Source organism: Methanoculleus sp. MH98A (genome assembly GCF_000691865.1).
Classification (GTDB): Archaea; Halobacteriota; Methanomicrobia; order Methanomicrobiales; family Methanoculleaceae; genus Methanoculleus.
In genome coordinates this window covers 1-44,868 of the sequence record NZ_JMIO01000017.1, presented here as the reverse complement: position 1 = coordinate 44,868, position 44,868 = coordinate 1, and the positions used below count along the sequence as shown (strand labels likewise).

General features: G+C 63.6%; 44 protein-coding genes, 2 tRNA genes and 2 pseudogenes. 29 read left to right on the top strand and 19 right to left on the bottom strand.

All coding sequences use genetic code 11. The annotated features are described in order from the left end of the window. Positions 1 to 534 (top strand): hypothetical protein (locus EI28_RS14355; protein WP_048112729.1); only part of this gene is annotated, 534 nt, incomplete at its 5' end. Between the two features lie 75 nt (positions 535 to 609). On the opposite strand, the gene EI28_RS03645 is transcribed toward EI28_RS14355, so the two are convergent. The 4 genes from EI28_RS03645 to EI28_RS03630 form a co-directional block, all read right to left on the bottom strand. Next, on the bottom strand, positions 610 to 969 hold the full coding sequence (locus EI28_RS03645) for a DUF86 domain-containing protein (protein ID WP_048112727.1): 360 nt from the start codon (positions 967 to 969) through the stop codon (positions 610 to 612). Continuing rightward, entirely contained in the window at positions 962 to 1,255 is a 294-nt protein-coding gene (locus EI28_RS03640) for a nucleotidyltransferase family protein (RefSeq protein WP_048112725.1), read from the bottom strand. The genes EI28_RS03645 and EI28_RS03640 overlap by 8 nt, the downstream gene beginning before the upstream one ends. A 75-nt stretch (positions 1,256 to 1,330) precedes the next feature. Then, positions 1,331 to 2,635 carry a serpin family protein gene (locus EI28_RS03635; protein WP_048112724.1) on the bottom strand — a complete coding sequence of 435 codons (1,305 nt, stop codon included), beginning with the start codon at positions 2,633 to 2,635 and terminating at the stop codon, positions 1,331 to 1,333. 269 nt (positions 2,636 to 2,904) lie between these two features. Beyond that, a tRNA-His gene (locus tag EI28_RS03630) sits at positions 2,905 to 2,977 on the bottom strand. A gap of 390 nt (positions 2,978 to 3,367) precedes the next feature. Between EI28_RS03630 and infB the strand changes: the two genes are divergently transcribed. Both infB and EI28_RS03620 read left to right on the top strand, forming a co-directional pair. After that, on the top strand, positions 3,368 to 5,149 hold the full coding sequence (gene infB / locus EI28_RS03625) for a translation initiation factor IF-2 (RefSeq protein ID WP_048112722.1): 1,782 nt from the start codon (positions 3,368 to 3,370) through the stop codon (positions 5,147 to 5,149). 102 nt (positions 5,150 to 5,251) lie between these two features. Then, positions 5,252 to 5,650: a 30S ribosomal protein S6e gene (locus tag EI28_RS03620; RefSeq protein WP_048112720.1), complete on the top strand. Its 399-nt coding sequence runs from the start codon at positions 5,252 to 5,254 to the stop codon at positions 5,648 to 5,650. Positions 5,651 to 5,709: 59 nt separating this feature from the next. Here the strand turns inward: EI28_RS03620 and EI28_RS03615 are convergent, their stop codons facing one another. Continuing rightward, on the bottom strand, positions 5,710 to 6,708 hold the full coding sequence (locus tag EI28_RS03615; protein WP_048112718.1) for a radical SAM protein: 999 nt from the start codon (positions 6,706 to 6,708) through the stop codon (positions 5,710 to 5,712). A 100-nt stretch (positions 6,709 to 6,808) separates the two neighbouring features. On the opposite strand from EI28_RS03615, the gene tsaA reads away from it, so the two are divergent. Continuing rightward, a complete protein-coding gene (gene tsaA, locus EI28_RS03610) occupies positions 6,809 to 7,366 on the top strand; it encodes a tRNA (N6-threonylcarbamoyladenosine(37)-N6)-methyltransferase TrmO (protein ID WP_231476563.1) in 558 nt (185 codons plus the stop codon). 29 nt (positions 7,367 to 7,395) lie between these two features. Here the strand turns inward: tsaA and EI28_RS03605 are convergent, their stop codons facing one another. Together EI28_RS03605 and EI28_RS03600 are read right to left on the bottom strand one after the other, a co-directional pair. Continuing rightward, on the bottom strand, positions 7,396 to 7,863 hold the full coding sequence (locus tag EI28_RS03605) for a DUF2240 family protein (RefSeq protein WP_048112716.1): 468 nt from the start codon (positions 7,861 to 7,863) through the stop codon (positions 7,396 to 7,398). Beyond that, positions 7,860 to 8,282, bottom strand: a complete 423-nt coding sequence (locus tag EI28_RS03600; protein WP_011843309.1) for a hypothetical protein — start codon at positions 8,280 to 8,282, stop codon at positions 7,860 to 7,862. The genes EI28_RS03605 and EI28_RS03600 overlap by 4 nt, the downstream gene beginning before the upstream one ends. Positions 8,283 to 8,371: 89 nt before the next feature. Between EI28_RS03600 and EI28_RS03595 the strand changes: the two genes are divergently transcribed. Both EI28_RS03595 and EI28_RS03590 read left to right on the top strand, forming a co-directional pair. Next, positions 8,372 to 9,811 (top strand): bifunctional UDP-sugar hydrolase/5'-nucleotidase, encoded by a 1,440-nt coding sequence (locus tag EI28_RS03595; RefSeq protein ID WP_048112714.1) that lies wholly within the window; start codon positions 8,372 to 8,374, stop codon positions 9,809 to 9,811. Then, positions 9,808 to 10,146 (top strand): DsrE family protein, encoded by a 339-nt coding sequence (locus EI28_RS03590; RefSeq protein WP_052379652.1) that lies wholly within the window; start codon positions 9,808 to 9,810, stop codon positions 10,144 to 10,146. The genes EI28_RS03595 and EI28_RS03590 overlap by 4 nt, the downstream gene beginning before the upstream one ends. A 14-nt stretch (positions 10,147 to 10,160) precedes the next feature. Here EI28_RS03590 and EI28_RS03585 read toward each other — a convergent pair whose 3' ends face one another. Together EI28_RS03585 and hypB are read right to left on the bottom strand one after the other, a co-directional pair. After that, positions 10,161 to 10,538: a 30S ribosomal protein S8e gene (locus tag EI28_RS03585; RefSeq protein ID WP_048112712.1), complete on the bottom strand. Its 378-nt coding sequence runs from the start codon at positions 10,536 to 10,538 to the stop codon at positions 10,161 to 10,163. 104 nt (positions 10,539 to 10,642) lie between these two features. Further along, positions 10,643 to 11,290, bottom strand: coding sequence for a hydrogenase nickel incorporation protein HypB (hypB, locus tag EI28_RS03580; protein ID WP_048112710.1), 648 nt, complete (start codon positions 11,288 to 11,290; stop codon positions 10,643 to 10,645). Positions 11,291 to 11,345: 55 nt separating this feature from the next. Between hypB and EI28_RS03575 the strand changes: the two genes are divergently transcribed. The 4 genes from EI28_RS03575 (at position 11,346) to EI28_RS03560 (ending at position 13,704) form a co-directional block, all read left to right on the top strand. Beyond that, positions 11,346 to 11,618: a signal recognition particle subunit SRP19/SEC65 family protein gene (locus tag EI28_RS03575; protein ID WP_048112708.1), complete on the top strand. Its 273-nt coding sequence runs from the start codon at positions 11,346 to 11,348 to the stop codon at positions 11,616 to 11,618. Positions 11,619 to 11,623: 5 nt separating this feature from the next. Continuing rightward, complete coding sequence (locus tag EI28_RS03570) at positions 11,624 to 12,268, top strand: histidinol phosphate phosphatase domain-containing protein (protein ID WP_048112705.1); 645 nt, start codon at positions 11,624 to 11,626, stop codon at positions 12,266 to 12,268. A gap of 338 nt (positions 12,269 to 12,606) precedes the next feature. Then, positions 12,607 to 13,620, top strand: a complete 1,014-nt coding sequence (locus EI28_RS03565; protein WP_011843316.1) for a transcription initiation factor IIB — start codon at positions 12,607 to 12,609, stop codon at positions 13,618 to 13,620. A gap of 12 nt (positions 13,621 to 13,632) precedes the next feature. Then, positions 13,633 to 13,704 (top strand) — tRNA-Ala (locus EI28_RS03560). 263 nt (positions 13,705 to 13,967) lie between these two features. On the opposite strand, the gene EI28_RS03555 is transcribed toward EI28_RS03560, so the two are convergent. Both EI28_RS03555 and EI28_RS03550 read right to left on the bottom strand, forming a co-directional pair. Next, positions 13,968 to 15,713 carry a CotH kinase family protein gene (locus tag EI28_RS03555; protein WP_197018461.1) on the bottom strand — a complete coding sequence of 582 codons (1,746 nt, stop codon included), beginning with the start codon at positions 15,711 to 15,713 and terminating at the stop codon, positions 13,968 to 13,970. A 191-nt stretch (positions 15,714 to 15,904) separates the two neighbouring features. Further along, a complete protein-coding gene (locus EI28_RS03550; RefSeq protein WP_048112701.1) occupies positions 15,905 to 16,942 on the bottom strand; it encodes a WD40 repeat domain-containing protein in 1,038 nt (345 codons plus the stop codon). Positions 16,943 to 17,284: 342 nt separating this feature from the next. Between EI28_RS03550 and EI28_RS03545 the strand changes: the two genes are divergently transcribed. Beyond that, positions 17,285 to 17,521: a C-GCAxxG-C-C family protein gene (locus EI28_RS03545; RefSeq protein WP_052379651.1), complete on the top strand. Its 237-nt coding sequence runs from the start codon at positions 17,285 to 17,287 to the stop codon at positions 17,519 to 17,521. Here EI28_RS03545 and EI28_RS03540 read toward each other — a convergent pair. Then, positions 17,493 to 18,599, bottom strand: a complete 1,107-nt coding sequence (locus EI28_RS03540; RefSeq protein WP_048112700.1) for an acyltransferase — start codon at positions 18,597 to 18,599, stop codon at positions 17,493 to 17,495. The two genes, EI28_RS03545 and EI28_RS03540, sit on opposite strands and share 29 nt — an antisense overlap. 68 nt (positions 18,600 to 18,667) lie before the next feature. Between EI28_RS03540 and EI28_RS03535 the strand changes: the two genes are divergently transcribed. Continuing rightward, a complete protein-coding gene (locus EI28_RS03535; protein ID WP_048112698.1) occupies positions 18,668 to 19,453 on the top strand; it encodes a YhfC family intramembrane metalloprotease in 786 nt (261 codons plus the stop codon). Here the strand turns inward: EI28_RS03535 and thiL are convergent. Genes thiL through EI28_RS03520 form a run of 3 tightly spaced genes read right to left on the bottom strand, consistent with a single transcriptional unit; the run spans position 19,450 to position 23,115 of the window. Then, positions 19,450 to 20,316 (bottom strand): thiamine-phosphate kinase, encoded by an 867-nt coding sequence (gene thiL / locus EI28_RS03530; protein WP_048112697.1) that lies wholly within the window; start codon positions 20,314 to 20,316, stop codon positions 19,450 to 19,452. The two genes, EI28_RS03535 and thiL, sit on opposite strands and share 4 nt — an antisense overlap. After that, complete coding sequence (locus tag EI28_RS03525; protein WP_048112696.1) at positions 20,309 to 22,261, bottom strand: DUF460 domain-containing protein; 1,953 nt, start codon at positions 22,259 to 22,261, stop codon at positions 20,309 to 20,311. The genes thiL and EI28_RS03525 overlap by 8 nt, the downstream gene beginning before the upstream one ends. Next, positions 22,258 to 23,115 (bottom strand): serine/threonine-protein kinase RIO2, encoded by an 858-nt coding sequence (locus EI28_RS03520; RefSeq protein WP_048112695.1) that lies wholly within the window; start codon positions 23,113 to 23,115, stop codon positions 22,258 to 22,260. The genes EI28_RS03525 and EI28_RS03520 overlap by 4 nt, the downstream gene beginning before the upstream one ends. A 49-nt stretch (positions 23,116 to 23,164) precedes the next feature. Here EI28_RS03520 and EI28_RS03515 point away from each other — a divergent pair, with 49 nt between their 5' ends. Further along, positions 23,165 to 24,055, top strand: a complete 891-nt coding sequence (locus tag EI28_RS03515; RefSeq protein ID WP_048112694.1) for a TIGR00269 family protein — start codon at positions 23,165 to 23,167, stop codon at positions 24,053 to 24,055. Between the two features lie 535 nt (positions 24,056 to 24,590). Further along, positions 24,591 to 25,691: an RNA-guided endonuclease TnpB family protein gene (locus EI28_RS03510; RefSeq protein ID WP_048112692.1), complete on the top strand. Its 1,101-nt coding sequence runs from the start codon at positions 24,591 to 24,593 to the stop codon at positions 25,689 to 25,691. A gap of 37 nt (positions 25,692 to 25,728) precedes the next feature. Here the strand turns inward: EI28_RS03510 and EI28_RS03505 are convergent, their stop codons facing one another. After that, positions 25,729 to 26,451, bottom strand: coding sequence for a glucose-6-phosphate isomerase family protein (locus tag EI28_RS03505; protein ID WP_011843328.1), 723 nt, complete (start codon positions 26,449 to 26,451; stop codon positions 25,729 to 25,731). Further along, positions 26,448 to 27,728 (bottom strand): COG1361 S-layer family protein, encoded by a 1,281-nt coding sequence (locus tag EI28_RS03500; protein WP_048112690.1) that lies wholly within the window; start codon positions 27,726 to 27,728, stop codon positions 26,448 to 26,450. Before EI28_RS03500 ends, EI28_RS03505 begins: the two co-directional genes overlap by 4 nt. Before the next feature lie 64 nt (positions 27,729 to 27,792). Here EI28_RS03500 and EI28_RS03495 point away from each other — a divergent pair, with 64 nt between their 5' ends. Next, positions 27,793 to 28,584, top strand: coding sequence for a TrmB family transcriptional regulator (locus EI28_RS03495; RefSeq protein WP_048112688.1), 792 nt, complete (start codon positions 27,793 to 27,795; stop codon positions 28,582 to 28,584). Here the strand turns inward: EI28_RS03495 and EI28_RS03490 are convergent. Continuing rightward, complete coding sequence (locus EI28_RS03490) at positions 28,578 to 29,324, bottom strand: DUF128 domain-containing protein (protein WP_048112736.1); 747 nt, start codon at positions 29,322 to 29,324, stop codon at positions 28,578 to 28,580. The two genes, EI28_RS03495 and EI28_RS03490, sit on opposite strands and share 7 nt — an antisense overlap. Before the next feature lie 218 nt (positions 29,325 to 29,542). Between EI28_RS03490 and EI28_RS03485 the strand changes: the two genes are divergently transcribed. Both EI28_RS03485 and EI28_RS14670 read left to right on the top strand, forming a co-directional pair. Continuing rightward, the gene (locus EI28_RS03485; RefSeq protein ID WP_048112687.1) at positions 29,543 to 30,508 is read left to right on the top strand and encodes a hypothetical protein; all 966 of its coding nucleotides are present in this window, start codon (positions 29,543 to 29,545) and stop codon (positions 30,506 to 30,508) included. 9 nt (positions 30,509 to 30,517) lie between these two features. Continuing rightward, positions 30,518 to 31,375: pseudogene (locus EI28_RS14670) on the top strand (FAD-dependent oxidoreductase); the annotation flags it as partial. Positions 31,376 to 31,716: 341 nt separating this feature from the next. Here EI28_RS14670 and EI28_RS03475 read toward each other — a convergent pair. Continuing rightward, a complete protein-coding gene (locus EI28_RS03475; protein ID WP_231476562.1) occupies positions 31,717 to 33,477 on the bottom strand; it encodes a putative manganese-dependent inorganic diphosphatase in 1,761 nt (586 codons plus the stop codon). Positions 33,478 to 33,607: 130 nt separating this feature from the next. On the opposite strand from EI28_RS03475, the gene EI28_RS03470 reads away from it, so the two are divergent. From EI28_RS03470 to EI28_RS14350, 12 genes and pseudogenes are all read left to right on the top strand, one after another. Continuing rightward, positions 33,608 to 34,747, top strand: coding sequence for a COG1361 S-layer family protein (locus EI28_RS03470; protein WP_048112683.1), 1,140 nt, complete (start codon positions 33,608 to 33,610; stop codon positions 34,745 to 34,747). After that, the gene (locus EI28_RS03465) at positions 34,744 to 35,418 is read left to right on the top strand and encodes an ABC transporter ATP-binding protein (RefSeq protein WP_048112681.1); all 675 of its coding nucleotides are present in this window, start codon (positions 34,744 to 34,746) and stop codon (positions 35,416 to 35,418) included. Before EI28_RS03470 ends, EI28_RS03465 begins: the two co-directional genes overlap by 4 nt. Then, positions 35,418 to 36,617 (top strand): ABC transporter permease, encoded by a 1,200-nt coding sequence (locus EI28_RS03460; protein ID WP_082223066.1) that lies wholly within the window; start codon positions 35,418 to 35,420, stop codon positions 36,615 to 36,617. Before EI28_RS03465 ends, EI28_RS03460 begins: the two co-directional genes overlap by 1 nt. A 15-nt stretch (positions 36,618 to 36,632) precedes the next feature. After that, positions 36,633 to 37,826: an ABC transporter permease gene (locus EI28_RS03455; protein WP_048112678.1), complete on the top strand. Its 1,194-nt coding sequence runs from the start codon at positions 36,633 to 36,635 to the stop codon at positions 37,824 to 37,826. 82 nt (positions 37,827 to 37,908) lie between these two features. Next, positions 37,909 to 38,163, top strand: coding sequence for a DUF3303 domain-containing protein (locus EI28_RS03450; protein ID WP_048112731.1), 255 nt, complete (start codon positions 37,909 to 37,911; stop codon positions 38,161 to 38,163). A 257-nt stretch (positions 38,164 to 38,420) separates the two neighbouring features. Continuing rightward, positions 38,421 to 39,590 (top strand): hypothetical protein, encoded by a 1,170-nt coding sequence (locus EI28_RS03445; RefSeq protein ID WP_231476561.1) that lies wholly within the window; start codon positions 38,421 to 38,423, stop codon positions 39,588 to 39,590. A 46-nt stretch (positions 39,591 to 39,636) separates the two neighbouring features. Beyond that, positions 39,637 to 40,602: a phosphatase PAP2 family protein gene (locus EI28_RS03440; protein ID WP_048112675.1), complete on the top strand. Its 966-nt coding sequence runs from the start codon at positions 39,637 to 39,639 to the stop codon at positions 40,600 to 40,602. 36 nt (positions 40,603 to 40,638) lie between these two features. Continuing rightward, a complete protein-coding gene (locus EI28_RS03435) occupies positions 40,639 to 41,250 on the top strand; it encodes a hypothetical protein (RefSeq protein ID WP_048112673.1) in 612 nt (203 codons plus the stop codon). A gap of 47 nt (positions 41,251 to 41,297) precedes the next feature. Further along, positions 41,298 to 41,756, top strand: a complete 459-nt coding sequence (locus EI28_RS03430) for an NfeD family protein (protein ID WP_048112671.1) — start codon at positions 41,298 to 41,300, stop codon at positions 41,754 to 41,756. Between the two features lies 1 nt (position 41,757). Beyond that, complete coding sequence (locus tag EI28_RS03425) at positions 41,758 to 42,849, top strand: SPFH domain-containing protein (RefSeq protein ID WP_048112668.1); 1,092 nt, start codon at positions 41,758 to 41,760, stop codon at positions 42,847 to 42,849. A 194-nt stretch (positions 42,850 to 43,043) separates the two neighbouring features. Beyond that, positions 43,044 to 44,309 carry an ABC transporter substrate-binding protein gene (locus tag EI28_RS03420; protein WP_048112666.1) on the top strand — a complete coding sequence of 422 codons (1,266 nt, stop codon included), beginning with the start codon at positions 43,044 to 43,046 and terminating at the stop codon, positions 44,307 to 44,309. Between the two features lie 236 nt (positions 44,310 to 44,545). After that, positions 44,546 to 44,868, top strand: a pseudogene (locus tag EI28_RS14350) (hypothetical protein); the annotation flags it as partial.

Sequence of the window (44,868 nt, the reverse complement as noted above, 5' to 3'; positions counted from 1 at the left end):
GAGATCGACGTGGTCTTCGACCGGCTCAAAGAAGATTACGTCCGGACTCTCGACGAGACCCGCGAGGTGTTAAAGAGCCTCTCGGTCAAACCGCGTCTCCCTCCCGATTCGTTCTTCATCCTCAGGAGCGGCTGGGCGATCGAGAACCATCTCTCCTCGCTCTTCCGCCGGGTAAAGAAGAGCATGGTGATCCTCTGCTACGATCCGGCGTTTCTCCGGAAGCACTATGCGGCCATCAAACCGCTCAAGCGCAAGATCGACCTCTACGTGGTCGTACGGAAGAAGGAGGATTATGCCGGGATCAACCTCCCGATCTACGAGGCCAGGGGTACCGTGCTTGAACTCCTCGAGAGCCCGGCGGTGAACGAGTCCGCAATGGGCTTGAGGAAGGATGAGTGCTCCATACTGGTCGACGGCCGTGACTTCTTCGTCATCGCCACCGCGGGATCCGGGCGGCACGCGGTGATCGGCTCGGATATGCCGCTCATCGGTTACATGCAGAAGACGATCGTCGAGCGGCTTAATGAGGCGTGAGGGGGCGACCGGTTGGGTCAGGGGGGCATGCCCTTCCTGGGTAACTTTCGGCGATCACCCGCCCTGCCTCCATGGTTAACTCTCGTTTTGCCTGTCGGGAGTGTGGACTGCCTTTAGCCGTTCCTTAAGTGTCGGGATGTCGGAATGCGCCGTTTCCCAGACAATCTCAAGACTGACGCCGAAATAGTGGTGGATAAGTTTGTCCCGCATTCCAGCGATGAAACGCCATGGAACTTCGGGATATCGTTCTTTGAACGGCTCCGGAAGGTTCTTCACCGCCTCCCCGAGGATCTCCAGGTTCCTCGTGACCGCATCCTGTGTCCTGGTATCGGCAAGAAACTCATCGTAGGTCATATCGGAGGTATACCGGAGGATGCGCTCGACGGCCTCGGCGATGTCGCCACAGAGAAGGCGGATATCCGACCGTTCAGGCATACGCGACCTCGGCGGTTACCTGCTCACGGATAAGCGGTTTAAGGGCGTCAGGCGTCACCAGGTCGACGGGAGCGCCGAGGCGGAGCGAGAGATACTCTTCGAGTTCGACGAAGGTGAAGAACCCGATCGGCCGGGAGAACTCGACGAGGACGTCGATGTCGCTTGTCTCGGTCTGCTCGCCCCGTGCGACCGAGCCGAAGATACCGATCCGGCTGACTGAGAACCGCGTGGAGAGCTCACTTTTAAGCCGTTGCAGAGTCGTGAAGACTTCTTCCCGGGACGGCATGGTTACTGGTATTCTGTCGGAGAGGTATTAATGAGTTGCTGCAAGAGGAGTGGGCGGCCGGTCGCCGCCGCCTCCTTACGCGCTCTCCGGGTTCGCGACCCGTCCTGCAAAGAGGATCGTGCCGGAATCCTCCTCGACGATGACGAAGACGAACGGGTGATCCGCCCGGAATACGGGCGTGGTGTCCTCGCCGGGCGCGCACTTCAGGTTCACGACGACGCCGGTCGCCGCCGCGGCTTCGGTGCCCTCTTCGCTTACGTCGACGAATGCCTTGTGAACGACCTCGCTGACGAAGAGCATATCCGTGCCGTCCATCCCCGAGAAGTCGGCATCATAAGAGAATGCCGTCGGCATCCCCATCGCCGCAAGCGCCCGCGGGAGGCTGTACTCCGTCTCAAGCGTGAACTTCGGGAAGACGACCCTGACGCGCCGGTCAGTCATCGAGTCCCGGAGGTCCGCGAGCGTCTCCGCATCCAGCGCCTCCTCCGCCGCCGTCAGGTTGTCCTCCCGCGGGAGGAGGACGAGCATCGAGAGTTCCGTTCCGTCGGCGTGCGCATACGGCATCCTGAGCACCTGGAGGGTCCCGGTCTCGGTATACCCGTAGATTGCCTCCTCGTCTGTGCGGTGCATCATCTGGACCTGCACCGTTTCTCCCGGAGCGACCCGGAACTCCTCCTCGGTCGTCTCGGCGGGGTCGAACTGCTTGACCCAGGTGCCCTTGAAGTAGATCGCGTTCGTGATCACGAGCTGGGTCATGGAGTCGATCGAACCGGCGGGGAGGAGGTCGCGGATCCTATCCTCGGTCTTCTCCTCCACCCAGCGGTTGATTGTCTGCCGCGACCCCTCGGAGTCGCCGGTGAAATCGAGGTTTGTCGCGTTCGCCCCGTACCAGCGGGCGGCCGTATCGACGTACTCCGGGAGGAACGGGTAAGTCTCCTCGGCCCAGAGAGCGTTTGCTGTGCGGAGGGTGTAGTTCTCGTCCCCGCTGTTCAGAGCGGCATCGAGCCCGGCAAACCCGGATCTCCGGAGAGTCTCGTTCTGTGGGAGGTGGAGCACTGACCCGATCTCGTCGGCGGTCGTGCCCCGGGCGCCCTCGTAGGTGATCGCGAGGGCCGAGGAGATGCTGTAGGGCGAGAAGAAGATGTTCTGGCCCGCGTAATCCGGGTCGCTCGCGAGTTGCCGGTAGAGGTCGGCCGCGAACCGGTTGTTCCCCGCCGAGACGTTGCCGGCGCCTTCTGCAGCCGGGCCCGGCGTCTCCCCCTCCGTGGGAGGAGCCGACTGTCCGGATGTCGTTTCCGGTATATCGGTGCACCCGGCAGCGATGCAGCCGAGCGCGATGAGGCCTGCAAGCAGCAGCAGGCCGATAACCCTTCTGTTCATGGTGTGCGGTATGGTGTCCCGGATAATTATACCTGGCGTTAACGACGAAGTTTTTCGAAGTCTTGCGCCTGTCGAGCGGCGGTTTTTCCCTCCTGATGGCTGGTGTGCAAAAAGAACTGATGGAGGGCGGGCGACCGGCCATCGGGCAGGGGTTTGAGAAACGCGATGCGTTTCGAATGGGTCTCCTCGCCCCGGTATCGGTGTTTGAGACGCCTTCCTGATCAGTGTATCCAGGAGCAATCCGAGACGATCGAACGAAACAAAAGGAAGGCCAGGGCCGAGATTCGAACCCGGGTCGAGGGATCCACAGTCCCTTAGGATAACCGACTACCCCACCCTGGCAAGGTACTCATAATAATTGGCAGTCGGATTTGATTAAGGTATCTCTTCGCCGAGCCCGCATTACACGCCTCCCCGGAACCATGGGCGCATATCCCCCCGGTTGCATTCAGCCGGGAATCCGGCTGCCGTGCCGCCCGATCCGGTCGCCGTTATTTGCAGTGGGAACAGGGATCCTGCAGGAATGCGGTTTGAGCACCGGAGGTGTGAATCGTCGGGGTGAATTATTAATAGACACCATGTTCTATAACGTACCAGTGTTCCGGGCGCCGAGCGACGCCCCGGGGGTAGGGGAATCACCCTGACTCTGGCGTGATTCGGAAAAAAGCGGTCAATATCTCGGGATTTTTCGGGTTTATTCGTCCATACAGCATATACCGGAAGGTGATTATCATGGCAAAGGAATCAACGATCAGGACCCCCATCGTCTGCGTGATGGGCCACGTAGATCACGGCAAGACATCGCTCCTGGACCGGATCCGGGGCTCGTCCGTGGTATCTACCGAAGAAGGCGAGATTACACAGCACATCGGTGCCACGCTTGTTCCCATCGATGCAGTCACCCGCATGGGCGGAGCCTTAAGCCAGGTCAGCGTCAACGTCCCGGGCCTCCTCTTCATCGACACCCCCGGCCACCACGCCTTCACCACCCTTCGTGCGCGCGGCGGGGCGCTTGCCGACATGGCGATCGTCGTGGTGGACATCAACGAGGGCTTCCGCCCCCAGACGATCGAGGCGCTCCAGATCCTGCGCAACTACAAGACGCCGTTCGTCATCGCGGCAAACAAGGTCGACCGCATCCACGGCTGGCGCGTCCAGGAGAACCAGCCGTTCTTGAAGACGTTTGCGCAGCAGAACGATCGCGTCCAGGGCATGGTCGAGACGAAGGTGTACGAACTCGTCGGCAAACTCTCCGACCTCGGGTTCAACTCCGAACGGTTCGACCGGGTCTCGGACTTCGCGCGGAACATCTGCATCGTGCCGACGAGCGCCATCACGGGGGAAGGCGTCCCCGATATCCTCATGGTGCTGATCGGGCTTGCCCAGCGTTACATGACCGAGAGCCTCAAGGTCAGCGCCGACGGCCCCGGCGCCGGCACCGTGCTTGAGGTGAAGGAGGAGCGGGGGCTCGGGATGACGCTCGACGTGATCCTCTACGACGGCACCCTCAGGGTCGGGGACGAGATCGTGGTCGCAGGCAACGACCAGATCATCGAGACGAAAGTGCGCTCGCTCTTAAAGCCCCGCCCGATGAGCGAGATCCTGATCGAGGAGCGGTTCGAACGGGTTAAATCCGTCACCGCCGCTGCGGGGATCAAAGTCGCCGCCCCGAAACTCGACGGGGTCATCGCGGGCTCTCCCCTCCGGGTCGCCCGGGGCGGCAACCGGGAAGAGGTGATCGAGCAGGTCCGGCGTGAAGTTCAGGACATCGAGGTGAATCTCTCCGATGTCGGCGTCATCATCCGGGCAGACACCATCGGCGCACTCGAAGCCCTCTCGAAGGAACTCGAGGGCCACCAGATCCAGGTGATGCGGGCGATCGTGGGACCGGTCACCCGCCACGACGTCATCGAGGCGGGGACGATCAAGGACCCCCTCTACAGCGCGATCATCGCCTTCAACACCCCCGTCCTGCCGGACGCGATCGACGCCCTCGCGGATACGGCGATGTCCCACGTCAGCATATTCGAGGGCGGGGTCATCTACCAGCTCATCGACGACTACATCGAGTGGCGCGACGAGAAGAAGCAGGAGCTCGAACGGCAGAAGTTCGAGAAGCTGATCATGCCCGCGAAGATCCGGATCCTCCCGAACTGCGTCTTCCGGCAGAGTAACCCGGCGGTGGTCGGCGTCAGGGTCCTCGGGGGAAAACTCCAGAGCGGTGCCAACCTCGCCCTCCCGAACGGCAAGAAGGTCGGCCGCATCAAGCAGATCCAGGCAAAGAACGAATCCGTCCAGGAGGCGGAAGCGGGCAAGGAAGTGGCGATCTCGATCGAAGGGCCGACGGTCGGCCGCCAGATCAACGTCGATGACGACCTCTACGTGGATATCCCGGAGCGGCACGTGAAGGTGATCGAGCGGGAGATGATCGATCAATTGAGCCCGAGCCTGCGCGAGACCCTGGAGGAGTTCACCACCCTCAAGCGCCGGGAAGACCCCTTCTGGGGGAAGTGACCCGTTCGGGGAACGTGCGGGTCTCTCCCATTAACCCTGCAGAGGTAGTCTTTTAATACCATATTCTCAAATTGTATAGGTACTTTCGAAGGAGTCGTCAACATGGCAGATTTCAAAATCATCCTATCAGACCCGGAGACCGGGCGTTCATATAAGATCGATGCGACCGGCCCCGCTGCCGGAGGGTTCATCGGCAAGCGCATCGGCGACGAGATCGACGGAGACGTCCTCGGCTTTGCGGGCTACACGATCAAGATCACCGGTGCCACGGACAAGACCGGCATTCCCGCACGTCGCGACCTTCCCGGCCCGTCAAGGCGAAGGCTCCTCCTCTCCAAGGGCGTCGGGTTCCACCCGGTCATGGACGGGGAACGCCGCAGGAAGTCGGTACGTGGCAACGAGATCAGCGCCGATATCGTTCAGATCAACGCCGCCGTGAAACAGAGCGGTGCAAAACCTCTGGCAGAATACTTCAGCCAGCCCGAGGCGGCGGCTGAATAAATCAGCCCCCAACCTTTTCTTGAGATCCGTTGTTCCGCCCCGTATCCCTATCCCCTGTTCTACCGGCCGCGCCAGGGTTCCCTGAGCGTGGCGGGGCAGCGGTCGCGGAGGGGGCATGCCCCGCAGTCGCGGGGGTGGGTGGGACACCCGCACGCCGCGGCATACGCGGCGGTGAGCGCCGCAGCCCGGTCACCCCCGTATGCACCGGTGAGCCCTGCCGCCCGGGCTGCGATCTCGTCCGGCACCGCTTCGGGATAGTAGCCGCTCCAGGCCACGTCTTCGAGCCCGGCATCACGGCAGACCGAACAGAGATGCTCCATCTGCTCTCTCGACGGCCCCGGGTGGTAGTAGAGGACGTTGTTCGGCCGAAAACCGATGAGCCGGTAGGGCACGCCCGGATCGAGCGAGGCGATGAACGCCGCGATCCTGCCCACCTCCTTATCGGTCATGCCGGGGATCACCACCGTCCGAAAGACCCTGATCCGGTCTCTCCCCTCGCGCACGAGGTACTCCGCGTTCCTGAGCACCGGGCCCACCGGCGCTCCCGTGAGGGCGCGGTGAACCGGGTCCGACCACGCCTTGATCTCGAGGGTGATCGTCCGACAGAGGTCGACAATCCGCTCCATCGCCGCCTCCGTTGCAAAGCCGCCGGTCGAGATCCCGATCCCGAGATCGAGCCCCTGCCGCTTCACCTCGCCCGCCACCTCTTCGATGTAGGGGAGGTGGATGATCGGGTCGCCGCCCGTAAACCCGAGTGTCCGGATGCGGGGGCCCCCGTAGGCGGCAATCCGCTCCCGTGCGTCGGCCACCAGCACCGCCGCGGGCACGTGGCCGACGTAGTGCCAGCCGGGGTCGGGGTACTGCGAGATCCGGTAAGCGTTGCAGTGGAGGCAGCGGTAACAGCACCCGAGCAGGGTGACGATGTAACTCGCGAGGGTGCCCGAACACATCGTCGCCGCCACCTCCGCCCGGCCGACGCGGCACACCCCTCGCTCTCGGCGGAGCCGGTCGACACCGCACCTCCACTCGCAGAGGCGGCAGGACTCGAGATCTTGCATACAGGTTTCTGACGCAGGCATGCACGATAGCCTTTGGGACACCGGTGCGACGGGGGCCATGTCACCTCCGGTACAACTATTCGCGAGCAGGTGCCAACGTATGACCATGCATACGCCATCGCCCGAATCCGGCGGCATGACCCTGCGGCCCGTGGGGTTCGTCCGGAGCACCGTACAGGAACCCTTCCTTGTCGCCGGCAGGGACGGCATCTCGATGCGGGAAGGGCCGGACGCGAGCAGGGATCATGTCAGGAGCGTGAAAGAGGCTGTCTCGGAGATCGTCATCGACGAGAACCGCATCGCGCTGCTCGACGGCATCGAGGAGTACTCCCACGTCACGGTGCTGTACTGGGGGCACAGAGTGCCGGAAGAGAGCCGGTCCGTCGACCGCGTACACCCGATGGGCAGGACCGATATCCCGAAGACCGGGATCTTCTCGACCTGCAGCCCCGCGCGCCCCAACCCCGTGCTCGCGACCGTTGTCCAGCTGCACGCGCGGCGGGGGAACACTATCGAGGTTACCGGGCTCGACGCCGTCGACGGCAGCCCCGTCATCGACATCAAGCCTTACGTCCCGGCCCAGTATCCGAAAGGCGGCGTGCGGATCCCCGCGTGGATGGAAGGGCTCATGAACGAAGTGGGCGAACGGCGGGCGTGAATCCTGGACGTGGGGGGAAAAGAGAGATTTTATCGTGACTTCGCGACCGATTTTTCCAGGGCGGGGAGTTTGTCGTCGAACGCCACCCCGTATTTCTTCGCGAGGATGACCACCGCCGCCTCCACCCGGAGATTGCCGTCGAAGTTGTCGGCGACGATCCGGTGGAGTTCGGCGACGACCTCCTGGGGCGGCTTCTCCGTCGCGGCGGCAATCCGCCCGATCAGCTCCTCGTATGGGCTCTCCGACGCTGCGAGGACGTCGGAGGTGGGCTTGAACCCGAGCGGTATCGAGACCTCGGCAACGTCGAAGAGCGGCCGGATGGCTCCTCCGTCCACCTCGATGAGCCCCTCCGCCTTCGCCCGCTCCAGGAGCTGGTTTGCCTGCTCCTTGTTCATCCACTTCCGGTCGATGGCGATATAGAAGACGAACTCGCTCCTCTGCAGCCGGTCTTTGCGCATGTGCTTGAACGGCGCGGCAACCGCAATCTTGACACTCACTCGCAGGCACCCTTGAGCATCTTTCGCAGGTCCATCGCGTCCAGGTCTCCGAGCCGCCCCTCTTTCGCGACGTAGCACTCGGTCACCGCACCCTTGTCGACGATCCGGAGGAAGAAGACGTTCTCCGAGACCGGGAGCCTCTTTTCAGGGGTGAGCAGCGTCCTCTGCAGGTCGATCCGGAAGTCAGCCGCCTCGGCGACCTTCTCGGCGAGCGGCGCGAGGTCGTTCAGGTCGAGGAACTGCGTCCGCCCGTCCGCGATCTGAACGAGCATCCGCTCCTTGACGAGGCCGTCGGCGCCCCGTACGGTCGTGTGGGTGTCGTGCATCCGGGCTATGCAGGCAAGGACCTCCCGGAACGGCCGGGCGAGTTCGAAGTCGAGGTCGATGGATTGGGGGAAACGATGGTATATCCTGCGCATCACTAGAATTGAGGTCTGCGGAACGTAAAAAGAATGTGATCCCGCCGGAGGCGCAAACGTTTTTTGCACATCGCTCCCTTCCCGCATCCATGACCGACCACCTCACGCTCCTCCAGGTGAACGACTCGCACGGCTACCTGGAACCGCACCAGGAACTCTTTTATGCCGCCGGGCCGCCGGTGTACCGGACGGCCGGCGGGTATGCCCGGATTGCCGCTCTCCTCGAAGATGCCCGTGAAGAGCGGCCGGGAACTGTGCTCGCGTTCGACTGCGGCGACACCATCCACGGGACCTACCCTGCCGTCCGGTCGGAAGGCGAAGCGCTCGTCCCGATCCTGAACGCTCTCGCCTTCGATGCCATGACCGCTCACTGGGAGTTCGCCTACGGCCCGGAGCAGTTCCGGAAGGTTGCCGGGAGGCTCGATTACCCTGTCCTCGCCGACAACTGCTACGACGATGCGACCGGCGACCCGGTCTTTCCCCCGTATACGGTCTGCGAGACCGATAGTCTGCAGGTGGGCGTCATCGGCATCGCCGCCACCATCGTCGACAAGGTGATGCCGGACTCCTTCTCGGAAGGGATCCATTTCTCTCTCGGCAACGCCGAACTCCCCGGTCACATCGCCCGGCTCCGCGAAGAGGAGGGGGTGGATCTTGTCGTGGTGATATCGCACCTCGGGTTTCCGCAGGAGGTGAAACTCGCCCGCGAGACGGACGGGATCGACGTCCTCCTCTCAGGGCACACCCACAACCGGCTTTTTGAACCAGCGGTCGTCAACGACACCGTCATCATCCAGTCGGGCTGTCACGCCTCCTTCCTCGGGCGGCTCGACCTTACGGTCGAGAACCGGCGGGTGAAGAAGTTCGACCACGAACTCATCGTCGTCGGTGAAGAGATCCGGCCTCACCCGGAGGTCGAGGAGATGGTCGAGGGGATCATGGAACCCCACCGCGAATACCTCTCCCGGGTCGTCGGGGAGACCCGGACCGGTCTTAACCGGAACACGGTTCTCGAGGCCACGATGGACAACCTTCTCCTGCAGGCGCTCCTCGACGCCACGGGTGCGGAGATGGCGTTCTCGAATGGCTGGCGCTACGGCGCCCCGGTGCCGCCCGGCCCGGTCACACAAAACGATCTCTGGGACATCATCCCGGTGAACCCCCCGGTCTCGACGGTCGAGATCACCGGCCGGGATCTCCGGGCGATGATGGAGGAGAACCTGGAACGGACCTTTTCGCGCGACCCCTACCAGCAGATGGGTGGCTACGTGAAGCGGTGCATGGGGGTCAACCTCTACTGCAAGATGGAGAATCCGGCCGGGCTGCGGATCCAGGAGTTCTTTGCGGCCGGCAAAAGGCTCGACCCGGACGCCGTCTACAGCGCGGCGTTCGTCACCGGGCAGGGCGTGCCGCCGAAGTACGGGAAGAACCGCCAGAACCTCGATGTCCGGGCGATCGAGGCGCTCGAACGCTACCTGGCAAAAGGCCCCGTCAGCGCCGAACTCCGCGGGAGCGTGACGGCGGTATGACTCCCTCCCCGCGGGTCGCCGTCCACCTGGACGAGCGCGAGAAGGCGGCCCTTGTGCTGCGAAATACAAAGAACCTTCTTGAAGGTCTTGCAGGTGTCGAGGTCGAGGTGGTCGCCCATGCCGACGGGGTGGAGGAGCTCCGCACCGGAAGCCCGCAGGCGGCGCTGATGGCGCAACTTGCGGATCGGGGTGTCCGGTTCGTCGTCTGCGAGAACACCCTTCGTTCCCGGAACCTGTCGGAGAAAGACTTCCCCGGTTACGTTGGAACCGTCCCGTCCGCGATCGTAGAACTGGTCGTCAGGCAGGCGGAGGGCTGGCAGTATCTTCGGCCGTAAAAAAGGAGGGTATCTTATGCGAGCAGAACGGCGTTGACGATGCCGTCCTGGCTCGGTCTGCTGACGATCCGCGCGCGCCCCATCTCGGTCTTGATGATGGCGCCCTTCGTCAGGAGTTTCCGCCGGACGTAGTTCGGGTCGGCGCTGTTTGCCTCGACCGCCTCGATCTTCGTCTTTTTGGTCTCGCCGGTTGCGGGGTTCGAGACCGTTGCGTACTCTAACCGGAGTGCCCGGACCTTCTGGTTGCCGCCGAAGGTGCGGACAATTCTCCTGCGTTCTTCACCGATATGCGTCTCTGCCGGAGCTCTTCCGATCTCCGTTCTCTTTTTGCCCTGGGAGGTGTGGTAGCGTCCGCCCGATGGCTTCCGTACTGATCTTCCTTGCCACTGCATGTGACCACCGATATACTCTGCTGAGGACGCAATACCCTTCGGGGGTAGCAATCTCTCGTTAAAGTGCTATAACTATTCGGGACCGGGATATTTAACTCTGCTGATCACGCGAGGATCGCGTCCAGCAGCTCGTCCAACCCTTTTCCGGTCTTCATGTTCGTCCGGAAGATCTTCATCTCCGGGTTGTAGCGGCGCATATCCGCCTCCATCCGATCGAGGTCGGCGCCGACGAACCCGGCGAGGTCGACCTTGTTGATGACGCCGATGTTGCTGCTTCTAAACATCATCGGGTGCTTGTTCACCACGTCATCCCCTTCTGTCGAGCTGACGACGACGATCCTCTTCTCGGCGCCCAGCCGGAAGTCGGTCGGGCAGACCATGTTGCCGACGTTCTCGATGAAGAGGATGTCGATATCGTCGAGCGGAAGGTGCTCGATGGCGTGCTCCACCAGGTGGGCGTCGAGGTGACACTCCTTTCCGGTGTTCGCGTTGTAGGCCGGGATCCCGAGGGCGACGATCCGCTTGAAGTCGTCGTCGCCGTAGACGTCCCCGGCGATAGCACCGGTGCGGAGGCCCTGTTCGCGGATAAGCGGCACGAGCCGCTCGATCGTGGCGGTCTTCCCCGACCCGATGGCGCCGAGAAGGTCGAACGCCCGGATGCCGTGGTCTTTGAGGTGGGCCGCGTTGGCATCTGCCAGGCGGTTGTTGACATCGTAGATGTCCTTCTCCACGTGGACGTCGATATGATGCATGGTATGTACTGTGATCATGATCTGTTTATAGGTTAACCACCTAGATCATACAACTATGAGCGCTGAACGCATCCTGTACCCCTGTTACTTCGACGCCACGCTCGAGCGGCGGGAGGGGCGTCGCGTTGCCAAAAGTTTCGGCGTGAAGTCCCCGGAACTTCCTGCCGTCGAGGCCGTCCTGCGCAAGATGAAGGTCCCGCACCGGGTAGAGGAGCGCCATCATCCCGCCCGGTGGGCCGAGCGTGAAGGCCGGGTCGTGGTGGAATGGGAGGGGAGCAAGGAAGACCTGATCCGGAAGGTTGCGAGCGGTCTTGCCGGCCGGAAGTGACCGCGATGTACGATCTGCACACCCATACCATCCTCTCCGACGGCGAACTCCTCCCGACGGAACTGGTTCGCCGGGCCGCCGTGCTCGGCTACGAGACGCTCGCGATCACCGACCACGCGGACGCCTCGAACCTCCGGCACCTGGTGGGGGCGGTAGAGGGCGTCCGTGAGTCTGCGCGGTGCTACGGCGTGAACCTGCTCGTCGGGGTGGAACTCACCCATGTCCCACCGTCCCTGATAGGGGCGTTTGCACGCGATGCGAAGAAGTTCGGCGCCGATATCGTCGTGGTGCACGGCGAGACGGTGGTGGAACCGGTCGCCCCGGGAACCAACCGCGCGGCATGCACGTGTGAGTACGTGGACGTGCTCGGCCACCCCGGACTCATAGCGATCGAGGATGCGCGGATGGCCGCGGAGCACGGGGTGGCGCTCGAGATCACCTCGCGAGGGGGGCATAACCGCACCAACGGCCACGTGGTCCGGGTGGCGCGGGAGGCCGGGTGCCGGCTCGTGGTCGATTCCGATACGCATGCTCCGTCCGATCTGCTCTCAAAGGATGCACGGTGGGCGGTCGCGCTCGGCGCGGGGCTGACGGAGGCGGAATCCCGGGAGGCGCTTTCCCGGGATATTAATCGGCTTCTTCAGAAGTGAGATGTGGTATTTATAATTTAGCAAAAGCTTTTTATACTCTAGCGGTTAATATATATATGTTACTAAATACGCCCGGGTATAGTACCCCTTAGAGGTTGCAGTTTGCGGTTAATCGGTCGTTCTGTAAGTGTTTGCGGCAATCGCTTGTTAATCTTGCGATGTGATGCTGCTCAGTTGCCCCGCCTCTACGGCGAGGCAGTGGATCGCCGGTTAAAACCCGTAGGGAAGGTCGTTGACATATTTGGGAATATATCATCGCCTTATGCCGTAGTCCTCTGCTACAACGGCTGCTCCGTGCAGGTTGGCGAGAAGATCTTTGCGAGATAGGTGTATAATCGATGGCTGAAGTAGAAAAACTAAAACAGCTGCAGTTGCAGCGTGAGGCCCTGAAGAAGAGAGGGGAGCAGAAGGTCAAGGAGACGGAGAAGAAGCGCACCGAAGAGAGCGTCCAGTCCGTCTGCCCCGAGTGCGGCAGTCGCCAGCTCGTCCACGACTACGAGCGCGCGGAACTCGTATGCCAGAACTGCGGTCTCGTCCTCGACGAGGAGTTCATCGACCGCGGCCCCGAGTGGCGTGCATTCGACCACGACCAGCGCATGAAGCGCTCCCGTGTCGGCGCACCGATGACGTTCACGATCCACGACAAGGGTCTCTCGACGATGATCGACTGGCGGAACCGTGACTCCTACGGCCGCGCGATCTCGAGCAAGAACCGCGCCCAGCTCTACCGGCTCCGGAAGTGGCAGCGGCGTATCCGTGTCTCGAACGCGACCGAGCGGAACCTGGCGTTCGCGCTCTCGGAACTGGACCGGATGGCCTCCGCGCTCGGTCTGCCCCGGAACGTGCGCGAGACCGCCGCGGTCGTCTACCGCGACGCGGTGGACAAGAACCTGATCCGCGGCCGGAGTATCGAGGGTGTCGCGGCGGCGGCGCTGTATGCGGCATGCCGCCAGTGCAGCGTTCCCCGGACGCTTGATGAGATTGCCGAGGTATCCCGTGTATCCCGTAAGGAGATCGGCCGCACCTACCGGTTCATCTCCCGCGAGCTCGGGTTAAAGCTCCTGCCGACGTCCCCGATCGACTACGTACCGCGCTTCTGCTCGGGCCTGAACCTGAAGGGTGAGGTCCAGAGCCGTGCGGTCGAGATCCTCCGGCAGGCCGGCGAGCGCGAACTTACGAGCGGCAGAGGCCCGACGGGCGTCGCTGCGGCCGCCATTTACATCTCGTCGATCCTCGGCGGAGAGCGGCGCACCCAGCGCGAAGTCGCCGAGGTTGCGGGCGTGACAGAGGTCACGATCAGGAACAGATATAAGGAACTGGCAGAAAAATTAGATATCGAGATCATACTCTGATCTCATATCTTCGGGCTCGTAGATCAGGGGTAGATCGCTACGTTCGCAACGTAGAGGCCGCGGGTTCAAATCCCGCCGGGTCCATCGGTTCTTTATTATTATTTTCGCGAGATTCATCTGTCCATAGGCGACCGCAGGTCGCCGGGGGTGTCGAGAGGGGCGCAGCCCCTTCGGTTGAGAGACGACGTAGCCCCTTCGCGGCTTCGCGCTCTTCGCGTGAGACCTTGTCGCTGCCCCCTACACTTCACCTCACGCGAAGCCGCGAAGAACGCGAAGTTTTGTTGGGGGTAACTCTCTTTCGCGGCGCTCCTTGCCTATCCCCGGGTGGAGTTCCTCTCCGGCTCCTCTTACCGATCCGGCAGCACCACCTCGAACCGCGTCGTTCCCTGCAGCGAGACGTCCGCAGACGCTTTGTTCGAATACGGGTTGACGTAGGTGTCGAGCGCCGTCCTGTTCCCGGACTCGCTCTCCCAAACGATCCGCAGGTCCCATTGGGAGTAACGGTCATCCCTGACCGCCGCGTCACTGACGAACCAGTTCTCTATCGGGAAGCAGCACGATTCGACGTCGTTCCTATAGTAAAGGGTCAGTTCGCCGCTGACGTCGGCATCGCCCGCATCGAACTCCCAGCGCCGGTCGATGCCGGGATTCTCCGGCGTCCCGTTCACCGTAGCGGTGATCGTGCCCGGCTCCGTCACTTCCGAGACCTCGAAGGTTGCAATCACCCACCCGCCGGGATCGGTGAAGGAGACGGTGCTCCCCTCCGGCTCAGCCGGTATCTCGACGGAGGCGGTATAGGGTTCCCCGGAGCCGGGCGTGATCGCTCTCTCGATGAACCGGTACCGGAGCCGCACGAAATCCAGCACCGTTTCGGTGTGGTATGCCAGGTAACCGAGATCGCCGTGGTGGTTCTGCGGGTGCAGCTCGAACGCGTCCTCCCCCGGCGTGATGTTCAGCCTCTCCCCGATCGCCTCTGTGTGGAGAGCGAGCTGCCCGGCATAGTAGTCTTCGGTGAAGACACCGTCCATCAGGAACGCCATGCGCCGATCGAGCCTTTCGCGGAGCGCGGGAGTCTCGAGGAACTTTTCCACCAGGTCGTTGTCCCAGCCGCTTGCTATCGCCGACTCGTACCCGAAATAATCGTTGACCGTAGCGCTTCTCCGGGTATGCGAACCGAACGTCAGATCCTTGTCCCAGGGTATGACCTTCCATTCCGCATCCGGATTGTCGGTGTCCAGGTAGAGCCAGTAGTCGTCGCCGAAAGAGTCGACATCGCCGATGAGGTAATGGATTGCCAGCCAGTCGATGAAATTGTCCTCATCGAACCGCTCGACGAAGCCTTCTTCGAACTCCGGGCCGGCAGGAGTCCGGTAGACCCAGGCGACAAGGTCACGGACCGCTCCCCAGTCCGGTTCGCCCCGGCTGTCCATGGTCTGTGCGAGAAACGCTTCCGGATCGTCCTGCTCCTCGATGGGATACCCGAAGACCGAGAGGCGGTCGACCCCCGGCAGGCCGAAGTTGCCCCGGAAATCGTCGGCAACCAGTGTTCCTGCAGGATTCAGGCCGTTGCTTGCGAGCAGATCCCCGTCGACCCGCTCTACGTGAACGTACAGGCCTTCGTAGATGTCGTTGATGTACAGGTCGAAGTACCTCGTCCTCGGCGCCAGCTGCCCGAGAGCGTGGAAGAGGTCCATCGACAGCCTCTCCCGCATCATCGTGGGATCGGTGTAGGTGGCCTTCAGGTTCATATCGGTGCTGCCGAAGAGGAACTCCTGAGATTCGTTAAACCGGATGCTGAACGACTTTTTCGGCAACTCCCGCGAAGAAGTGCCCCGGAACCGCACCCCCTCCAGTTCGATATCCTCGCCGTCGGGCGAGAGCCGCACGTAACCGTCCAGCCGCTCGTCGGATGCATCTCCTCGGGTATACAACTCGACGAGATCCTTCCAGCCCATGTAGAGGTACAGGTCCTGCACGCCGGTGTCCGGGCTGCTCGTGTTCTCCTGTCCCGCCGCCGCGGGTATGACGAAGGCCAGTAGAGACAGCACGATGAGCATGCCGGCCACAGCCCGACCCGCAGAATCCATTGCCATGGCCCGCATTCATACCGTCAGGTGGCATTAAGGTTCCCCGGCAGGGAGAACGGGCGAAGCAGCACCGCGTACACGTTCATCCGATCCGAAAGACATGACCGATGCGGCTGTAACGCCGTGTCTCGAGGCCCCTGGTTGCGAGGCTACGTCTACGTAAAAATCTGCAGAACAGGGGAGTCCCCCGTTCCTGGTCACCGGCGCCGGAGACGGCCTGCAGCACCGGCGGCAGCGACGGCGAGGAGCCCGATGAGCGCACCCGCCCCGCCGGCCTCGGTCGGTTCCGTCGTGGCGCCCTCCGTCCCTTCCGCCATCGCCGTCATCGGATCGTCGGCCGTCCGGAAGATGTAAGCCCGCTCGCCCGCACCCGCGGCGAGGTAGTCGCCGTTATTCGAGAGGGCGACCGCGATAACGGCGGTACCGGCGTCGAACGACCAGCGCGCGTCGCCGTTGCTGTTCCAGAGGTATACGGTTCCGCCTGCATTCCCGGCCGCGACGGCCTCGCCGCGCCGGGAGACGTCCACGGCGGGGACGTTGCTTCCCGTCCGGTTCTTCCAGAGCAGGTCGTCGTTCGGCCGGTAGCATTCCACGTCGCCGCCCTCCTTGCCGACGACTGCGAACTTCCCGTCACCGGAGAGAGCGAGCGCCAGGATCGGCGCTCCGGTGGGAAGAGCCCAGGGGAGGCCCCCCGCCCGGCCGTAAACCTGGAGAGCGCGGTCCCGGCCCCCGGCGGCGACAACCGATCCGTCACGGGAGACGTCGACCGCGGTAACTACGTCACGGGCAAGCCCCTCCCAGATCAGGTTCCCCTCCCTGTTCATGAAGAGGATGGCACCGTTGCTGCTCCCGGCGACGATGAATTTGCCGTCCTGCGTGAAAGCGACGGACGTAACGTACGGTCGGGTGTCGCCGGAGCGGGCGCCCGGCTGCATGGCGCGGTTCCACTCCTCCTTCCCGAGGTTGCTGAAGAGAACGAGGCGATCGCCCGCCACCGCGAGCGCCCGCCCGTCACCCGCGAAAGCAAGGTCGCGAACGGATCCCGTGACGCTCTTCGTCCAGTAGCGGCCGCCGCTCCCGTCGAAGAGGAGCACGTCGCCTCCCCCGGTTCCGGCGGCAACGTAGTCCCCGGCGACGGCAACCGCGGTCACCGCGCCGGGGGCGCTCACGTTCCAGGGGACGGTGCCGTCCCGCTGCAGGCAGACGATGCCCCCGTTGCTCGTTCCCGCAACCATATACCTCCCGTCGCCGGTGATCGCAACGTCGTTGACGATGCCCCCCGTCGATACGCCGTGATAGGAGCTTCCGCCCCGGCAACCGCCGGAACCAGAGCGACGATCAGGGCGATGATCAGTGCAGTCCTTTTCATGGTTAACCCCTGCTCGGGAAAGGATTCCCGTAATACGTCTACTTTCTCGGGTGGGTTCTTAAACCATTCCGGTATCGTGCCTGCCGGGGAAGTTTGAAGGCCTCCGGTGCGCAACCTCCGAATCACATGGGAAACAGGGCAAAAGAGGCGGTCTCCCGCTTCATGCGGGGCTACAACTGTGCACAGGCGGTCAGCTCGGTCTTCGCGGATGGTGCCGGGGTGCCCGAAGAGTTCATCATCCGGGCAGCCACGTTTTGTCGAGAAAAACGGCACCGTCTCATGCACCGAACTCCTTGGGTGTAATCTCTCGACCGGCGAAGGACTTGCCCGGGCACGCGAAGAGAACCTCACCCGGACGCTCTGCCCCCGCTACGTCAAAGATGCGGTCGAGATCCTCGAGGAGGTTCTCGCGCCCGTCACTTCCGGGCAATCCACCATGCGGTGAGGGACTCCGGCAGGGACGGGAGCCTGAGTCTCCTCCGCAGATCGTCGGTGCCGAGGCTCTTTGCCGCGAGAGCCGGCTTCTCGACGGCGTGCCAGGAGAGGAACGCGAGAGCGAACGTCACCGCAAACGAGAGCCCGAAGAGCGCCGGAAGAAGGAGCGCGTTTGCCGTGACCTGGATCAGCGCCTGCTGAACCGGGTAGTGATAGATGTAGATGCCGTAGGAGAAGTCTCCCGGTCTCCCGAAGGTGCTCAGGAACGGGATCGGGATGTGCGCGGCGTAGATGGTGAGGTAGGGGATGGCGATCACCCCGGCGACGGTCACGTAGGGGGTCATGGCCGAGAGCCCGAGCAGCAGGAGCAGCGCCCCGGCGACGACCGGCCGGTAGGCGATGCGATGGCGGTGGAGGTAGAGGAAGGCCCCGGCGAGGAAGTAGAGGGTGAACCGGACCTTCGCCATCCGGGGATCGTCGAACCAGTACATCCAGGCCAGGATGTTTACTACGGCAAGGGCGGCGATGGCACCCCCCCGGTGCAGGAGCCCGGCGATCCCGATGGCCGCGACGACCCCGTACATCATGACCTCGACGGGTATCGTCCAGAGCGACCCGTTGACGTAGGTCCACGGATTGCCCTGGAAGAGGCCTATCACCGATCCGTCTTCAAAGTAGGGAGCGGTAAAGAACGCTGCCGGGGAGAAGAGGGCGGCGAAATACTCCTCCCCCGGGAGGGATGTCAGCAGCGGGCCGATGACGAAGAGCGTGACGAGGATCGCGACGACGAGGGCCGGGATCACCCGGAGGAACCGCTTCCAGGCGAACCGGAGCGGCGATGCGGTCGACTCCCAGCTCATCGCAATCAGGTAGCCGCTGGTGACGAGGAGGGCGGCGAGCCCTGCCTGCGCCACGAGTATGACCGGGTCGTACATCCCTATCCCGACATAGCCGAGCCTGAGGGCGTAGGCGTGCGCGAAGACGATCATCGCCGCCGCCGCGAACCGCAGGAAGTCGAAGTTGTTCGAGAACCGGCCCCCCGGGGTGCTCCCGCCTTCGGTGACCGCCCCCGGGTGCTCTGTTTTCATGGCTATCGGGATCCTTTCCTCACTGTACAGTGACAATCGTTAAATATTTAGCCAAAATATTCTCCCCAATGGACCCGCTGGTTGTCGCCACGTTCGCCGTCGTCATCTTTCTTGAGATTGCCATCCCGCTCGCGCTCGGTTATTGGATCGTGAGAAGGTTCGGGGTCCCGTGGCGGATCTTCGCCCTCGGCGCCCTCTTCTTCATCGTCGTGCAGATCGTCCACGCGCCGCTCGTCCTCGTGACGCAGACCCCGCTCTACCTCGCCGCCCTGCCGATGGGAACGACGGTTGCGGTTGCCGTCATCGCCGTCTACCTCGGCCTCCTTGCCGGGCTCTTCGAGGAGGTTGGCCGCTACCTCGTCTACCGCTACTACTTCCGGCGCCGGGAGATCGCTCTCACCCGGGAGAATGCCCTCCAGTTCGGGGCCGGGTGGGGCGGCGTCGAGAGCATCTTCGTCGCGCTCCTGGTGCTCACGAGCATGGTCTCCTACATCATCATCACGAGCGACGGGTCGATGCTCTTCCTGCCCGACGACCCTGCTGTCATGGCGCAGGTAGAGGCCATCCAGGCGATCACGCCGCTCGAGATCGCGATCGGTCTCGCCGAGCGGATGATGGTCATCCCCCTGCACATCGCCTGGTCGCTTATGGTGCTGGCATCTATTGTCTACGGCAGAAAGGCGCTCCTCGCCCTCGCCGTCGTCTGGCACGCCGCCGTGGACGTCGCCGCCGTCTACCTCGTCCAGATGTACGGTCTCTTCGTGACCGAAGCGGCGGTATTCGTCTTCTCGGTCATCGGTGTCGCGTATATTCTCTGGGAGTGGCGAAGGATGGGGGTAAGGGCGGCGACCTAGCCGCTCCACTCGTGCAGGTAGCCCCGGCGTTCGAACGGCTTTCCGTCCGCGAGAACCGTCCGCTCCGGTATAACCTTGCCGATGACGTGCGCGGCGACCCCCGGAACCGGAATGATGTCGGGAGGAGCGGTAAAGAGGAGTTCGAAGTCTCCCCCGCCGTAGAGCGCGAGTTCCCGCCCCTCCTCCTCCGGAACGCCGGCCGGGAGGGGAAGGCCGGCGGTATCGACGGCAAACCCGCAGTCGTTTACCGCCAGAAGGTCGTGGAGGGAGAGGCTAAGTCCGTCGGATATGTCCATCATCGCCGATACCCCGGCACGGCCGAGCGCCTGTCCCTCCCGGACCCGGGGCTGCGGTTCGAGGAGTTCCTTTACGTGCCGGTCGTAGCCGGCGAGAGCGGCCTCGGCCTCCCCGAGCGGGCCGGTGACCGCAATGACGTCGCCCGGCCGCGCTCCCCGTCTCCGGACGAGGTGCTCCGGGGCGACGAGCCCGAGCCCCGTGCTCACGATCGTCAGTTCCCGGTGAGCGTCGAGGTCGCCGCCCACGAGTTCGGCGCCGAACGCCGTGCAGCAGTCCCGTGCGCCCTCCATGATCCCGGAAAGGCGTTCCGGCCTATCAAGGCCGACCGCGAGGAGCACCTCGCCCGGCGTTGCGCCCATGCTCGCGACGTCGGAGAGCGTGACCGCCGTCGCCATCCAGCCGATCTGCCAGTCGGTCATCCCGGCCGGAAAATCGGTCGTCTCGTGGAGCATATCGGTGCTCGCGACCATGAGCCGGTCGCCGCAGGGGATGACGGCGCAGTCGTCCTCGAGCCGCTCCGGGTCGATGATCGTCCCGATCAGCCGGTGCAGGCCTCGTTCATCCACCGCGACGCACCTCCTTCTCCCGCTCGCTCCGGTACTCCTTGAAGAGATACTCGACCCGCTCGGCTTCCTGCTCGCGCCGGAACTCCTTCTGCTCCTCCTTCCACTCCGCGACGGCGTCCTCGAGGATTCCGGTCAGTACCGCCCCGGTCCTGCCGCGGATCTCCGGCCTGACGGTCTCCGCGGGGAGGAGGGGCAGATCGGACTCCCGGGCGGCCCGGATCAGGTGCGGGTCGGGCGGTTCCCCGCCGACGACCAGCGCCCGCACGCCCGTTCCCGCGAGGTCCTTCACCACGCCGCGGCCCCAGCCGTGAGTCCGGGGGACGTAGAGGACGTCTTCTCCGGCGATGCCAATCTCCTCCTGGAGGGCCCGCACCGCTTCGCGGGTGAGGGAGTCGAGCACCTTGAGCGGGGTGTAATCTTCCGAGACCTCGAGTTTCGCGACCTTCTGCATCCGCTCCAGGCGTTTCTTCAGCTGCCGGGACCGCCGCCGCTCGCCCCGGAGCTGTTCGCGCAGGCTCTCGATGGCCGCGTCCTTCGCCGCCAGTTCCGCGTCCCGACGGATCTTTCGCTCGGCCGCGGAACGGGCCCGGCGCACGTCCTGCCGCAGTTGCTCCGCCTCCCGGTCGCGTTCGCGGAGGTCGTCCTGCAGTTCCTGCACGTAACTGCGCAGCCTTTTGACCATCCCGTCGAGCGCCATCACCCGCTCGTCCTCGACCGGCCGCTCCGGCTCGGTCTCCGCCGCCGGTTCCGCCTCCTTCTTCGCCGCCGGAACCCCCTGCAGGTCCGCAAGAACGGTGTCGAGCGGCTGGCCGCGGAGCACCCGCGCCCGCACCTCGTCGAGGTCGAACCCCGGCCCCACTCTCTTTACGATGTTTCTGAACTTGCTCTGGAGGCTCCGGTAGGCGTCCAGCGCTGCCGAGAGGGCGTCGCGCTCGTGGTCGTTCGTGTAGGAGAACCGGGCGGTCAGGTCGTACTTCGCCTCCACCGAGAGCGACTGCTTCGGGGTGTAGGGGATGGCGTTGAACGCCCGCCGGATCTTCTCGACCGAGTAGGGCATTTGCTGGACATCGGAGGCGACGATGAGCGATTTTCCCGCACGGTAGAGTTCTTCGACGATATCGGACATCGTCATCTGGCGGGAACTCGTGAGAAGAACCAGGTTTCCGTCGAGATCCACGGCGGCGATCCCGGTGGTCGTCCCCGGGTCGAGCCCGACGATCAGGTAGCGGGGGCGGCCGGAGAGGGGTTCGAACCGGATCCGGTCGAGCTGCCGTCCCGCCACCCGCACCTGGACGTCGGCGCCCCGGGAGGAGTGAACCGGAACCATCTCACGGGGGGCCTTGACCCGGAAGGCGACCCTCGAGTATCCGCCGAAGGCCTTCGTCTCCTTCTTCTCGTAGTCGAGGCCGGCGCCGCGGAGCCGCCCCTCGATCTCGCGGGCCTTCTGCATCACGCCGCCGTGGATCTTCCGGACATAGCGGTTCTGGCTCCACCCGCCCCGGCCCGGCGAACGGTGCCTGCTCACCACGATGTCGGTGGTGTTCTCAAACGCGATCACCTCGACGCCCGCCCCGAGCGCGGCCACCCGGGCGGTGGTCCGTGCCTCGGCGTAGGGGTCGAACTTGTTGAAACTGATGTTGTAGCGGGCGGCGACCTTCCCGAGGCTCTCTTTCTTCTCGCCGCCGGTCACCTGGACGAGTTTCGTTGCGGGGGGAAGCGACTGGAGGAATGCGTGGAGTTCCCGCTGGTCGGCGGCGATCTCCTGGAGGCTGTCCACCGCGAGGATATCGGGCTCTTCGCTCGCGAGGAGGCGCTGGAGCCGGAACCCGGTCACCTCCTCGACGCTCTGGACATCTCCGTCCTCCACCCGGGCAAGGGCGTAGACCGGTCGGCGGGTACGGGAACGAACCGAACCTTTGATGATATCGATCCCGAAGACCTTCACTCCACCACCCTTGCCAGTGCTTCGTCGAATGCGTAATCGATGCCGTATTTCCGTTTGAAGTACTGGAGGATGTTCTCGATGTCGCGGTTGAGGATCTCGGCGGCGTTCGGGTGGGCGATCTCCACCCACTGCGGCCAGTCGATCAGCCAGCATTGCTTTTCGTCGACCATGACGTTGAACTCGCTCAGGTCGCCGTGGACGATCCCGAGGCGGTAGGCCTCGCGGACGTTGTCGAGGATCTCGTCGAGGATCGGCCGGGGCTCTTCGAGGGCCGCCCGCGAGAGGTTGACGCCCGGCACAAACGACATCGCGACGACGTGCCGGTTCTGGTCGATGGGGAGCGGCACCGAGACGGCGGGATGGAGGGTTTTTAGAGCGTCGTACTCCATCTTCGCCGAGCTGCTTGAGGCGAATATCCAGGGGCAGTGCCCGGCCTCCGGCATGTAGCCGCGCTTTACGCGGGCGGACTGAAATGACCGCTGCCCGACCCGGTGGAACTTCAGCACGACGACGCCGAGCCCCATCGCCTCGTATACCTCCGACTCCTTCCCGACGCCAATCTGCGTCCCGAGCGCCTGGATGGTGCCCCGGCGGGTGAGGGAGTGGAGGGCCAGGGTGTCGTAGCCGTTGAAGACGAGAGCGTAGCCCTCGTAGGGGGTTTTCTCATACCTGACCATATCCATGGCCATCAGCCTGCCCAGGCGGTAGGAGAGCTCGGACTCCGAGAACTTGGTGGCCGACTTGAGCACCTCGAGCGGCACCCATCGGTACCGGCGCATGAGGCGTTCGAGGGCGAGCAGGATCCGGAGTTCGTAGGCGTGCAGGGATCGCACGTATTCTGCAGGAGCAGGCATCTTCTACACAATTTATGTGATGCCGTGATAAAAGGATGATCGAGAACGCATGCAGTGCAGCAAGTGCCGCCGCGACGCGGTTGTTTTCCAGCGATACTCGGGGCTGCACCTCTGCGAGCATCACTTCAACCGGGATTTCGAGGCGAAAGCGAAGCGGGCGATCCGGGAGCACCGCTGGGTTGAGTCGGGCGATACGGTGGCGGTGGCGCTCTCGGGGGGCAAGGATTCGAGCGCCGTCCTCTTCTTCCTCCGCCGGCTCTTCGGCGAGCGCCGGGACGTGCGGCTGATGGCGATCACCGTGGACGAGGGGATAGCCGGCTACCGCGACCCGGCCAGAGCACGGGCGATCGCCGATAGCATCGGCGTCCCCTGGGTGACCGCCTCGTTTGCCGACGAATACGGGATCACGCTCGACGAGATCGTGGCCCGGAAGGGAACGGGGCTCTCCTGCTCCTACTGCGGCGTGCTCCGGCGGGCGCTGATGAACCGGATTGCCCGCGAACACGGCGTCACGAAGTTCGCCTACGGGTTCAACCTGGACGACGAGGCCCAGTCGGTCCTGATGAACGCCCTCCGGGGGGATGCCGACCGGCTCACCCGCCCCATGCGGGAGACGGAGGGGATGGTTCCCCGGATCAAGCCGTTCATGTATATCCCGGAGCGCGAGGTGGCGCTGTACGCCTTCCTCCACGTCGAGGGCTTCGATCTTGCGGGCTGCCCCTACGCGGGCGACGCTCTCCGGGGCGACGTCCGCGGCATCCTCGACGATTACACCTACCGCCACCCGGCGACGAAGTACTCGCTCGTGAACCTCGGCGAGGCTCTCCGGGGGACGGAGAAGAATCACACCGAAGGGCTCAGAGTCTGCGAGCGGTGTGGCGAGTTGTGCGGGAAGATCTGCCGGACGTGTCAGGTGCTTGATGAGGTTCGGCGATCCTGAGTAGGAGGAGCCTGATAGCGGATAGGTGTGTCTACCAACTGCGAGGGTGAAGCGTCAGAAAGGACGTTTTCGGAAGTAATCTGTTTTTAGAGTGAATTCTGAGGCAATTCTGTTCTACTCGCGTAACCCCGTCAACCGATATGTCCTGGGTATCGCCACGTGGGGAGGGGCTGACGGGGAGGGGGGTTCGCCCCCCTCCCCTGTCTCTGTAACATAAGGTGACACTGTAACCCCCACCCCACCCGGCCTTCGGCTCCTCATTCGCACCTGCGGTGCTCATGCTCCGCTCCTTCGGAGCATCGCACCCCGCCCCAAGGGGCAGGGGCAGTGCGTGGCGATATCCACTGAAAATCCGTTTACAGGATGTGCGATGTTCTAAAGAATGGCTGGTGGTAGAGGTGAACGGCGCTTGACCCTCTCTGCAACGCCGCCCCCTTCTCCCTCTACGATCAAGCAGGCAGAGAGCCCATGACTTTAGTCGTGGGATGAATGCCGTCGACAACTATATCTAAGCACAAGTCAAGATTATATTACAATGCGTAGAACGTATCGTTATCGAATCTATCCGACCAAATCTCAGGTCACTCTCCTTGACCAGACGCTTGAGATTTGCCGGTGGGTTTACAACGATACACTCGCATTGCGAAAGAACGCCTGGGAGCAGGAGCAGCGTTCAATCTCCCTCTATGAGACAAACAAGATCCTGACGCAATGGAAGCGGGATCGGCCTGAACTAAAACAGGTCTATGCTCAGACTCTCCAGAACGTCCAGGTCCGGGTGGACCTCGCGCTCAAAGCCTTCTTCCGGCGAGTGAAAGTCGGGGAGAAACCCGGCTACCCTCGGTTCAAGGGGAAGGGCCGGTATGACAGTTTTACGTATCCCCAGGCCGAAAAGGGTGGGTTCAAGTTCGTCGGAGATCGGCTCAACCTCTCGAAGATCGGAGATGTGAAGATCGTCCTCCACCGTCCGATCAAAGGGACGATCAAGACGCTCACGATCCAGCGGTCGGCAACCGGGAAATGGTATGCCTGCTTCTCGGTCGAGTATGATCCCGATCCTCAGCCGCAGAAGGAGACTGTGGTCGGGGTCGATGTTGGGCTGGAATCCTTCGCCACCTTCTCAAACGGCGAGAAGATCGAGAATCCTCGATTCTTCCGCACCGACGAGAAGGCGCTTGCGAAAGCCCAGAGAAAACTCTCGAAGGTGGAGAAAGGCACTCCTGAACGGAAGAAAGCCCGGAAGATCGTCGCGCACGTTCACGAACAGATCGCCAACAAACGGCTCAATTTTGCTCATCAAACCTCCCGTCAACTGGTGGATCGGTTCGGTACAATCGTGTTCGAGGATCTGAATATCACAAATATGCAAAAGAATCACTGTCTGGCGAAAAGCATAGCAGATGTGGCCTGGAACCAGTTCGTCACGATCACAACGAGCAAAGCGGAAGATGCTGGCTCCCATGTGATCCTGGTGAACCCCAGGAACACTTCGCAGATGTGCTCCAGATGTGGCAAGATCGTCGCCAAGAAACTCTCTGACCGGATCCACACCTGCCCGCATTGTGGGTTAGTGATGGATCGGGACCAGAACGCGGCGGTCAACATTCTGAGATTGGGACTGCAATCTCTCGGATAATATCCGTAGATGCCCACCCCTTTAGGGGTGGGAGCAGTCACCGCATCACGAGACATCCACCCGTAACGTCGGAGAAGATCTCCATGAACTGCTCGGGGTGGTTCAGGAAAGCAACCGACCGGGGCCGCCCGACCAGATCGTAGAGCCCGACCTCTTTCTCGATCCCGATGTCCGGGACCTCCACCGGGTCGCAGTAGCGCACCGGCGGGGCGTCGGGATAACCTGGGTTCTTCACGAGCGCCCCGCCCTCCATCTCGTAGTAGGCGGCGCCCCGCAGTTCCGCGTAGGGGCCGTAGTTGCTCGAGAACTCCGACGAAACGAGGTTTGCCATCACGAGATCCTCCTTTCCGGGGTTGATCGTCACGTGACCGTATCCCGGCGGGATCAGGATCTTGTCGCCGGCGGTTCCCTCGATCATCACCACGTCGTCGGCATTGCGGGTCTGGAGGAGGTAGTGCCCCGTCCCCTCAAGCACCTCGTAGATCTCCGGGTAGAGTTCTCCTGCCGGGTTCTCGGTGTGGTAATGCCCCTTCGTCTTGACGTACTCCCCGCAGAGCGTCCGGGCGGGAATGACGGTGATATCGTAGCGGATGCGGTGTTCCCGGAGCCACTCCCGGTCGCTCTCGCTCTTCGCGAGATCCCGGTACATAAAATAGAGAGGCTGGTCGGAGGTGCAGCCGGGATCTGCGAGAACCTCCCGCATCTCCTCGATTGTCCTTACCTGCGGCTCCGGTTTGGGTCCGTCCCAGTACCCGTTCATCTCTGTTTCTTACGGTACACGAATATATAATACCCTGCACCGATGATGACGGCCAGAACGGCGATGAGGAAGACCGGATTGGTGAAGAGCGTGCCCTGCCTCCGCTCAAGCGCGACCTGCACCTTCATGGTGTCGGATATCTTGCTGTTGTCGAGGTCGTCGCGGTAGCGGATCTCGGAGTCGATCCCGTACTCCTTCTCGGTGCCGTCATTGTCGACGTTCACTTCGAACCGTGCCGTGGCGGTCTCGCCCGGGGCGAGGTCGCCGAGGAAGGCGGTGTCGTCGCTGCTCGTGAAGGGATCGACGGCGCTGATCCGGGCCTGTGCGTTGTAGACCGTTGCCGCCCCGGAGTTCTTGTACACGACTTCAAGGATGCTCTTCTGCCCCAGGTAGAGTGTCGACGGAGGCGAGACGACCTCGAAGGCGATCTTGCCGCCGACGGGAAGGCCGATCGTCGCCGGCCGGGAGGTCACCGTCTTGCCCTCGTAGTCCTCGTAGGTGACCGCTACGTCCATCGGGTACGACTGCGGCTCGGCGGTATCGGCGACCGAGACCTTGAACTTCACGTCCACCGTCTCTCCCGGCCCGAACGTTCCGACGTAAGCGTTTCCGTCGGTGGGGATGAGCGGGCTCGCGCCGCTTCTTGTGACCATTGCGATTGCCTTGTTCGCCGTGTCGTGCCCGACGTTCTTCAAGGTCATGTAGACGTAGCCTTCCGTGCCGACGTTCAGCGACTCGGAGCGGACGTCAAGAACCTCGACCCGGAGGTCGGGCGTGACCCGCACGGTGAGCGGCAGGGTCACGGTCTTCTTCTGGTAGTTGTTGCGGAGGAGGTCGCCGAGATCTTCCGCGTCCTGCAGGTAGGTGTAGGTCACCTCGAGCGGCAGCGTGTAGGTGCCCGGCTCCGCGGAGTCCGCCACCTTCACGTTGAACGTAGCGGTCGCGGCCGCTCCACCGCGGATGTCGCTCAGGAACTGGGGGTCCGTCTTGACGGTGAACGGCGTATCAGCACTCTTGAGTCCTGCTGTGACCAGCTTCGCGGTGTTCGGCAGGTCGTCGGCGGGGACAGACGGAGTGGCGATCTTGATGTCATTCAAGCCGCTGTTGGATATGATGACCACAAGCTGGGTATCGGCACCCGGTGCAAACTGGTTGCTGCCGGAAATCGTTGCCGACAGTTCAGGGCTTCCGTAGAGGTACTTGACGCCCTGCGCAGCCCCCGGCGCAGCCAGGAGTGCCAGCAGGAGCATCAGTACGGGTAGGTATTGCCAACGCATCTCTTCACCTTGTTGTTATGTTAGCAACAACATTTATTGCTGAACGGTATATATACATGATGGAATGAAGACTCCCCGGGATGTTCCGACCCCCCTCCTCGAATCCCTCAAATCACTGGGGCTTACGAAATACGAAGCCCTCGTATACATCGGGCTTCTCAGAACGGCGGGCGCGACTGCAACGGAAGTTCATGAGATATCCGGCGTGCCGCGCGCATCCGTCTACCCGGTTCTCGACCGGCTCGTCCAGAAGGAACTGGTCAGCGTCTCGCACACGACGCCCAAACGCTTCGACGCCGTTGCCCCCGACCAGGGCGTCGAGAACCTGATGCGGCGGATCGAAAGCGACGCTGAAAGCGCCCGGGCGGCCCTCGACGTCTTTTACCGGGAGAAGGAACTGGAAGGCCGGGGCGACCGGGAGCTGGTCTGGACGATCTACGGCGAAGAGAATATCAGAACCCGCCTCGCCGGCATGTTCGGGAGCGCGGAGCGGAGCGTGGAGGTGCTGGCGACGTGGGACATTCTCCGGGGGAGCGTGCTCCCGCTGCTTGAGTCCGTCCCCGACTCTGTGCGGGTCGAGATCGTCACCGAGCGCTGGTCCGGCGAGCGGCCTTCCCGGTTCCGGCTCCACATCCTTCCCCTCGCCGGGTTGCGCGAGACCCGTCTCCCGACGGAGAACCTGCTGCCGTACGAGCAGTCGGGTGTCTTCCTGGTGGACGACTCCCGTGCGCTGCTCTGGATGGGTGCGGTCGACGGGCAGCCTTCCGCCCTCTACTCGGAGTCCGAGGGGCTCGTCCTGTTTGTGCGGCGGCATATCACCACCGTTACGGAGTGGGCGAAGGGTGCGGTTCAGTAATCGTCCAGGTAGTCCATCTCCCGGATATCGATCAGTCCTTTGAGCGCCCGGGTCATCACCGGCCTTCCCGTCTCCCGGACGGCCGCCATTGCGTTCGTGCCGCCGACCATTGCCACGCCTATGTACTGCGGGCTTACCGGGACACCCAGCAGGGGAACGTTCGGGGCGCCGACATCGAGGATGCCGGAGAACCCTATGGCCGAAAGTTCGTCGAGTACCGTCCCAAGGAGCTGTTCGGCCTCCATGTGGCACTCTCTGATGTTGGCGAGGATGTTGCCCTTTCCCTGGCGCATGACGTCGAGGATCGATGTGGCCTCCTGGGAGATGAGAACCTCGAGGGGATCGAGCGTGGTGTCGCGGTAGAGGATCATGCTCGTGAACCGCTGCGCAACCCTCCCGTCGACCTCGACGATCCCGCCCCCGATCGGGCTCGCCGGGATACCGCGCTGGAGGAGAAGAGCGTCGAGCGTAATGCTGCACATCGTACAGACGGCGTGCCGGCCGTCCGGCACGGTGTAGCCGCCGACCTGCCCCCCGGGCCCGGCGACCAGGAGCCGGTCGCTGATGGTGATGCCCCGTTTGTGCGCCTCTTTCATAATGGAGAGCGCGAACTCGAGGTCGCGGCTCTCGATGAGCGAGAGGTTGTAGATGATCTTTCCCGTGTCATCCTCCGGGCGGTAGGTCACCTTGAGCGCGTACTCCTCGATGCGATGGTTGGTGAATTTCAGGGGGGCGTGCATTATCAGATCTCTTGCCCTGCAGGAGAAAAAGTGTTGCCTTCCTGATTCGGCGAGTTCTTCCGGCAGGGGCCCGGAGCGGCACCGGCCGTTCGCCGTCTCCCGTTCACCCCGCGTTATGCTCTTCCCGTTCGTCCCGTAGAACACCCCGCCTCACCGCTATCCACGCCCGGCCCCGGAAGGGAAAACTTGTTCTATCTCCCTGTGGTATTGTTAGATGAATGGAGAGTGGGACTCGGGAAAAAGCCCGGAACGTGCTGAAGCGGATCCTTGCCGCGGCCTCCTACGACGTTGAGGAGGTCGGCGACCCGCTGGATCTCTCCGCGATCGGGAGCGAGGATGCCCTGGTGGTGCTCTGCTCGGACGATCCGGAGACGATTGAGAACTTCGATTCGATGACCTATCGCCTGCGCACCGGCGAAAACGACTGGATCTGCAGGAAACTGCTCTTCACCCTCGATTCGGCGATGCAGACGGAGGACTGCATCCTGTGGGGGCCGGACGAGTTCGTCCGCTACGCGGGCAGGGCCGCGCTTGCGGAAGTGCTCGGGCAGAGCCTGATCCTGGACCTTCCCCCGCCGGCCGGGTCAGTCCGGCGGAGGCAGATCGAGGCCGCTCCAGCGGCGGTGGAGGAGGAGCCTGAAGACGGGCCGGAGTTGCCTCACCTCCCGGTGCAGGTGCCCGAGAAGCGTGCCTGCGGCATCGCCGGGGTGCACGGAGCGGCGAAGTGCCGGTTCATCCCGTACTGGAACTACCGCTACGTGAGCACCGGCGAGCGCGAGGTGAAAGACCGGCTGGTCTCCTTCGACGCCGAGGGTGCCGGGGCGGTCAACGCCATCAACGGCCTGAAGATGGAGATCAACCCCGACGAGATCGAGCGGGGCCCGGTTCCGTTCGGCTCCGAGATCGTCTCCGCCCGGCTCGTGCGGGAGGATGTGGAGGACCAGCTCGTGCGGGAGGTCGTGGACCGGCTCACCCAGCGGATCCGATTCCGCTACGAGAAGGGAGACGCCATCTTCTATGAGGAGAAGACCCTCAAACCCGACCGGAACAACATCACCGTCGATCTTGAGACCGTCTACGTACCGGTCTGGCAGGTGCGGGGCGGAAGCAAGATCGTCGAGGTCAACGGGTTCACCGGCGAAGTTCTTTCGGTGCCGATGGACGAAGGCGTCGAACTGCTGTAGGTACAGACCATGATCGTCGTCATCGGCGGCGGGCCCGCGGGAAGGCTCGGGGCGATGCACCTCGCACAGGCCGGGGAGGAGGTCAGACTCGTCGAGCAGCGCAGCATCGGCGGGCAGTGCCTTCACGAGCGATGCATGACGATCTGCGCCTTAAACGATGTTGCGCGTCTCATCGAGTGCGCTAAAACCCATAAGGATCTCGGCATCCTCGACTCGGTTCCGTCCGTCTCGTACCCGGCCATCCGGGAACGTATCTGCGAAGTCCAGGAGAAACTCTCCTCGGTTCTCGACGCGGAGACCCGCCGGGCGGGGGTCGAGGTGATCTACGGAGCCGTTGGCCGGCTGGAGGGGAACCGTGTCTTCATCGGCGACGAGGAGGTCCGGGCCGACGCGGTCATCGCGGCCACCGGGTCGCGGTCGGCAATCCCCGAGATCCCCGGCACCGATCTTACCGGCGTCTATACCTACCAGACACTCCCCGCCATGCCCGATCTCCCCCGCCGCATGGCCGTTATCGGCGGCGGGGTGGTGGCGGCGGAGTTCGCCCACGTATTCCATGCCTTCGGGGTCGAGGTCGAGATAATCGCCCGGCACGGGCTGCTCCGCGATCTCGACGAGAAGATGCGGTCCGCTGCGCTCCGCGACCTTGCGGGGGTCGGCGTCCGCGAAGAGACCTCTGTTGCAGGCATCGAAGGCGGCGGTCGGGTCCGCTCGGTTCTTCTCGCCGACGGCGAGGAGCTTGAGGCCGATGCCGTCCTGCTCGCAACCGGGCTCGTCCCCCGCTCGGAGACGCTTCAGGGTCTCGAGAAGGGTCCGGACGGGGCGGTCATCGTTGATTCGCGGATGCGCACGAGCGTGGAGAACGTCTACGCCGCCGGAGACGTCATCGGCCCGCCCTACCTCACCCCTGCGGCCCGGAGGGAGGGCGTGGTGGCGGCCGAGAACATCCTCGGGCGCGACACAGTCATGAACTACGAGGGCATTCCGCAGGCGATGAGCCTCCGTTACGACTACGCCTTCGCCGCGGCCGGTGACGGCGACGGAGGCGTCACCCTCTCGGCCCCCGCTCCCGCGGGCCCCGGATCGTTCTGGGATGTCGCGGGGGGCTGGGCGGGGCTTGCCCAGGTCCGGGTCGATCCCGCGACCGGCCGGGTCACCGGGGCGGCCGCCGCCGTCCCCGGGGCGTCGATCCTCCTCTCCTACATCGGCTACCTGATGAAGCGGGGCATCACCGTCGACGACTTCGACGATATCGTCGAGGTCCATCCTCGACCGACGGCGTCTACGGGCTCGCGCGCTACGCTGCGGGGATGCTCAAGAAGAGGGAAGAGTGATTCGTCCCGGCGGCTAGAGCTGCCGGAACATCTGCCGAACTTCGGGATGAAATCTTTTTTGCGGGACATGATGCCCTTGAGCCGGACGGGCTGGTTGCGCAGGTTCAGTTTGGTGATGCAGGCCTCGTCCCCGGCGGCGAAGAGGTCGCTTGCGTTACTAAAGACGTTCGTGAAGAGGGCGAAGAAGCAGTCGACCCCCATCGTCGTCCGCAGGTGATCCAGTTCGGCGCGGATCTCGTCGGCGTGGGTCTCTGCGAACTCAAACGACGACGTCATCACCTGCGAGACCATGATGCTCCGCCCGAAGAGGTTGTATCGCTTCATGTCGCGGGTGAGGAGTTCGTCCTTGGGGAGGGCGTCGAGGTCCATGCCCTTCCGGATCAGTTCCGGCCCGTACTCGGCCGGATCGACCCCGGCGATACCCGCGAGGTAGTCGGCCGCCCGGATATCCACGGGGGTGGTCGTCGAGAGTTTCATCACCATCGTGTCCGAGAGGATCCCCGAAAGGAGGAGCCCGGCGGTCGACGGCGTGGGCTCCACGCCGGCCTCGATGAACTTGTTCGCCACGATCGTCGAGGTCGACCCCACGGGGTCGTTGAGGAACTTCACCGGTTTTAAGGTCGAGATCGCCCCGAGGCGGTGGTGGTCGATGATCTCGAGGATATCCGCCTGCTCGATCCCGTCCACGGCCTGGGAGTACTCGTTGTGGTCGAGGAGGATCACCGACTTCTGGACGTCCTGCATCAGCGTCGTCCGGGATATGAGCCCGATATGCCTTCTCTCTTCCCCGACGACGCAGGCCGTCCTGAACTTGGAGTTCGAGACGACCCCTTTCGCATACTCAAGCGAGTCTTCCAGCCGTACCGTGGGGACGTCGGTCTCCATGATCATGCTTGCGGGGAGAGAGAGGCTGATCATCTTGCCGACGCTGAACGCGTCGAGCGTCGTCGAGAGCACCGAGGCGCCCCTCGTCCGCGCGGCGTCGATCACCCGCTCGCCCACCGGCGCTCCTTCGGCGATGATGAGCGCGGCGACCCCCGCCGATATCAGCGCGAGCTGGGCGGGTTCGTTGTCCCCGACGATCGCGATGTCTTCGGGCGTCATCCGCGAGAGGGTGACGTGCAGGGCGTCGATGACGGTGTAGACCCGGCCTTCCCCGAGCGTCTCGCGCGACGGGACGACGATCCGGGCGTCGAGGATGCGGGCGAGGGTCTCCAGCGGCATCGGGATGAGGGAGAGTTGCTCCCGGGGATTCTTCCGGACGTAGGCCCGGGCGAGGCCGTACTCGCTGACGAGGCCGACCAGGGTCTCGTTCCCGTCCGTGATCGGCATGTTCCGCATGTCGTAGGTGTCCATCAGGGCGGCGACGTCGACCGTCGGGACGTCCTGGCGGACGCTCCGGGTGTCGAGCGGTATGTCCGATACGGTGGGTTCGACGCTCGCTACGTAGACCGGTGCCTCGGCGCCGAACGTCTCGAGCGCAAACTTCGCCTCCGGGCTTACCTCCCCGCACCGGGCGGGAATATATTTTCCCGGTTCGGCGTGGTTGCGGAGCTCGGCGTAGCCGATGACGCTGCAGATGCTGTCGGTGTCGGGCTGTTTGTGGCCGATGATGATGATTTTGTTCTGTCCCATGCTCTCCTCGGAACCCCGGCGGGGCGACGGTTGTCTCCAGAGGTATCGCCTTCTGCCGTCAAAGGTTTTATCCCGGCCTCCGGGTGGTGCGGGGGTAACGTTGAAGTAGAGGCTCTCTCCATTCTCCCGTGTGGGAACCGATCGCCCCGGGCCTGTTTCGGCCCTGCTCATCCTGGCATGCCTCCTCATCTCCCCGGCTGCTGGAGCCCCGGGAGACGTGACGGTGACGTCCGTTGCGGTCGAGCCGGAAGTCCTGATGCCGGGCGACTCGGGCTTCGTCACGGTCACCGTGCAGAACACCGGCCCGTCCACCCTCCCGCTCGGCAGGGCCCGCCTCTACGAGGACGGCGTCGTCCCGACGAGTGAGCCCTATCCCTCGGTCGGGGATCTCGGGGCGGGCCTCAACCGGACGTTCACCTTCGCCGTCCGTGCGGACGCTCCCGACGGAACTTACTACCCCCGTTTCTCCCTCGATCTCCGGGAGAACGGAACCCTCAGCCACCCGGTTCCTGTCCGGGTGGACGGCACCCCGCTTGAGGCGTCGGTGGCCGATAGACCGGACGCCTTCGCTGCCGGGAGGGAGGCCGCCATCGCCGTTCAGGTCGGCAACCCACGGCCGAACGCCGCCTCGGGCGTCCGGGTGATCCCCGAGGGCGCGAACTTCTCCGTCACGCCGGGTAGCGCGTTCATCGGGACCCTGGAACCCGACGCGTCCGGAACCGTCGCCTTCAACCTGACCCCGGCGGCGGAGACGAACGTCACGTTCCGGGTGGTCTGGCGCAACGGGATCAACACCCACGCCGCCGATATCGTTCTGCCGGTCGCGTTCGGCGAGGACGGACGGGAGGCCGATCCCATCGTCACCAACGTCGAAGTCGTCGTGGAAGGAGAGATCTACCGGGCGACGGGCGACGTCATGAACGCGGGGCTCGAGCCGGCCCGTTCGGTCACCATCTCCCCGGGTGCGCCCGCGACGCCCGTCGACCCGTTCCGGGTCTATGTGGTCGGAACGCTTGATTCCGACGACATCTCGACGTTCGAGGTTACGTTCCGCGCCGGTGCCGGTGTGACCGAGATCCCGCTCGTCGTCGACTACCGGGACGGCGATGGTAACCCCTACTCCGTCGAGCGGCCGATCTCGCTCGAGAACCGCACCGCAGAGGAGGGCGCCGATGCCGGGCTACCTGTTACAGCCGTTGCCGCCGTGGCGCTGGTCGTCGTCGCCGCCGGCCTGGCGGCCCTCTGGTATATCCGGAGGCGGCGGCGGTGAGCGGCGAGCCCATCCTCCGGTTCGAGGAGGTCAGCAAGATCTATCCCCTCCCGGCAGGCGACGTCGTGGCGCTCGACCTCGTCTCCCTCACCGTCGATCCGGGCGAGTTCATCGCCGTTATGGGGCCTTCGGGGTCAGGGAAGTCGACGCTCCTGAACCTGATGGGCTGTCTCGACGTCCCGACCCGCGGGAAGATCTACCTCTCCGGGCAGGAGATCTCAAGAATGAGCGACGACGACCTCACCCGGCTCCGGCGCGACCGCATCGGGTTCGTTTTCCAGCAGTTCAACCTGATCCCGCTGCTCTCGGCGGTCGAGAACGTCGAATTCCCCATCATCCTCACCACCGACCGGGAGGAGAGCCGGCGCCGGGCGATCGAGGTCATGCGGGCGATGCACCTCAACGACGCCCTCTTTACCCACAGGCCGGCCGAGCTCTCGGGCGGCGAGCAGCAACGGGTCGCCATCGCCCGCGCGCTCGTGAACGACCCCGACCTCCTTCTCTGCGACGAGCCGACCGGGAACCTGGACTCAAAGACCGGGACGGCGATCATGGAGATTCTCGCGGAGGAGAACCGGGAGGGCAAGACGGTCATCATGGTCACTCACGACCCCAACGTCGCCGCATACGCCCGCCGCACGATCCGGATCGTCGACGGGAGGCTGGCATAGTGTTCTTCTCGTTCGCGGTCAGGAACTTAAAACGGCACTGGATACGCTCGGCTCTCTCGATCATCGGGATCGTCATCGGCGTCGTCGCCATCGCCTCCCTCGGCATCATGGGCAACAGCATCAACCTCCTCGTCGCGAACGTCATCACCGACGTCGGCGATACCATCGTGATCACGCCGCACACCGCGATCGGCGGGACCTTTGCCGGAGACCCACGGACGGCAGTGGACGCCGCCATCCCCGTCCGCGAGGTCGAGGAGATCCGGCGGGCGGCAAACCCGCATAGGACAATCCCGGTGCTCCAGGGAGCCGACGAGGTGGAGTTCGGCCGCGGCGAGAGCGGGTATACCCAGATCATCGGGCTCGCATCGGACGATATTCCCATCCTGCTCGACCTCGCGGACGGGCAGTACCCCCGGCAGAACCAGCCGGGCGCGCTCGTCGGGACATACCTCGCCGCGGAGTACGACGTAGCCCCGGGCTCCAGGCTCACGATCGGGAACGAGAGCATCCGGGTTGCCGGCGTGCTTGCGGAGCGCGGGTTTGCCGCCGACATCAACCCGGACTACGCGATCGTCGTTCCCGACGGCTGGTACGAGAGCCACTTCGGGGCCAGGGACACCTACCCGATGGTCATCGTCAGGGTCGGCGACGCGGAAGAGATCGACGCCGTGAAAGAGGCGATAGATAGCCGGATCAACCGGCGCGAGGACATTGTAGATATACTCGATTCGCGCGACATGCTCCGGCAGTATGAGGAGATCTACCAGCAGATCACGGTGTTTCTCGTCGGGATCGGGGGGATATCACTCATCGTCGCCGCCGTCAACATCTTGAACGTCATGTACATCTCGGTGACCGAGCGCATCCGCGAGATCGGCGTCATGAGGAGCATCGGGGCGCTGCGGCGGGAGGTTCTGCGGATGTTCCTCTACGAAGCGGTGATCCTCGGGCTCATCGGAAGCATCATCGGCGGTGTTCTGAGCACCGCCTTCGGCTACCTGATCAGCCTCGCCGCGGTCGAGGTTTTCACGGCCGGGACGACATTCGGCGAGAACATCACGGTCTTCGACCTGAGCGCGGTCGGATATATCGTCTTCGGGATGGCGTTCGGTATAGGGACGAGCATCGCCGCCGGGTTTTACCCGGCCTGGAATGCTTCGCAGCTCGCTCCGGTCGATGCGATGCGGCAGAAATGAGAGGTGTGACGGGGCATGATCTTCTTCGATCTCGCGGTCAGGAACCTCAAACGGCACAAGGTCCGCTCGGTCCTCGCAACGGTCGGCATCATCATCGGCGTGATAGCCATCGCCTCCCTCGGCGTCATGGGAAGCAGCCTCTCGGTGCTCTTCAGCGGGATGGTCTCCGACGTGAGCGACACCTTGCTCGTCACCCCGCACCTCGCGGCATCGAGCGGCGACCCGTTCGACCCCAGAAACACCCTTGCCGCACGCATCTCCGATAAAAACCTGGGGCTGATAGAGAAGGCCGCGGGAGAGCACCGCGTCGTCCCCATGATTCTCGCATCGGACCGGCTGCATGTGCGGGATGCGAGCGGCTACGTGACGATGTATGCCATGCCGGCGGCCGACATCCCGTTCCTGCTGGAAGAAGAAGCCGGGATCTATCCGCAGGGGAGGTCGTCGGGGGTGATGGTGGGCTCGCTCCTCGCAGACGAACTCGATCTCCACCCCGGGAGCCGCATCGAGGTCGGGGGCGAAAGCGTCCGTGTCGTGGGGATCGCGGCGGAGCGGGGGATGGCGATCGATATCAACCCCGACTACGCCGTCATCGTCACGGAGGACTGGTATACGGAGCGGCATGGGGGGCAGGACTACAGCCGTGTCGTCGTCAAGGTCGGCGATCTCTCGGAGATCGAAGGGGTGAAGGCCGCCATCGACCAGCAGATCAACCGCAGGAAGGAGGTCGTGGACGTCCTCGACTCGCGCGAGATCCTGGAGATCTTCTACGAGACCACCGACGCCATCAACATCTTCCTCCTCGGCATCGGTGCGGTTTCGCTCCTCGTCGCGAGCGTGAGCATCTTGAACGTCATGATCATCTCGGTCACGGAGCGGACGGGGGAGATCGGGCTGATGCGGAGCATCGGGGCGCGAAAACGGGAGGTTCTGCGGATGTTCCTCTACGAGAGCCTTGTCCTCGGGATCGCAGGGAGCATCGCCGGCGGCATCGTGAGCATAGCGGTCGCCTACTACGTCACCACCACGGTAGCGGAGTACCTCACCGACTTCGCCATGTCGGCAGGGGCGGGCATCCCCGTTACCGTGGTGATCGGCTACGTCGCCTTTGCAATGGCGTTCGGAACGGCAACCAGCATCGTCGCCGGGTTCTACCCGGCATGGAAAGCGGCGCAGTTGAACCCCATCGAGGCGCTCCGCTACGAGTGACGGGCTCGCCCGGGGGGGTGGGGGCCGGCCACCGGTGCAGGATTTTTATACCTGAGATGATATGGGGGAGCCGGTGAAGACGATGTTGTTTGTCCTGTGGTATCAGTTCGAACCGGAGCACGCGCACCAGGTTCTGGAACTCTGGAAGCACTTTAAGTTCCCCTCGGATGTGAACGTCCTCCAGCGCTACCTCCTCATCGGGAGGCACATGTCGGTTGCCGTCTTCGAGGCGCCGGACGAGCGCTCCATCTTAAAGATCACCGCGCCGTTCAGTTCGTACGGCGTTGCCCATGTCGTGCCGGCAATGACGCTCGACGAAGCGATCAAGACGGTCTGATCCCGGGCCCTGCCCGGCACCGGAACTCTCCTCTTTTCCCGCCCTGTTCGAGTTCGCCTCCTTCCTAACCCTGCTGCGAGGCCGGGCGTGGCGAACCCCCTCGCGGCGGTGAGACCATGCGTAATTTCATAGTCCTGGAGACCGGAAACTCTATGAGCACTTATAGGATGATAGACTTCCCTGTCAGGAAGTGCTCCGACCCCCATCCGGTCCCCAATACGATAACAATACCCGGCTGTGTGAAACGAATGTTGCAAATGATTACGTGGCTCGACAAAAACTTCAGCTCGCTCCAGCCGACGCGGGCGATCATCATGAGAGCGCTGCGCCACCTGCGCCCTGCGGATCGAAAAAAACTCTTCTCGGAGGATATCCCCGAGATGCGGACCGCCGAAGGGCGGTGGTTCGAGGCGATCGTCTACGAGATGATCCTTGATCTCTCTCTGCAGACCGACCTCATCCTCTCCATCGTGGCCCGGGGTGCCGACGGGCCCGCCAAAGTCCGGCGTGCGCAACTCGGTCAGAACGGGCTCTTCTACTCAAACATCGGGGATATCAAGGTCCGGGGGAACGGCCAGGATCTCGCCGAGGTCGATCTTGTGCTCGTCGATCATACCGGGGCGCTGACGTTTGGAGAGATCATCACGTCTCCTGCCGACCTAAAAGAGTTCGAGGCGGAGATCCGCTACAAAAAACAACTCTTCGGCTACCTCTACGGGCAGCCTACCGTGCCGTTCCTCCTCATCTCCTCGGTCGATATCTCCCGGACGGCGGTCGTCCGCCGTCTCCTCAAGGAACCCGACAACGTTCTCCTCACCACCCCGACCTGCGAGGACTTGAAGGCCCTTATCCGGCAGCGGGACTTAAAAAGGAGTCCTACCCGCCGGATCAAGCACGAAAAACTGATATCCATCAAGGACATGCCGCCCCGCCGGCCGTTCGACTACAAGAAACTGCATGACGAGCGGCTGCAGAGCATCATCTCCACCGTCACCTCGAAGAAAGGCGTCGGGGAACTCGGCACCCCGGACGAGATCCCGCCGATCGTGAAGAAAGTCCTCTTCGGGGGACTTTACCCCTCCGCCGTCCGGATGCTCGATGCCCGATACCCCATCCGCATCAAAGGGAAGACCTATGACCCGGATACGATCCAGAAACAGTTCTCGAAGGTCATCCTTGCCGTGAACATCCCGGATTACCGACCGATCATCTATCTCCGGACCCGGAAGAAGAAGGAGTACCTCAAGATGGTGCCGAACAAGACGGGCGGGTTCAAGTTCGAGAGCCGGCGGACGCCCCATATGGCAGGCTTCTTCCTCTGGCTCGAGTCCGTTCAGCCGTCGATCGGGGCCGAGCTGACGCGGGAACTCCTCGACGCGTTCCCCGCGGTCCACGTCCCGGAAGCGGTCATGAACGGAAGATCCTAATCGACCGCTTCCACGGGTTCCGGGAAGCGGTACCGGCAGGCAGCGTATGACGGATATCGGGATCGTCCTCATCCAGGCTCTCCAGGCCCAGGCCGTGTGGCTCGAGGTGCCGATGCGGTTCTTCTCGTTCCTCGGGGACCCGGAGTTCTACCTGCTGATCATCGCGCTCATCTACTGGTGCTGGGACACGCGTCTCGGGCTCCGTCTGGCCCTCCTTATGGGGATATCCGGCGGGCTCAACCAGGCCCTCAAGGTTGCGTTCCACCTCCCCCGTCCCTACTGGGTCTGTCCGGGGGTCAGGGCGCTCGGGAGCAACCCGTCGTTCGGGCTGCCGTCGGCGCACGCTCAGGGGTCGGCGGTGCTCTGGGGGCTGCTCGCCGCCGACGCCCGGTGGAAGTGGTTCACCGCCTTCGCCGTCGGGATGGCCTTTCTCATCGGCGGGTCGAGGGTGTTCCTCGGTGTTCATTTCCCGACCGATGTCCTTGCGGGCTGGGCGATCGGCGCCGCCGTCCTCCTCGCGTTCCTCGCTCTCGAGGAACCGGTGGGCCGCCGGATCGCCGCCCTTCCCCTCTCAGGAAGGGTGCTTGCCGCATTTGCAGGGTCGCTCGCCCTGGCCATGGCCTCGTTTGGTGCTCTCGCGGCCCTCGGGGACTGGGAGGTTCCCGCCTCCTGGGCGGCGGGGGCGCTCGAGCGGTCCGGGGAGCCGATCAACCCGCTCCTTCTCCTGGACGCAGTCACGGCGTCGGGGCTTTTCTTCGGGTTTGCGGCCGGTGCGGCGGCGGATCGCCATCCGGGGAGCATGTGCGCGAGAGGGAAGGGGTCGGTCCGCCTCTTCCGCTACGCCTTCGGGATCCTGGTGACCGGGGCGATCTGGTACGGGCTGGGGTCCCTTGTCCCCCCCGATCCGCTTCCCGCAACCTACGCCCTCCAGTACCTCCGGGCCGCCGTCGCCGGTGCCTGGGTCTCGTTCGGCGCCCCGGCGCTCTTTGCCCGATACGGCCCGGGCACGTAACGCCGGGTATATATCCCCTCCAGACGAGGATCTGGTATGGATTCGGCGGAAGGCGGTCTCACGGTGCTCGAAGGGATCATCCTCTGCGTTGTGGCGGTCCTGCTTGCCGTGCTTGCGGTCCACGCCCTGAACGCTCCCCCCGGCCATCCGGTGGGCTTCGTCTACTCTGCACTCGAGGAGACCGGGGGATGCCTGATGGTCTCCGGCGAGGTCTACGGTTACGCGCTCACCGGTGGAACCGTCGACGGCGTCGCCCTCGCCTGCGACCGGCCCGACCCCTCAAGGATGGGGGCGGTCTCCTGCAGCGTCCGCCTCTTCGTCGGCGATATGGGGAGCGTCGATATGGGCTGCGCCGCGCTCGAGGTCGCCACCGCTGAAGGCACCGAGCGTCTCGAAAGGACTCAAGAGGCGCCGGTATGGCCCGGGAACTGGACGATCGTCAGGATGGGACACACGATCCCGTTTCTGCAGGCGGACGGCGACACGCTCCTTGAGCTGGGGGAACAGTTCGACCTGGTCATCTATCCCTCCCGGCCGCTTGCGCCCGGCGAGAAGTTCCTGATCCGGATCGCCCCGCCCGGGGCCGTCCCGCTCACGGTCGAACGCGCCGTGCCGCCCCGGCTCACGCCGGTGACGGATCTCGGGTAAAAACCATCCTTCAGCAGGCTTTTATAGGCGAAAGCCGACTCACTCCTATGCTTGCAGAGGGGATCGCTCTCGGCTGGATTCTAATCGTGCTCGGAGCGGTACTGCTCCTGGTGGAGGTCTACCAGCCCGGGTTCTTCATCGCCGTCCCCGCGACGGTCATGATCATTCTCGGGGTTCTCCTCCTCCTCGGCGTCGACATCCTCACGTCTCCCTGGGGTCTCGTCGTCGGGGTCCTCGCTGCGATTGTGGCGGCTTCGGTCACCGTATGGCTCTACGGCCGCCTCACGCCAGGTCAGGAACCGCCGACGACCCTCTCCCGGGACTCGCTTGTCGGCCTCGAGGGGACGGTGGTCGCAGCGGTCGATGCGGAGACGCTCACGGGGAAGGTGCGGCTGGGGAGCATGGAATGGAGCGCCCGATCTGAATCGGGAGAGATCCCGGTCGGGAGAAAAGTTATTGTCGTGCGTTCCGAAGGGGTGCACGTCGTCGTGAAGGAGGTAGTTTAAGATGCTTTTTACCGGAGAATTTCCATGGACCGGGCTCATCACGGTCTTTCTCATCATCGTCATCATCATCATCTTCGCCCGTGGCGTGGTGATCGTCCAGCCGTACGAACAGGGGCTCCAGATCCGCCTGGGTCGATATATCGGGAGGATGAACCCCGGCTTCCGGTGGGTCGTTCCGCTGATCACGGTGGTCAAGAAACTCGACCTCCGCACAGAGGTGATGGACGTCCCGCGGCAGGAGGTGATCACGAAGGACAACTCCCCGACGAACGTCGACGCGATCGTCTATGTCCGAATAATCGATCCCGAGAAGGCCTACTTTGAGGTGATGAACTACCGGTCGGCGACGGTGGCGCTGGCGCAGACGAGCCTGCGCGGGATCATCGGCGACATGGAACTCGACGAGGTCCTCTACAACCGGGACGTCATCAACGCCCGTCTCCGGGACATCCTGGACCGGGAGACCGATGCCTGGGGCGTCAAAGTCGAGCGGGTGGAGATCAAGGAGGTCGACCCGGTGGGCGCGGTCAAGCAGGCGATGACCGAGCAGACCGCGGCCGAGCGTGAGCGGCGTGCGGCGATCCTCCGTGCGGACGGCGAGAAGCGTGCGGCGATCCTCCGTGCCGAAGGGAGCAGGCAGAGCATCATCCTGGAGGCCGAGGGCGAGCGGCAGAGCAAGATCCTGCGGGCCGAGGGTGAACGGCTATCGAGGATCCTGCAGGCGCAGGGGGAGGCGCAGGGGCTGCGCATCCTCTCGGTCGGTGCCCGGCCGCTGGATAAGCGGGCAATCACCGTCCTCTCTCTCGATGCCTTAAAGCAGATGGCCGAGGGCCAGGCGACGAAGATCATCTTCCCGTTCGAACTCTCGAGCGTCGTCAAGCAGGCAGCAGAATACCTCGGTGCCACTGCCGAGACCGCAGATGTTCCGGAAGGGACGGAACTGCCGCCGGAGGATATTCTCGGGGAGGTTCCGGGCAGGGACGTGGTCAGGACCGCAGAGGAGGCGGTCAAGAGCATCGAGACCGATATCGACGTGGAGATGCAGAAGAAGTCGCGGGACCTGATGCGGCAGGGGGAGGACGAGGAGCTGTAAGCCCCGTTCCTCGCCTGTTTTTGGACTCGACCGCATCCCGTTACCATCCGCGTCGGTCGGGCACGCGCCCGGCGTGAGCGGCCTTCGATGCCTGCGGGTGAAATGTTTCCTTAAAGGCTATTTTTGGGCCTAATCTGCCGTGCTTCTGCGCTTCAAAACGAAATGATTATTCTTTTTCTCATAAAGTAAATCCTATGAGCGAGGTTTCAGCAGCATTCGTGATTACCCTTCTTGCAGCGGTTGTCTTCGCCTGCGGGTGCACCGGAACAGAGGCCGGTCCCGGACAGCAGGGAGAGGCAGTGCAGGATATCGTCGTCGGCGCTCTCCTGCCCCTCACCGGAGACTACTCCGGGGGCGGGGAGGCGAGCCGGGTCGCCCTCGAGGTGGCCGCCGGGGACATCAACGATTACTTCGTCTCGATCGGGTCGGATCACCGTGTCGGAATAATCATCGAGGACACAAAGGCCGATCCCGCCGTCGCGCTGGAGAAACTCAAGACGCTTGAAAAGCAGGGGACGAGAATTGTTATCAGCCCCGGAACCAGCGCCGAACTGGAGGCGATCCGGACGTATGCCAACGAGCACGGGATCCTGATCGTCAGCACCATGAGCACGGCGCCGTCGCTTGCGATTGCGGGTGACAACGTCTACCGGTTCGTGCCGCCGGACACCTACCAGGCCGACGTCATGGCGTACTACCTGAGAGAGCAGGGAGTAACGGTGATCCTGCCGGTCTGGCGCGGCGACGTCTGGGGCGACGAACTGGAGAAACTGACGACGGCGGCGTTTGTGAGAGGCGGCGGCAAGGTCCTCGACGGCGCCCGGTATACGCCGGAGCAGGAGGAGTATAGCGCGATAGCGGCGGACCTCGATGCCCGGGTGGCCGAGGCGATCGCGGTGCACGGGAAAGAGAACGTCGCCGTCTACCTGGTCAGCCTCGACGAGGCGGACAGGATCATGGAGGCGGCTCTCGCGACAGAGAACCTGCCGGAGATCCGGTGGTACGGGTGCGACGGGAACGTCCTCCTCGACGAACTGGTGACGGGCGAGCCCGCCCGCTTTGCGGAGCAGACAGGGTTTACCTCCCCGGCGCTCTGGAACCAGGAGGGTGTTGCGTCGAACACGGCCACCATCCAGGAGATGCGGGAACTCCTTGGGCGGCACCCCGACGGGTACGGTCTTGCGACCTATGATGCGCTCTGGATCGTCACCATGGCCAGGATAGAGACCGATACCGCGGACGCCGCCATGCTGAAGGCCGCACTCGAGAGAACCGCAGGGGAATCCGGCGGCCCCCTGTTCGGGCCGGCGCACCTGAACGGTGCCGGCGACCTGTCGAATGCGCACTACACCTTCTGGACGGTGGGTGCCGACGGCGACGCCTACCGGTGGGTGCCGACCGTCCAGTACGGTATCGCGTCGGCCGGCGCCACCCCGGAACTCGAGTGGGTCGGCGCCTGAATGCCGGGGCACTCCCCCGGTTCTTTTCTTTAGCATCGTGCCGGTTCAGTTTCATCCCCCGCACGGCGCACTTTAATGGTCGAAGCGGAAAACATGACGGTGCAGGTGTGAAGTTGCCCTCGTGGCGACGGGAACCGCCCATGAGCGAACGTGATGGTGTTCACGTCGTGCCCGCCAAACTACTGGGGAGGAACTTCGGTGCGGTTATGTAATAAGGGATATTAATCATAGAAACAGTGGCCATGAGTTCAAGACCATTTCATCCGCCGGGAACGTTCCCCGTTGTTGCCGAGAGACAGTTTTTTATCAATAAGACCGGGCAGGATCAGCCGCTGGAGGACTACGTGCCGGCCGAGATCTTTGAAGTGGCCAGGACTGATGGGCAGCGGGCCATCCCGAAGATAGCAAAGGATCTCTCACTGATAAAAGAGATCGAGGCCATCTCCGGCAACCTGCCGACGAACCACCGTTTTGTAAATGCGGATAGCCGCGAGCTTGCATTTCTTCCCGATGAGAGTGTTCACCTGGTCGTGACGTCGCCTCCCTACTGGACTCTGAA

Excerpts from the sequence above, each read along its gene's own strand:
- EI28_RS03575 (WP_048112708.1), top strand. The coding sequence starts at position 11,346 with ATGAGCGCTGAACGCATCCTGTACCCCTGTTACTTCGACGCCACGCTC.
- EI28_RS03485 (WP_048112687.1), top strand. The coding sequence starts at position 29,543 with ATGGAGAGTGGGACTCGGGAAAAAGCCCGGAACGTGCTGAAGCGGATC.
- EI28_RS03545 (WP_052379651.1), top strand. The coding sequence starts at position 17,285 with ATGGTGCCGGGGTGCCCGAAGAGTTCATCATCCGGGCAGCCACGTTTT.
- EI28_RS03435 (WP_048112673.1), top strand. The coding sequence starts at position 40,639 with ATGGATTCGGCGGAAGGCGGTCTCACGGTGCTCGAAGGGATCATCCTC.
- EI28_RS03635 (WP_048112724.1), bottom strand. The coding sequence starts at position 2,635 with ATGAACAGAAGGGTTATCGGCCTGCTGCTGCTTGCAGGCCTCATCGCG.
- EI28_RS03495 (WP_048112688.1), top strand. The coding sequence starts at position 27,793 with ATGAAGACTCCCCGGGATGTTCCGACCCCCCTCCTCGAATCCCTCAAA.
- hypB (WP_048112710.1), bottom strand. The coding sequence starts at position 11,290 with ATGCATCATATCGACGTCCACGTGGAGAAGGACATCTACGATGTCAAC.
- EI28_RS03600 (WP_011843309.1), bottom strand. The coding sequence starts at position 8,282 with ATGCGCAGGATATACCATCGTTTCCCCCAATCCATCGACCTCGACTTC.
- EI28_RS03425 (WP_048112668.1), top strand. The coding sequence starts at position 41,758 with ATGCTTTTTACCGGAGAATTTCCATGGACCGGGCTCATCACGGTCTTT.
- EI28_RS03535 (WP_048112698.1), top strand. The coding sequence starts at position 18,668 with ATGGACCCGCTGGTTGTCGCCACGTTCGCCGTCGTCATCTTTCTTGAG.
- EI28_RS03570 (WP_048112705.1), top strand. The coding sequence starts at position 11,624 with ATGTACGATCTGCACACCCATACCATCCTCTCCGACGGCGAACTCCTC.
- EI28_RS03505 (WP_011843328.1), bottom strand. The coding sequence starts at position 26,451 with ATGAACGGGTACTGGGACGGACCCAAACCGGAGCCGCAGGTAAGGACA.
- EI28_RS03645 (WP_048112727.1), bottom strand. The coding sequence starts at position 969 with ATGCCTGAACGGTCGGATATCCGCCTTCTCTGTGGCGACATCGCCGAG.
- EI28_RS03490 (WP_048112736.1), bottom strand. The coding sequence starts at position 29,324 with ATGCACGCCCCCCTGAAATTCACCAACCATCGCATCGAGGAGTACGCG.
- EI28_RS03500 (WP_048112690.1), bottom strand. The coding sequence starts at position 27,728 with ATGCGTTGGCAATACCTACCCGTACTGATGCTCCTGCTGGCACTCCTG.
- EI28_RS03620 (WP_048112720.1), top strand. The coding sequence starts at position 5,252 with ATGGCAGATTTCAAAATCATCCTATCAGACCCGGAGACCGGGCGTTCA.
- EI28_RS03515 (WP_048112694.1), top strand. The coding sequence starts at position 23,165 with ATGCAGTGCAGCAAGTGCCGCCGCGACGCGGTTGTTTTCCAGCGATAC.
- tsaA (WP_231476563.1), top strand. The coding sequence starts at position 6,809 with ATGACCATGCATACGCCATCGCCCGAATCCGGCGGCATGACCCTGCGG.
- EI28_RS03420 (WP_048112666.1), top strand. The coding sequence starts at position 43,044 with ATGAGCGAGGTTTCAGCAGCATTCGTGATTACCCTTCTTGCAGCGGTT.
- EI28_RS03520 (WP_048112695.1), bottom strand. The coding sequence starts at position 23,115 with ATGCCTGCTCCTGCAGAATACGTGCGATCCCTGCACGCCTACGAACTC.
- EI28_RS03585 (WP_048112712.1), bottom strand. The coding sequence starts at position 10,538 with ATGCAGTGGCAAGGAAGATCAGTACGGAAGCCATCGGGCGGACGCTAC.
- EI28_RS03565 (WP_011843316.1), top strand. The coding sequence starts at position 12,607 with ATGGCTGAAGTAGAAAAACTAAAACAGCTGCAGTTGCAGCGTGAGGCC.
- EI28_RS03510 (WP_048112692.1), top strand. The coding sequence starts at position 24,591 with ATGCGTAGAACGTATCGTTATCGAATCTATCCGACCAAATCTCAGGTC.
- EI28_RS03540 (WP_048112700.1), bottom strand. The coding sequence starts at position 18,599 with ATGAAAACAGAGCACCCGGGGGCGGTCACCGAAGGCGGGAGCACCCCG.
- EI28_RS03555 (WP_197018461.1), bottom strand. The coding sequence starts at position 15,713 with ATGGCAATGGATTCTGCGGGTCGGGCTGTGGCCGGCATGCTCATCGTG.
- EI28_RS03455 (WP_048112678.1), top strand. The coding sequence starts at position 36,633 with ATGATCTTCTTCGATCTCGCGGTCAGGAACCTCAAACGGCACAAGGTC.
- EI28_RS03615 (WP_048112718.1), bottom strand. The coding sequence starts at position 6,708 with ATGCAAGATCTCGAGTCCTGCCGCCTCTGCGAGTGGAGGTGCGGTGTC.
- infB (WP_048112722.1), top strand. The coding sequence starts at position 3,368 with ATGGCAAAGGAATCAACGATCAGGACCCCCATCGTCTGCGTGATGGGC.
- EI28_RS03595 (WP_048112714.1), top strand. The coding sequence starts at position 8,372 with ATGACCGACCACCTCACGCTCCTCCAGGTGAACGACTCGCACGGCTAC.
- EI28_RS03640 (WP_048112725.1), bottom strand. The coding sequence starts at position 1,255 with ATGCCGTCCCGGGAAGAAGTCTTCACGACTCTGCAACGGCTTAAAAGT.
- EI28_RS03550 (WP_048112701.1), bottom strand. The coding sequence starts at position 16,942 with ATGGTTGCGGGAACGAGCAACGGGGGCATCGTCTGCCTGCAGCGGGAC.
- EI28_RS03430 (WP_048112671.1), top strand. The coding sequence starts at position 41,298 with ATGCTTGCAGAGGGGATCGCTCTCGGCTGGATTCTAATCGTGCTCGGA.
- EI28_RS03445 (WP_231476561.1), top strand. The coding sequence starts at position 38,421 with ATGATTACGTGGCTCGACAAAAACTTCAGCTCGCTCCAGCCGACGCGG.
- EI28_RS03475 (WP_231476562.1), bottom strand. The coding sequence starts at position 33,477 with ATGGGACAGAACAAAATCATCATCATCGGCCACAAACAGCCCGACACC.
- EI28_RS03450 (WP_048112731.1), top strand. The coding sequence starts at position 37,909 with ATGTTGTTTGTCCTGTGGTATCAGTTCGAACCGGAGCACGCGCACCAG.
- EI28_RS03440 (WP_048112675.1), top strand. The coding sequence starts at position 39,637 with ATGACGGATATCGGGATCGTCCTCATCCAGGCTCTCCAGGCCCAGGCC.
- EI28_RS03590 (WP_052379652.1), top strand. The coding sequence starts at position 9,808 with ATGACTCCCTCCCCGCGGGTCGCCGTCCACCTGGACGAGCGCGAGAAG.